General features: G+C 70.8%; 43 protein-coding genes and 5 tRNA genes (1 of these 48 running past the window's edge). 17 read left to right on the forward strand and 31 right to left on the reverse strand.

Annotated elements, in window-relative coordinates; translation table 11 throughout:
• A protein-coding gene (locus ABT070_RS23030; protein WP_351763560.1) for a MerR family transcriptional regulator crosses the window boundary here: on the forward strand, positions 1-198 show its 3' portion. Its footprint begins 447 nt before the window's first position; the window shows 198 of its 645 coding nt (coding positions 448-645); its start codon lies off the left edge, out of view; it ends in the stop codon at positions 196-198.
• Positions 199-249: 51 nt separating this feature from the next.
• Here the strand turns inward: ABT070_RS23030 and ABT070_RS23035 are convergent.
• The 9 genes from ABT070_RS23035 to ABT070_RS23075 form a co-directional block, all read right to left on the reverse strand.
• A tRNA-Glu gene (locus tag ABT070_RS23035) sits at positions 250-322 on the reverse strand.
• Positions 323-350: 28 nt separating this feature from the next.
• Positions 351-422: transfer RNA gene (locus ABT070_RS23040), tRNA-Gln, on the reverse strand.
• Between the two features lie 20 nt (positions 423-442).
• Positions 443-515: transfer RNA gene (locus tag ABT070_RS23045), tRNA-Glu, on the reverse strand.
• A 62-nt stretch (positions 516-577) separates the two neighbouring features.
• Positions 578-650 (reverse strand) — tRNA-Glu (locus ABT070_RS23050).
• A gap of 42 nt (positions 651-692) precedes the next feature.
• Positions 693-764, reverse strand: a tRNA-Gln gene (locus ABT070_RS23055).
• A gap of 93 nt (positions 765-857) precedes the next feature.
• Positions 858-1,586, reverse strand: coding sequence for an HAD family hydrolase (locus tag ABT070_RS23060; protein WP_351763562.1), 729 nt, complete (start codon positions 1,584-1,586; stop codon positions 858-860).
• Between the two features lie 97 nt (positions 1,587-1,683).
• On the reverse strand, positions 1,684-3,168 hold the full coding sequence (gltX, locus tag ABT070_RS23065) for a glutamate--tRNA ligase (protein WP_351763564.1): 1,485 nt from the start codon (positions 3,166-3,168) through the stop codon (positions 1,684-1,686).
• Positions 3,161-3,946: a fumarylacetoacetate hydrolase family protein gene (locus tag ABT070_RS23070; RefSeq protein ID WP_351763566.1), complete on the reverse strand. Its 786-nt coding sequence runs from the start codon at positions 3,944-3,946 to the stop codon at positions 3,161-3,163. The genes gltX and ABT070_RS23070 overlap by 8 nt, the downstream gene beginning before the upstream one ends.
• Positions 3,947-4,093: 147 nt before the next feature.
• Positions 4,094-4,282, reverse strand: coding sequence for a hypothetical protein (locus tag ABT070_RS23075; RefSeq protein ID WP_351763568.1), 189 nt, complete (start codon positions 4,280-4,282; stop codon positions 4,094-4,096).
• Between the two features lie 602 nt (positions 4,283-4,884).
• On the opposite strand from ABT070_RS23075, the gene ABT070_RS23080 reads away from it, so the two are divergent.
• From ABT070_RS23080 to ABT070_RS23115, 8 genes are all read left to right on the forward strand, one after another.
• Positions 4,885-8,655: a sensor histidine kinase gene (locus ABT070_RS23080; RefSeq protein ID WP_351763570.1), complete on the forward strand. Its 3,771-nt coding sequence runs from the start codon at positions 4,885-4,887 to the stop codon at positions 8,653-8,655.
• A 9-nt stretch (positions 8,656-8,664) separates the two neighbouring features.
• Complete coding sequence (locus ABT070_RS23085) at positions 8,665-9,078, forward strand: roadblock/LC7 domain-containing protein (protein ID WP_020128762.1); 414 nt, start codon at positions 8,665-8,667, stop codon at positions 9,076-9,078.
• Positions 9,079-9,190: 112 nt separating this feature from the next.
• Positions 9,191-9,589, forward strand: a complete 399-nt coding sequence (locus ABT070_RS23090; protein ID WP_009190816.1) for a DUF742 domain-containing protein — start codon at positions 9,191-9,193, stop codon at positions 9,587-9,589.
• Entirely contained in the window at positions 9,570-10,145 is a 576-nt protein-coding gene (locus tag ABT070_RS23095) for a GTP-binding protein (protein ID WP_054239771.1), read from the forward strand. Before ABT070_RS23090 ends, ABT070_RS23095 begins: the two co-directional genes overlap by 20 nt.
• A gap of 376 nt (positions 10,146-10,521) precedes the next feature.
• Complete coding sequence (locus ABT070_RS23100; RefSeq protein ID WP_351763572.1) at positions 10,522-13,830, forward strand: sensor histidine kinase; 3,309 nt, start codon at positions 10,522-10,524, stop codon at positions 13,828-13,830.
• Between the two features lie 10 nt (positions 13,831-13,840).
• Entirely contained in the window at positions 13,841-14,254 is a 414-nt protein-coding gene (locus tag ABT070_RS23105; protein ID WP_037737006.1) for a roadblock/LC7 domain-containing protein, read from the forward strand.
• Between the two features lie 95 nt (positions 14,255-14,349).
• Positions 14,350-14,937 (forward strand): DUF742 domain-containing protein, encoded by a 588-nt coding sequence (locus ABT070_RS23110; protein ID WP_351763574.1) that lies wholly within the window; start codon positions 14,350-14,352, stop codon positions 14,935-14,937.
• A complete protein-coding gene (locus tag ABT070_RS23115) occupies positions 14,918-15,499 on the forward strand; it encodes a GTP-binding protein (RefSeq protein ID WP_054239772.1) in 582 nt (193 codons plus the stop codon). Before ABT070_RS23110 ends, ABT070_RS23115 begins: the two co-directional genes overlap by 20 nt.
• A 129-nt stretch (positions 15,500-15,628) precedes the next feature.
• Here the strand turns inward: ABT070_RS23115 and ABT070_RS23120 are convergent, their stop codons facing one another.
• The gene (locus ABT070_RS23120; RefSeq protein WP_351763576.1) at positions 15,629-15,823 is read right to left on the reverse strand and encodes an acyl-CoA carboxylase subunit epsilon; all 195 of its coding nucleotides are present in this window, start codon (positions 15,821-15,823) and stop codon (positions 15,629-15,631) included.
• A 67-nt stretch (positions 15,824-15,890) separates the two neighbouring features.
• Positions 15,891-17,495 (reverse strand): acyl-CoA carboxylase subunit beta, encoded by a 1,605-nt coding sequence (locus ABT070_RS23125; RefSeq protein WP_351763578.1) that lies wholly within the window; start codon positions 17,493-17,495, stop codon positions 15,891-15,893.
• A gap of 368 nt (positions 17,496-17,863) precedes the next feature.
• Between ABT070_RS23125 and ABT070_RS23130 the strand changes: the two genes are divergently transcribed.
• The 3 genes from ABT070_RS23130 (at position 17,864) to ABT070_RS23140 (ending at position 20,381) form a co-directional block, all read left to right on the forward strand.
• Entirely contained in the window at positions 17,864-18,475 is a 612-nt protein-coding gene (locus tag ABT070_RS23130) for a YceI family protein (protein WP_351763580.1), read from the forward strand.
• Positions 18,476-18,568: 93 nt separating this feature from the next.
• Positions 18,569-19,207 (forward strand): hypothetical protein, encoded by a 639-nt coding sequence (locus ABT070_RS23135; protein WP_351763582.1) that lies wholly within the window; start codon positions 18,569-18,571, stop codon positions 19,205-19,207.
• 388 nt (positions 19,208-19,595) lie between these two features.
• On the forward strand, positions 19,596-20,381 hold the full coding sequence (locus tag ABT070_RS23140; RefSeq protein WP_351763584.1) for a S1 family peptidase: 786 nt from the start codon (positions 19,596-19,598) through the stop codon (positions 20,379-20,381).
• Between the two features lie 181 nt (positions 20,382-20,562).
• Here the strand turns inward: ABT070_RS23140 and ABT070_RS23145 are convergent, their stop codons facing one another.
• The gene (locus tag ABT070_RS23145) at positions 20,563-21,927 is read right to left on the reverse strand and encodes a hypothetical protein (RefSeq protein ID WP_351763586.1); all 1,365 of its coding nucleotides are present in this window, start codon (positions 21,925-21,927) and stop codon (positions 20,563-20,565) included.
• 61 nt (positions 21,928-21,988) lie between these two features.
• Positions 21,989-25,015, reverse strand: coding sequence for a glycoside hydrolase family 3 protein (locus ABT070_RS23150; RefSeq protein WP_351763588.1), 3,027 nt, complete (start codon positions 25,013-25,015; stop codon positions 21,989-21,991).
• A 240-nt stretch (positions 25,016-25,255) separates the two neighbouring features.
• Here ABT070_RS23150 and ABT070_RS23155 point away from each other — a divergent pair, with 240 nt between their 5' ends.
• Positions 25,256-27,121: a ricin-type beta-trefoil lectin domain protein gene (locus tag ABT070_RS23155; protein ID WP_351763590.1), complete on the forward strand. Its 1,866-nt coding sequence runs from the start codon at positions 25,256-25,258 to the stop codon at positions 27,119-27,121.
• Between the two features lie 82 nt (positions 27,122-27,203).
• On the opposite strand, the gene cimA is transcribed toward ABT070_RS23155, so the two are convergent.
• From cimA to ABT070_RS23200, 9 genes are all read right to left on the reverse strand, one after another.
• Entirely contained in the window at positions 27,204-28,808 is a 1,605-nt protein-coding gene (gene cimA, locus ABT070_RS23160; protein ID WP_351763592.1) for a citramalate synthase, read from the reverse strand.
• 323 nt (positions 28,809-29,131) lie between these two features.
• Entirely contained in the window at positions 29,132-29,746 is a 615-nt protein-coding gene (locus tag ABT070_RS23165) for a TetR/AcrR family transcriptional regulator (protein ID WP_351763594.1), read from the reverse strand.
• A gap of 32 nt (positions 29,747-29,778) precedes the next feature.
• Entirely contained in the window at positions 29,779-30,816 is a 1,038-nt protein-coding gene (locus ABT070_RS23170) for an agmatine deiminase family protein (protein ID WP_351763596.1), read from the reverse strand.
• Positions 30,817-30,825: 9 nt separating this feature from the next.
• Positions 30,826-32,499, reverse strand: a complete 1,674-nt coding sequence (locus ABT070_RS23175) for an urease subunit alpha (RefSeq protein ID WP_351763598.1) — start codon at positions 32,497-32,499, stop codon at positions 30,826-30,828.
• Positions 32,496-33,191 carry an urease subunit gamma gene (gene ureA / locus ABT070_RS23180; protein ID WP_351763600.1) on the reverse strand — a complete coding sequence of 232 codons (696 nt, stop codon included), beginning with the start codon at positions 33,189-33,191 and terminating at the stop codon, positions 32,496-32,498. Before ureA ends, ABT070_RS23175 begins: the two co-directional genes overlap by 4 nt.
• A 197-nt stretch (positions 33,192-33,388) precedes the next feature.
• Positions 33,389-34,477: a branched-chain amino acid aminotransferase gene (locus ABT070_RS23185; RefSeq protein ID WP_351763602.1), complete on the reverse strand. Its 1,089-nt coding sequence runs from the start codon at positions 34,475-34,477 to the stop codon at positions 33,389-33,391.
• 322 nt (positions 34,478-34,799) lie between these two features.
• A complete protein-coding gene (locus ABT070_RS23190; RefSeq protein ID WP_351763604.1) occupies positions 34,800-35,843 on the reverse strand; it encodes a 3-isopropylmalate dehydrogenase in 1,044 nt (347 codons plus the stop codon).
• Between the two features lie 195 nt (positions 35,844-36,038).
• Positions 36,039-36,170 (reverse strand): hypothetical protein, encoded by a 132-nt coding sequence (locus ABT070_RS23195; protein ID WP_020131440.1) that lies wholly within the window; start codon positions 36,168-36,170, stop codon positions 36,039-36,041.
• Positions 36,171-36,418: 248 nt separating this feature from the next.
• Positions 36,419-37,312: a LysR family transcriptional regulator gene (locus ABT070_RS23200; protein WP_351763606.1), complete on the reverse strand. Its 894-nt coding sequence runs from the start codon at positions 37,310-37,312 to the stop codon at positions 36,419-36,421.
• A 103-nt stretch (positions 37,313-37,415) separates the two neighbouring features.
• Here ABT070_RS23200 and ABT070_RS23205 point away from each other — a divergent pair, with 103 nt between their 5' ends.
• Positions 37,416-38,429: an NADP-dependent oxidoreductase gene (locus tag ABT070_RS23205; RefSeq protein ID WP_351763608.1), complete on the forward strand. Its 1,014-nt coding sequence runs from the start codon at positions 37,416-37,418 to the stop codon at positions 38,427-38,429.
• 50 nt (positions 38,430-38,479) lie between these two features.
• Positions 38,480-39,364, forward strand: a complete 885-nt coding sequence (locus tag ABT070_RS23210) for an alpha/beta fold hydrolase (protein WP_351763610.1) — start codon at positions 38,480-38,482, stop codon at positions 39,362-39,364.
• A 62-nt stretch (positions 39,365-39,426) separates the two neighbouring features.
• Here the strand turns inward: ABT070_RS23210 and pruA are convergent, their stop codons facing one another.
• Together pruA and ABT070_RS23220 are read right to left on the reverse strand one after the other, a co-directional pair.
• Entirely contained in the window at positions 39,427-41,067 is a 1,641-nt protein-coding gene (pruA, locus tag ABT070_RS23215) for an L-glutamate gamma-semialdehyde dehydrogenase (RefSeq protein ID WP_351763612.1), read from the reverse strand.
• Positions 41,068-41,250: 183 nt separating this feature from the next.
• The gene (locus ABT070_RS23220) at positions 41,251-42,231 is read right to left on the reverse strand and encodes a proline dehydrogenase family protein (RefSeq protein ID WP_351763614.1); all 981 of its coding nucleotides are present in this window, start codon (positions 42,229-42,231) and stop codon (positions 41,251-41,253) included.
• Positions 42,232-42,395: 164 nt separating this feature from the next.
• On the opposite strand from ABT070_RS23220, the gene ABT070_RS23225 reads away from it, so the two are divergent.
• The gene (locus ABT070_RS23225) at positions 42,396-43,580 is read left to right on the forward strand and encodes a PucR family transcriptional regulator (protein ID WP_351763616.1); all 1,185 of its coding nucleotides are present in this window, start codon (positions 42,396-42,398) and stop codon (positions 43,578-43,580) included.
• 44 nt (positions 43,581-43,624) lie between these two features.
• On the opposite strand, the gene ABT070_RS23230 is transcribed toward ABT070_RS23225, so the two are convergent.
• Both ABT070_RS23230 and ABT070_RS23235 read right to left on the reverse strand, forming a co-directional pair.
• Positions 43,625-46,366: a hypothetical protein gene (locus ABT070_RS23230; RefSeq protein WP_351763618.1), complete on the reverse strand. Its 2,742-nt coding sequence runs from the start codon at positions 46,364-46,366 to the stop codon at positions 43,625-43,627.
• 72 nt (positions 46,367-46,438) lie between these two features.
• Positions 46,439-47,029, reverse strand: a complete 591-nt coding sequence (locus ABT070_RS23235) for a TetR/AcrR family transcriptional regulator (protein WP_351763620.1) — start codon at positions 47,027-47,029, stop codon at positions 46,439-46,441.
• Between the two features lie 97 nt (positions 47,030-47,126).
• Between ABT070_RS23235 and ABT070_RS23240 the strand changes: the two genes are divergently transcribed.
• Positions 47,127-48,680, forward strand: coding sequence for an MFS transporter (locus tag ABT070_RS23240; RefSeq protein ID WP_451101346.1), 1,554 nt, complete (start codon positions 47,127-47,129; stop codon positions 48,678-48,680).
• A 204-nt stretch (positions 48,681-48,884) separates the two neighbouring features.
• On the opposite strand, the gene serA is transcribed toward ABT070_RS23240, so the two are convergent.
• From serA to ABT070_RS23265, 5 genes are all read right to left on the reverse strand, one after another.
• Positions 48,885-50,474 (reverse strand): phosphoglycerate dehydrogenase, encoded by a 1,590-nt coding sequence (gene serA, locus ABT070_RS23245; RefSeq protein WP_351763622.1) that lies wholly within the window; start codon positions 50,472-50,474, stop codon positions 48,885-48,887.
• A 234-nt stretch (positions 50,475-50,708) separates the two neighbouring features.
• Positions 50,709-51,707 (reverse strand): ketol-acid reductoisomerase, encoded by a 999-nt coding sequence (ilvC, locus tag ABT070_RS23250; RefSeq protein ID WP_054239796.1) that lies wholly within the window; start codon positions 51,705-51,707, stop codon positions 50,709-50,711.
• A 139-nt stretch (positions 51,708-51,846) separates the two neighbouring features.
• Positions 51,847-52,371 carry an acetolactate synthase small subunit gene (ilvN, locus tag ABT070_RS23255; protein ID WP_020131429.1) on the reverse strand — a complete coding sequence of 175 codons (525 nt, stop codon included), beginning with the start codon at positions 52,369-52,371 and terminating at the stop codon, positions 51,847-51,849.
• A gap of 21 nt (positions 52,372-52,392) precedes the next feature.
• Entirely contained in the window at positions 52,393-54,240 is a 1,848-nt protein-coding gene (locus ABT070_RS23260) for an acetolactate synthase large subunit (protein ID WP_351763625.1), read from the reverse strand.
• 260 nt (positions 54,241-54,500) lie between these two features.
• The gene (locus ABT070_RS23265) at positions 54,501-57,647 is read right to left on the reverse strand and encodes a putative bifunctional diguanylate cyclase/phosphodiesterase (RefSeq protein WP_351763627.1); all 3,147 of its coding nucleotides are present in this window, start codon (positions 57,645-57,647) and stop codon (positions 54,501-54,503) included.
• Positions 57,648-57,671 lie beyond the last annotated feature (24 nt).

The raw sequence follows: 57,671 nt of genomic DNA on the forward strand, positions 1-57,671 counted from the left end.
GCCGAACTTCTCGTGTCCTACGCCCGGTTGATGCACCGGGCCGCCGTGCTGGACCTGGACTTCGTGGAGGCCCGGGAGTCGGAGCCGGAGCGGATCGAGGCGGCGGTGCTGGGCGCGATCCTCGTCGAGCCGATGATGCAGGCGCTGCACCGACTGGCACAGGAGGAGGAGTCGGCGCGGCGGTACGGCTTCGACTGAGGCCGGATACGCGAAAGGCCCCCCGCCGAAGCGAGGGGCCTTCCGATCATGTACCCCCGACCGGATTCGAACCGGCGCTACCGCCTTGAGAGGGCGGCGTGCTAGGCCGCTACACAACGGGGGCCTGAACACTGCGTTTCCGCAGGTTGGAGCTGGTCTACCTGGACTCGAACCAAGAATGACGGTACCAGAAACCGTAGTGTTGCCAATTACACCATAGACCAAGGTGATTCAAGGAAAAGCGTACCCCCGACCGGATTCGAACCGGCGCTACCGCCTTGAGAGGGCGGCGTGCTAGGCCGCTACACAACGGGGGCCCTAGCGATCCTGCATCGAGGTGAGAGGGAGCTACCCGAGCTCTCCTCGCGGGAAGGATCTGTACCCCCGACCGGATTCGAACCGGCGCTACTGCCTTGAGAGGGCAGCGTGCTAGGCCGCTACACAACGGGGGCTTCGTGGAGTAGATCTCCACAGGCGCAGATAAGCTCTGCGAGCTGGCCTACCTGGACTCGAACCAAGACTAACTGAACCAGAATCAGTCGTGCTGCCAATTACACCATAGGCCACTGGAACGCAAGCCCCGTAAGGGTTCTTGTTCTAGCGTTGCTCCTCCGGTTTTTCGGCCTTTCGGCCCGCTCCCCGGCGGCGCAGGAAGAACATTACCCGAAGGTGGACCGGGCTCCAAAACGGGTATCGGGGCCGAGGATCGCAGGCAGTTCGGCGAGCGAGACGATCCGGTGGCGTCCGGACGGGAGCTCGACGGTGGCCGCGCCGTAGCGGTCGATCCACACGGAGAGCAGTCCGGCGTCGGCCGCGCCCCGTCCGTCGATCTCCGGATGGTCACCGACGTAGGCCACCTGGTGCGGGGGCAGCGACAGGGCCTCGCAGGCCGCGAGGAAGGCGCCGGCCTCCGGCTTGGAGACGCCCAGCTCCGCCGCGCACAGGATGACCTCGAAGCGGTCGTGGACGCCGAGGACGCGCAGCTTGTGGTCCTGGACGTGGATGCTCGAGTTGGAGAGCACCGCGTGGCGGTGGCTGGCGGCGAGGGCGTCCAGTACCGGCAGGACGTCCGGGAAGAGCGCCCAGGCGGCCTCGTAGTGCGAGCGGTAGCGCGCCAGCCAGTCGTCGGCCTCCGCGTCGGTCATCTCGCGGCCCAGGAACACCCGTACCCGGTCCCGGCGCTGGTCCTCGAAGGTGATCCCGCCCGCCGAGAACCGGGCCCACTGCTGTTCGGTGACCTCCCGCCACCGCTCGAGCCCCTGCTCCGCGGTGCCGAACCGGTCGAGCAGCCCCTCGGCCGTCAGATAGGACCGCATGCCCTCGCGGTCGGCGGTCGTGTAGTCGAAGAGGGTGTCGTCCACGTCCCAGACCACGGCGAGGATGCTCATGATCCGACGGTAACGCGGAGGCGGCCGCCCTGTCCGGGAGATACCGAAGGGGCGGCCCCCGGGTCGCCGGGCGCCGCCCCAAGGGGCACGGACGGAGCTACGCGGCGAGCTTCGCCAGGGCCGCGTCGACGCGGGCCAGCGTCTTCTCCTTGCCCAGGATCTCCAGGGACTCGAAGAGCGGCAGGCCGATCGTGCGGCCGGTGACGGCGACACGGACCGGGGCCTGGGCCTTGCCGAGCTTGAGGCCGTGCGCCTCGCCGGCGGCCAGGACGGCCTCCTTCAGGGACTCGGCCGAGGTCCAGTCGGCCGCCGCCAGCTTCTCGCGGGCGGTCGTGAGCAGCGCGTCGCTGCCCTCCTTCATCGCCTTCGTCCAGCTGGCCTCGTCGACGGCCGGCTCCGGGAGGAAGAGGAAGTCGACGTTGTCGGTGATCTCCGACAGCACCTTCAGCCGGGTCTGCGCGTGCGGGGCGATCGCCTCCCACCTGGCCTCGTCGAAGTCCTGCGGGGACCAGGGGGCGTAGGGGGCCTTCAGCCAGGGCGCGCAGCGCTCCGTGAAGTCCTTCACGTCCAGCAGGCGGATGTGGTCGGCGTTGATCGCCTCGCACTTCTTCAGGTCGAAGCGCGCCGGGTTGGGGTTGACGTCCGCGATGTCGAAGGCCGCGGTCATCTCGTCCATCGTGAAGATGTCCCGGTCGGCCGAGAGCGACCAGCCGAGCAGCGAGAGGTAGTTGAGCAGGCCCTCGGGGAGGAAGCCGCGCTCGCGGTAGAGGTTGAGCGAGGACTCCGGGTCCCGCTTCGACAGCTTCTTGTTCCCCTCGCCCATCACGTACGGCAGGTGACCGAAGTGCGGGGTGCCCTGGGCGATGCCCAGTTCGGTGAGCGCCTTGTAGAGGGCGATCTGGCGGGGGGTCGAGGAGAGCAGGTCCTCGCCCCGCAGGACGTGCGTGATCTCCATCAGCGCGTCGTCGACCGGGTTGACCAGCGTGTACAGCGGGGCGCCGTTCGCGCGGACGATGCCGAAGTCGGGCACGTTCTCCGGGGTGAACGTCAGCTCGCCGCGGACCAGGTCCGTGAAGGTGATCGTCTCGTCGGGCATGCGGAAGCGGACGATCGGGGTACGGCCCTGGGCCTTGTACTCCGCCACCTGCGCCTCGGTGAGGTCGCGGCAGTGGCCGTCGTAGCCGGACGGCCGGCCGGCCGCGCGGGCGGCGTCGCGACGGGTGTCCAGCTCCTCCTGGGAGCAGTAGCAGTGGTAGGCGTGCCCGGCGTCGAGGAGCTTGCGGGCGACGTCGGCGTAGAGGTCCATGCGCTGCGACTGGCGGTACGGCGCGTGCGGGCCGCCGACCTCGGGGCCCTCGTCCCAGTCGAAGCCCAGCCAGCGCAGCGAGTCCAGGAGCTGGTCGTAGGACTCCTCGGAGTCACGGGCCGCGTCGGTGTCCTCGATGCGGAAGACCAGCGTGCCCTGGTGGTGCTTGGCGAACGCCCAGTTGAACAGGGCGGTGCGGACCAGGCCCACGTGGGGGTTACCGGTGGGCGAGGGACAGAAACGGACGCGTACGGGGGAGCCGGGTGCGCTAGCCACGCTTGACAACCTTGTTGGTGAGAGTGCCGATGCCTTCGATGGTGACGGCGACCTCGTCGCCGACGACCAGGGGGCCTACCCCTGCCGGGGTGCCCGTGAGGATCACGTCGCCGGGGAGCAGCGTCATGGCCTCGGTGATGTTGACGATCAGATCCTCGATCGAGTGGATCATCTCGCTGGTGCGGCCGAGCTGCCGTTGCTGCCCGTTGACCGTCAGCTGGACGGTGAGGTCGCTCGCCGTCTCGAGGTCCAGGCCGGTCTCCACCCAGGGGCCCAGCGGGCACGAGGTGTCGAAGCCCTTGGCCCGGGCCCACTGCTTCTCGCGCTTCTGGACGTCGCGGGCGGTGACGTCGTTCGCGCAGGTGTAGCCGAAGATCACGTCCTTGACGCGCTCGCGCGGCACCTCGCGGCAGAGCCGGCCGATGACCACGGCGAGCTCGGCCTCGTGATGGACCTCCTCGGAGAAGGCCGGGTACTGGATGGCGTCGCCGGGGCCGATCACCGAGGTGGACGGCTTGAAGAAGGCGAACGGGGCGTCCGGCACCTCGTTGCCCAGCTCACGCGCGTGCTCGGCGTAGTTGCGGCCGAAGGCCACGACCTTGTTGGGCAGGACGGGCGGGAGCAGCCGGACCTTGCTCAGCGGCACCTTGGTGCCGGAGAGCTCGAAGTCCGTGAACGGGATGCCCTTGATGATGTCGAGGACGAGCTCGTCCGGCTTGTCGCCCTCGACCGCGCCGAAGGCGACGTTCCCGTCGATGGAGAACCTGGCGATGCGCACGGGTTGGTTGGCCCCTTGACTGAGCTGGCTGGAGTGTGACGCCCCAGGCTAACGCGGAAGGGCGTCCCCGGCCGGGGACGCCCTTGACATCCGTGAGTGGCCGCCTTGAGCATTCGGCGGCCGGTGCCCGTATCTCCGCGTGAAGATCTACTCCGCGACGGAGGCCGCGACCGGGACCTCCATGAGGATGGTGCGCTTGGGGTTCGCAGTCTGGGCGGGAAGTTCGACGGAGTGCTCCTGCTGCTCCGGGAGCTGGAGTTCGTCGGCGTCCTTGAGGTGCGCCAGGGTCGTACGCCGGGGGTTGGCGATCTTGTGGAACATCGTCGTCGTCTTCACTGTTGTACGTGACCCTGTCGTGTCCGGGCGTCCGGGAAGCCCTCAAGGGCCTCCGCACAGACGCGGTTTGTCGGATGTGCCATCCCTGTAAAGCGTCAGGCTAAACACGCGATTCCCGGTGAAGACGTGAAGGTCGCATGATCGGCGTGTGAGTTTGCTCACGAATCAAGGGGCAAAGCGGTCATTTCCGACTGTCGGGTGACCGTTACGAAACGGACATTGGCCACCTGAAGCGCTCATTCCGCTCCTGATCATGGCGACTGGGACACCGCTCGACCGCCCCCCGTTCACACCCTTATGTCCGCCTTATGTGGGAACGATTTCTACATCCCGTAACTTGACCCTCACGTCGTGTCACGGATGTCACAGCCTGGCCAACGGGCCTTGTTGGAGATCCTGCACTGTGCTGGAATTCCTCGGACCGCCGCGGGATCGAGCCGGCGCACAGAGGGCGCCCAGCGCGCCCGGTGGCGGCGAGACAGGGGGAGCCAGCGCCGGTTACTCACGACCAATTGGGGGGCGTATTCAGGACGCCCCTCAACACGCCGACACCGTCCTTCCGTTCACGCGGAGGGGCGCCTGGTCCAGAGGTTGCGACGCTAGTGCAGGGACGTTTCAAGAGGGATGGCAGCGCTTCGGCCGAGCCGGAGCCGCACGGCGGGACTGGCCCGATGGCAGTCGGCTCCTCGCCCCAGCACGCCCAGAACCCGGGCCCCAATCCGTCCGGCGACGGCGGTGAGCGCTCCGGGCGTCCCGGTGCGTCCGCTTCGCCGAGCTCTCCTCCCCCGGCTCCGACGAAGCCGCCTACCGGGCCCAGCGGCCCCGGCCCCCGCGTGGCGCTGCGCAACTGGCGCATCTCCACGCGTCTGGTGGCGCTGCTGACCCTGCCCGTGGTCGCGGCCACCTCGCTGGGCGCGCTGCGCATCAACCAGTCGATGGACGACATCCAGCAGCTCGACAACATGAAGCTGCTGACGGACATGACCAAGCAGGCCACCGACCTGGCCGACGCGCTGCAGGACGAGCGCGACCGCTCGGCCGGCCCGCTGGCGCACAACGGCAAGGCGACCGACCCCGGGATCAAGGGCTACCGCGAGAAGACGGACCGCGCGCTGAGCGCCTTCCAGGACTCGTCGGAGGAGATCGACGGCGCCACCGCCGACGGCAACCTCCAGGGCGTCCGGGACAGCCTCGTCGGTCTGCTGAGCGACCTGGGCAACCTCGCCAAGGTCCGTTCGACGGCCTACGCGGAGAAGGACAACTCCACCCAGACGGTGGAGGCCTACCACCGCCTCATCACCAGCCTGCTCGACCTGTCCCAGGACATGGCGCAGGCCACCAGCAACCCGGAGATGATCCAGCGCACGCGTGCGCTGGCCGCCTTCTCCGCCGCCAAGGAGTACGCCTCCGTCCAGCGCGCCGTGCTCGCGGCGGCGCTGCCGGTGGGCAACACCGTCTACGGCGACCTCTCCGAGAACGACCGGCAGTACGCCGAGGCCGGACTCGAGAACCAGGACTCCGAACTCTCGAGTTTCCGCAGCATCTACGGCGACAGCGGCGCGGAAGAGCTGCTGAAGCCGATCGAGCAGGGCAACCCGGTCATCGAGGACGCGGACACCTACGCCACCCGCGCGCTCAGCTCCTCCAGCGGCCTGGAGTCGCTGGACAAGCAGTCGTACCAGGACTGGATCGACGCCAGCTCCACCAAGATCAAGCAGATGACCAACATCGAGCTCACGCTGCTCGAGGACATGGAGCAGAAGGCGCGTGAGCTGCGCGCCGAGTCGGAGCGCGAAGCGATCATCTCCGGTGCGCTCATCCTGCTCGTGCTCGGTGTCTCGCTGGTCGGCGCGTTCGTCGTCGCCCGGTCCATGATCCGTTCGCTGCGCCGCCTCCAGGAGACCGCCACCAAGGTCGCCCAGGACCGGCTGCCCGAGCTGGTCAAGCAGCTGTCCGAGTCCGACCCGCAGGACGTCGACACGTCCGTGGAGTCGGTCGGTGTGCACTCCCGGGACGAGATCGGCCAGGTGGCCGCGGCCTTCGACGACGTGCACCGCGAGGCCGTCCGCCTCGCCGCCGAGCAGGCCCTGCTGCGGGGCAACGTCAACGCGATGTTCACCAACCTCTCGCGCCGCTCCCAGGGTCTGATCCAGCGCCAGCTGTCGCTGATCTCCGAACTGGAGTCCCGCGAGGCCGACCCGGACCAGCTGTCCTCGCTGTTCAAGCTCGACCACCTCGCGACCCGCATGCGCCGTAACGGTGAGAACCTCCTCGTCCTCGCGGGTGAGGAGCCCGGCCGTCGCTGGACCCGTCCGGTCCCGCTGGTCGACGTGCTGCGTGCCGCCGCGTCCGAGGTGGAGCAGTACGAGCGCATCGAGCTGGCCTCCGTGCCGACCACCGAAGTGGCCGGCCGGGTCGTCAACGACCTCGTGCACCTCCTCGCCGAGCTGCTCGAGAACGCCACCTCGTTCTCCTCCCCGCAGACCAAGGTCAAGGTCACCGGTCACGCGCTGCCCGACGGCCGCGTCCTGATCGAGATCCACGACACCGGCATCGGTCTCTCCCCCGAGGACCTCGCCGCGATCAACGAGCGGCTCGCGTCGCCGCCCACCGTGGACGTGTCGGTCTCCCGACGCATGGGTCTGTTCGTGGTCGGTCGTCTGTCGCAGCGCCACGGCATCCGCATCCAGCTGCGTCCCTCGGACTCCGGTGGCACGACCGCGCTGGTCATGCTGCCCGTGGACGTCGCCCAGGGCGGCAAGAAGCCCCAGCCCAAGCCCGGTCAGAGCAGCGTCGCGGGCGGTCCCGCCGCGGCGCAGGCCGCAGCGGGCGTCGCCGCGGCGCGTCGCCAGAACGGCTCGCAGAACGGCTCGCAGGGCGGTGCCCTCGGCTCCGCTCCCGGCGCCGGCGGCAGGCTCGCGGCGGGTACGGGCCCCCGGGCCGCGCTGCCCGGCCGTGACGGCGGTGGCCGTCCCGGTGGTCAGCCGCCGCGCGGACCGCAGCAGCCTCCGGCCTCCCCCCAGCAGGGCCGACCGGCTCCGGCCGGTGCGGGTTCCGGCTTCGGCGGCCAGGCGCCCGGTGCGCCGCAGGGTCTCCAGGCCGCCGGTGCGGGCACCCAGGGTGTGGACATGTTCGGCGGGCGTCCGACGCAGCCGCGGGGCAACAAGGCGGATCAGGGCGGCCGCGGCCGCCAGCCGCAGCTGCCGCCGCGCGGCGGTCCGCGCGCCGAGCTGCCGGGTGGCAACCCGCAGCCGCGGGTGACCAGCTGGGGCGACGAGAACGCCCAGCCGCCGGTGCCGCGCAGCCCGCTGGACGCCCCGCGCGGTCACGAGGAGCCGGACGTCGCCCAGACGTCGCGCATCCCGCGCTTCGACGACCGGCAGGGTCCCGGCGCCACCGCCGAGATACCGGCGATCCCGCGCACCGACGACCGCCAGGCCCCGGCGGGTCCCGCCGACTTCGGCCGGCCCGTCGCGAACGGTCTCCACAGCACGGGCCAGTTCCCGGCCGTGAGCAACCCCCAGACGGGTCCGGGCGGACGGCAGGACAACAGCCAGTTCCAGCGTCCGGGCACGAACGGCCAACAGAACACGGGTCAGTTCCAGCGCCCCGGCACCAGCGGCCAGCAGGACGAGAACGGCTTCACCCGGTCCGACGTCTTCGGTGCCCCGGGCAGCCAGAACGCCCCGGCGGCCCCGAACCAGTTCGCTCCGCAGGCCTACGACAACGGTTCCACCGGCCAGTTCGCCGCACCCGGCTACGACGGTTCCTCGACCGGTCAGCACTCGCTGCCCGGCCGCCAGGACCCCTCGTCCACCGGCCAGTTCGGCGCTCCGCAGTCGGGTGGCTACGGCACCCCGGCGCAGCCGACCGGTCCGCAGCGTCACGTCGGGCGTCCTGAGCCGGAGGCACTGCCGCCGGCCTCGGGCCCCGGGGACGGGCGTACCCCGCTCTACGACACGCTGGAGACCAACTGGTTCCACGGTCAGCAGGCGGGCGGCGCGGCCCAGGCTCCGCAGCAACAGCAGCACCAGGAGCCGCAGGCTCCGGCTGCCCCCCAGCGTCCCGCAGCCGCCAATGCCTCCTGGCGCACCTCGCCGAACGACGAACTCGTCCGGCAGGCCGAGCGGGTCAGGCAGCCGGCCGCGGGCGGCGTCACCACATCCGGCCTGCCGCGCCGGGTGCCCAGGGCGAACCTCGTCCCGGGCACGGCTCAGCAGCAACAGCACCAACCCGGTCCGCAGGTCTCGCGTGCGCCTGACGACGTACGCGGACGGCTGACCAATCTCCGTCGGGGCATCGCGCAGGGTCGTCAGGCCGGCAACGGTCAGACCGGCAGTTTCCCGAGCCCCACTCACCAGCAGGAGCGTTAGTTGAGTCAGATGAGCCAGGCGGCACAGAACCTGAACTGGTTGATCACCAACTTCGTGGACAACACCCCTGGGGTGTCCCACACCGTTGTCGTGTCCGCCGACGGGCTCCTGCTCGCGATGTCCGAGGGCTTCCCGCGCGACCGTGCCGACCAGTTGGCGGCCGTCGCGTCGGGGCTCACTTCGCTGACGGCCGGCGCCTCCCGGATCTTCGAAGGCGGCAGCGTCGCGCAGACCGTCGTCGAGATGGAACGAGGGTTCCTCTTCCTCATGTCCGTCTCGGACGGCTCGTCGCTCGCCGTCCTCGCACACCCCGAGTGCGACATCGGCCTCGTCGGCTACGAGATGACGCTGCTTGTCGACCGCGCGGGCGCGGTCCTCACGCCCGACCTGCGCGCCGAACTCCAGGGCAGTCTGCTCCACTGACCCGCCCCAGCACTACCCACCTCACGAAATCACCGTCCGGCCGACACAATCCCCCCACCGGCCTAGACGGACGGCACGACTGACCGCGAATGCTGTCCCGCCCGGAGGATCAATGACCCCGCCCACCGCCCATCATGATCCGTACGCGGAGCCGTACGGGGATGAGGGCGACCAGCCGCTGGTGCGTCCGTACGCGATGACCGGCGGTCGGACGCGGCCGCGCTATCAGCTGGCCATCGAGGCACTGATCAGCACGACGGCCGACCCGGCAGCGCTCATGGGGCTGCTCCCGGAGCACCAGCGCATCTGCCATCTGTGCCGCGAGGTGAAGTCGGTCGCGGAGGTCTCGGCTCTCCTGGCCATGCCGCTGGGGGTGGCGCGGATCCTGGTCGCGGACCTCGCCGAGGCCGGACTGGTGGCCATCCACCAGCCGGGCGGCGACGAGAACAACGGTGGCGCTCCGGACGTGACGCTGCTCGAAAGGGTGCTCAGTGGACTTCGCAAGCTCTGACGGAGGGCGGGCCACCACCTCCGCGAAGATCGTGGTGGCGGGGGGCTTCGGCGTGGGCAAGACCACGTTCGTGGGCGCCGTCTCCGAGATCAACCCGCTGCGCACGGAGGCCGTGATGACGTCCGCGAGCGCGGGCATCGACGACCTCACCCACACCGGGGACAAGACCACCACCACGGTGGCCATGGACTTCGGACGTATCACGCTCGACCAGGACCTGATCCTGTACCTCTTCGGTACGCCGGGCCAGGACCGCTTCTGGTTCATGTGGGACGACCTGGTGCGCGGCGCGATCGGCGCGATCGTCCTCGTGGACACCCGCCGTCTCGCCGACTGCTTCCCCGCGGTCGACTACTTCGAGAACAGCGGCCTGCCGTTCGTCGTCGCCCTCAACGGCTTCGACGGCTCGCAGCCGTACCAGCCGGAAGAAGTGCGCGAGGCGCTCCAGATCGGACCGGACACCCCGATCATCACGACGGACGCCCGGCACCGCTCGGATGCCAAGAGCGCACTGATCACGCTGGTCGAGCACGCGCTCATGGCGCGACTGCGGTAATTTTCAAGCACCCGGTGCCGTACGGCGGTTGTCGTAGACGCTCTGGAGCCGACTGTGGCCTTGGACACGGTCGGCTCCGGTGTTCATAACGTTTCGGCAGTGGAATCCACAGGTACCGACACGCGTCGCGGTCGCTCGGTCTCGCTGTGCGCACGAAAGCCCCGCCTTTTGGCGGGGCTCGTTCTTTTTGACCGTTTTATCTGGGGCTTACATCACACCGAACCAGCGCTTTCCCATGTTTGGAAGAGCGCTGGTCGTCGTGCTGGAATGCCTGAACTGCCCAATAGTCAATGACGTACTCATGGTCGATGGCTGACCGGGCTCTGAGACACTGCGGCACGACGAAGGTGCCGACCGCCGAGAGGTTGTTGGTCGAGTGAGGCGAAGCAAGCAAAGTCCCGAGCCGGCGGCCCGGGGCAACTTCACCCCGCCGCCGCGCGGAGCGGCGCCCGCCCCTGTGCCCGGTTCGGAGCCGGCGTCCGCCCCCGCGAAGAGCGGCGGCCGCCTCTCCCCGCGGAACTGGCGGGTGCCCACCCGGCTGAACGCGATCCTGCTCATACCCGTGGTCGTCGGCCTGGTCATGGGCGGCTTCCAGGTGAAGAACTCGATCGACACCTGGCAGGAGGCCCGCGACGCCGAGAAGACGGCGAAGATCGTGGCCGCCGCCGGCGAGTACGCCGAGGCCCTGCTCAACGAGCGGGACATCAGCGCCCAGCCGCTGCTCCAGTCCAAGAAGGACGACCCGAAGGTCAAGGCGGCCCGCGCCACCACCGACGCGAAGGCCACCGCCTTCCACGACGAGGTCGTCGGGATGCCGGACAAGGAAGGCCTCCAGCGCCGTCTGAAGCTGGTCGAGGCCGCCGAGCCGACTCTGACGAAGATTCGCGCCGCCGCCTACACCAAGGCCCTGGACCCGGTGAAGACCGAAGAGGGCTACGTCGCGGTCGAGCACCTGCTGATGGAGTTCTCCAACGAGCTCGGCCTCGGCACCGGCAACATCACCGCCTACGGCCGCACCGTCTACGCGGTCGCCCTGGCCAAGGGCGCCGAGTCCCTCCAGCGCGCGATCGGCATGCACCTGCTGGTGCGGCCCAGCCCCGACGAGACGATCTACCGGCAGCAGCTCACCGCCTTCACCTCGTACGCCTACCTCGAGGGCATCGCCCAGCAGGAGTACGTCTCCGGTGGCACCACCGAGGACGCAGCGCGGCTGACCGAGGTCATGAAGGAGAAGACCGAGGAAGGCGCGCAGCAGGCCGCCGACGCCAAGGCCAAGGCCGACGCCGCGGGCGAGGACTTCACCGCCCCGCCGACCATGGACAAGATGATCCAGGCCATCAGCAGCGGGCTGTCTCCGTCCCAGCTCGCCGAGAAGGGCGTCACCGCCAACGCCTGGATGACGGCCGCGACCCTGAAGTTCGAGGGCTACAGCCAGGTCGAGAGCGAGCTCATCGACCGCGCGGTGACCGACGCCGGTGAGATCGCCTCCGACGCGCAGCGCGACGCCATCATCAACGGCGCCATCGTCATCATCGCCCTGCTCGCCGCGTTCATCGTCGCCAGTCTCATGGCCCGCCAGATGAGCCAGGCCATGCGCCAGCTGCGCAACGCCGCCTTCGGTATCGCCGAGCAGCGGCTGCCGATGCTGGTCGACCAGCTCTCGCGCACCGACCCGGGCCGGGTGGACACCCGTGTCCAGCCGATCCCCATCAACACCAGGGACGAGATCGGCGAAGTCGCCCGCGCCTTCGACCAGGTCCACCGCGAGGCCGTCCGACTGGCCGCCGAGCAGGCACTGCTCCGGGGCAACATCAACGCGATCTTCACGAACCTTTCGCGCCGCAACCAGTCCCTGATCGAGGGCCAGCTGACCCTGATCACCGAGCTGGAGAACAACGAGGCCGACCCGGACCAGCTGGAGAACCTCTTCCGCCTGGACCACCTGGCCACCCGTATGCGCCGCAACGGCGAGAACCTCCTGGTGCTCGCCGGCGAGGAGCCCGGCCGCCGCTGGGACCAGCCGGTCCCGCTGGTCGACGTGCTGCGCGCCGCCTCCTCCGAGGTGGAGCAGTACGAGCGCATCGAGCTGTCCGGCGTACCCGAGGCCGAGATCCACGGCCGTGCCGTGACCGACCTCGTGCACCTGCTCGCCGAGCTTCTGGAGAACGCCACGACGTTCTCCTCCCCGCAGACCAAGGTGCGGGTCACCGCGACCCGTCTCCCCGACGGCCGCGTGATGATCGAGATCCACGACAAGGGCATCGGCCTCACCGCCGAGGACTTCGCGGACATCAACCACAAGCTGGCCAACCCGCCGACGGTGGACGCCGCGATCTCGCAGCGCATGGGCCTGTTCGTGGTCGGCCGGCTGTCCGACCGGCACGGTATCCGCGTCCAGCTGCGCCCCTCGGGCGAGCAGGCCGGCACCACCTCGCTGGTCATGCTGCCGGACGCCATCACCCACGGTGGCGGCGGCGAGCAGCAGCAGCCTCGCGACGAGTTCACCGTCTCGCAGATCATCCCGGAGCAGAACTACGGCGGTGGTGGCGGCGGCGAGGACTTCAACAACGGTCTGCCGATGCGCACCGCCGCGGAGCTCGGCTTCGACGACAGCCAGTACGAGGTCCCCGACGACATCCGCGACCTGGACCCGGTGGGCCGCTCGCTGATGCGCGAGGAGCGCCGTGCGGCTCTGGAGTCCCAGCCGGGCCAGCCGGGCCAGCCGCAGCCCGCGGAGGGCTTCGACGCGTCCCGTCAGCAGCAGCAGCCGTACGGCGCCGGGCAGAACGGCTACGACCCCGCCCAGCAGGGTGCCGGGGCCGGCTACGACAGCGGTGCGACCGGGTACGCCGAGCAGCCGGCGGCGTTCGACCAGCAGACGTCGTACGAGGAGCAGCAGCGCCCGGCGTACGACGACCAGTACTTCGCGCCGAACGGCGGCGTGCCGCAGGGCGAGTCGTTCTCCGGCAACGGAGGCCTGCCGCAGAACGACGGCTTCACGTCGAACGGCGGCTACCCGGACCCCGCGTATGCGGAGCCGGGCCAGGAGGAGCGGACGGCTGCCCCCGCCGCCGCCTCCGAGGGCTTCCAGCCGTACCAGGAGCAGCAGTCCTACCAGGACGACTGGCCCCAGCAGAACGGCCACACGAACGGTTACCAGAACGGTTACCCGGACCAGTACGCTCCGGAAGCGGAATCCGTGCGGGCCGCTGACGCGGGTGAGCAGAACCGCGTAGGCTTCGACCGTCCGGGACCGACCTCCTCCGCCTCCCACGCGCTGACCGACGCCGGTCTCCCCCGCCGCGGCTCCGCCGCAAGCGGTGCGAACGGCGCCCGGCCCGCGAAGCCGGAGCCGGCGGCCTCCCCCGCGGAGAGCAACGGCGGCGGCGACTCCTGGCGCTCGGCCAACGACGAGCGCTGGCAGCAGGCCTCCGCTCTGAAGAAGCCCAAGGCGGGCGGGGTCACCTCCTCCGGCCTGCCGCGGCGGGTGCCCAAGGCCAATCTGATCGAGGGCGCCGCCGAGACCACCCCCCAGGGAGGCCCCCAGGTCTCCCGCGCCCCGGAGGACGTCCGAGGCAGGTTGAGCAACCTGCGTCGGGGCGTCGAGCGCGGACGCAACGCAGGCAGCAGTGAAACGAACGGCCAGGGCCTCGGTCCTGACAGCACCTACAACCAGGAGCGTTAGTGTGAGCCCGATGAGCCAGGCGGCACAGAACCTGAACTGGGTGATCACCAACTTCGTGGACAACACCCCGGGGGTGTCCCACACCGTGGTGGTCTCCGCCGACGGACTCCTTCTGGCGATGTCCGAAGGCTTCCCCCGCGACCGGGCCGACCAGCTCGCCGCCGTTGCCTCCGGCCTGACGTCTCTGACGGCAGGCGCCTCCCGGATCTTCGAGGGCGGCAGCGTGAACCAGACGGTTGTGGAGATGGAGCGGGGATTCCTCTTCCTCATGTCCATCTCCGACGGTTCCTCGCTCGCGGTTCTCGCCCACCCCGAGGCGGACATCGGCCTCATTGGGTACGAGATGGCCCTTCTGGTGGACCGAGCCGGTTCGGTTCTGACCCCCGACCTTCGTGCGGAGCTCCAAGGGAGCCTTCTCAACTAACAAACGAACGGTGCGTTTTGGCGTCCTGAGGCCGTAGGGTTTCGGGACGCGGCTTCCACGTGATGGGTGCCAGGCACATCGGAGGAGGAGAGAGAGTGGCAACACCCCCAGGCGGATCGAATTCGGGCAACTGGTCGTACGGCCCTGCCCAGGGCCAGGGCGACGGTTCCCAGAACCCGAACCGTTACAACTTCCCCTCCGCGCCCAGCCAGCAGCGGCCGTACACGCCCCAGGGTCCGCAGGGTCCCGGGCAGTCTCCGTACGACCAGCCGTCGGCCCCGCGCATCCAGCCCGTACAGCCGCACCGCCGCACCCCGGAGCCGGCGCCCGCAGGGGCGTCGAACAACCCGCTGGTGCGTCCGTACGCCATGACCGGTGGCCGGACCCGCCCGCGTTACCAGCTCGCCATCGAGGCGCTGGTGCACACCACTGCGCAGCCGCACCAGATGCAGGGCCAACTGCCCGAGCATCAGCGGATCTGCAACCTCTGCCGAGAGATCAAGTCGGTCGCCGAGATCTCGGCGCTGCTGACCATCCCTCTCGGCGTGGCCAGGATCCTCGTCGCCGACTTGGCGGAGGCGGGACTGGTCGCCATCCATCAGCCCGGCGGCGACGAGAGCGCCGGCGGCCAGCCAGACGTGACACTGCTCGAAAGGGTGCTCAGTGGACTTCGCAAGCTCTAGCGGGGGTCCGTCCCGCTCCACCACTTCCGCGAAGATCGTGGTGGCGGGCGGCTTCGGCGTGGGCAAGACCACGTTCGTCGGGGCTGTCTCGGAGATCAACCCGCTGCGCACCGAGGCCGTCATGACGTCCGCGTCGGCGGGTATCGACGACCTCACCCACACCGGGGACAAGACGACCACCACGGTCGCCATGGACTTCGGACGTATCACCCTGGACCAGGACCTGATCCTGTACCTCTTCGGTACGCCGGGCCAGGACCGCTTCTGGTTCATGTGGGACGACCTGGTGCGCGGCGCGATCGGCGCGATCGTCCTCGTGGACACCCGCCGTCTCGCCGACTGCTTCCCCGCGGTCGACTACTTCGAGAACAGCGGCCTGCCGTTCGTCGTCGCCCTCAACGGCTTCGACGGCTCGCAGCCGTACCAGCCGGACGAGGTCCGCGAGGCCCTGCAGATCGGCCCCGACACCCCGATCATCACGACAGACGCCCGCCACCGCGCGGACGCCAAGAGCGCGCTGATCACGCTCGTGGAGCACGCGTTGATGGCTCGGCTCCGGTAGCACCTGCCGTAGACAGCCGAAAGGCCCCCTCCGCCCGGAGGGGGCCTTCGCCGTTGCGCCGATGGAGTGACGACCGCATACGGAAGGGCCCCTCTCGGACGAGAGGGGCCCTTCCGCGATGTACGCGGGTCAGTGCCAGCTGTGCGGGGCGCGGAAGCCGCCCTCGCGCTCCAGGCGGCGCCAGCCGGCCTTGGGGCGGCCTCGGTGGGTCTCGACGGGGGACGACGACCGGGCGGCCGCGCGGGCCAGGAGGATCGCCGTGATGGCGGCGACTTCCTCGGGCTCGGCGTGGCCCTTCTCGACGCGGATGTCGGGAGCGTTCATGGGTGCAAGTCTCCGTGGATGAGGTTTCCGCAGGGGATCCTGTGGGTTATTTGTTGGATCCGCCGGGTTACTGCGGGGGGTTGCCGTGCTTGCGCGAGGGCAGGTCCGCGTGCTTCGACTGGAGCATGGCCAGCGACTTGATGAGGACCTCGCGGGTCTCGGCCGGGTCGATGACGTCGTCGACCAGACCGCGCTCCGCCGCGTAGTACGGGTGCATCAGCTCGGACTTGTACTCCTTGACCATGCGGGCCCGCATGGCCTCGGGGTCCTCGGCCTCGGCGATCTGACGCCGGAAGATGACGTTGGCGGCACCTTCGGCGCCCATCACGGCGATCTCGTTCGTCGGCCAGGCGTAGGTGAGGTCGGCGCCGATGGACTGGCTGTCCATGACGATGTAGGCACCTCCGTAGGCCTTGCGCAGGATCAGGGAGATCCGCGGCACGGTCGCGTTGCAGTAGGCGTAGAGCAGCTTCGCTCCGTGCCGGATGATCCCGCCGTGCTCCTGGTCGACGCCCGGGAGGAATCCGGGGACGTCCAGGAAGGTGACGATCGGGATATTGAAAGCGTCACACATCTGGACAAAGCGCGCAGCTTTTTCCGACGCCTCGATGTCCAGCACGCCGGCGAGGGCCTGCGGCTGGTTGGCCACGATGCCGACGACCTGGCCGTCGAGGCGGGCCAGCGCGCAGATGATGTTGCGGGCCCAGCGCTCGTGGATCTCCACGTACTCGCCGTCGTCGACGATCTCCTCGATGACCTTGGTCATGTCGTACGGACGGTTGCCGTCCGCCGGGACCAGGTCGAGCAGGACGTCGCCGCGGCGGTCGGCCGGGTCGGTGGACTCGGCGCGCGGGGGGTTCTCACGGTTGTTCTGCGGGAGCAGCGAGAGGAGGTAGCGGACCTCCGCGATGCAGGTCTCCTCGTCGTCGTACGCGAAGTGGCAGACGCCGGAGGTCTCGGCGTGCACGTCGGCGCCGCCGAGGCCGTTCTGGCTGATCTCCTCGCCGGTGACGGCCTTGACCACGTCCGGCCCGGTGATGAACATCTGCGAGGTCTCGCGGACCATGAAGACGAAGTCGGTGAGGGCGGGGCTGTAGGCCGCGCCGCCCGCGCAGGGTCCCAGCATGACCGAGATCTGCGGGATCACCCCGCTCGCCCTGGTGTTGCGCTGGAAGATGCCGCCGTAGCCGGCGAGGGCGGAGACGCCCTCCTGGATACGGGCGCCGGCGCCGTCGTTGAGCGAGACCAGCGGGGCACCGGCCGCGATGGCCATGTCCATGATCTTGTGGATCTTCGTGGCGTGGGCCTCGCCCAGCGCGCCGCCGAAGATGCGGAAGTCGTGGGCGTAGACGAAGACCGTGCGGCCCTCCACCGTGCCCCAGCCGGTGATCACACCGTCGGTGAACGGCTTCTTGGCCTCCAGACCGAACCCGGTCGCCCGGTGCCGGCGCAGCTGCTCGACCTCCTGGAAGGACCCCGGGTCGAGGAGCAGCTCGATCCGCTCCCGGGCGGTCAGCTTGCCCTTGGCGTGCTGCGCCTGGGTCGCCTTCTCGCTCGGGCCGGCCAGCGCCTGGGCACGGATCTCGTGCAGCTCGGCCACGCGGCCGCGCGCATCCGTGGGTTCCGAAGGCACCGCGGTCGGCTCGCCCGTCGTCTCTTCCAAAACGGTCATGTAGTGACCTTACGAAGCCCACCAAGGAAAGAGGGACGTCGACTCCGTACAGTCTCCGGCGCGTTTTCCTGGTAGCCCTGAACAGAACCGGGCGGACATGCAGCCGTTCCGACTGCTCAGAGGGGCTGGGGGTTGTAGGGGTCACACAAAGCCCGGGACTGAGACCCGCCTCACATCACCGACCCGCACATGCCCTCCCCGGAGTGAAACGGAGCGTCCGGACGGCCGCTCGCGCCCGCCGGATTCCGGTCGGGCCGACACCGGCGGCGGAAGATGTTGAACATTGAACGGAATAGGTCTACGGTCATCCTTGTTGACCTCGTTGAAGATTAAACATCCTCGATCTTCCCGTCCCCAAGGAGCACGTCATGGGCATCTTCGGCCGCAAGAACACCGACGAGACCGCCACCGCCGTCGCCGACGCCACGGTGAGCCCCGAGCTCGCCGCCCTGACCGGCGACTACACGATCGACCCCGCCCACTCGACGTTCGGCTTCGTCGCCCGCCACGCGATGGTCACGAACGTCAAGGGCAAGTTCAACGACTTCACCGGCTCGCTGCACCTGGACGGCACCGACCCGTCGAAGTCCAGCGCCTCCATCGACATCACGATGGACAGCATCGACACCGGGTCCGCCGACCGTGACGGCCACCTGAAGAGCGCCGACTTCTTCAAGACCGACGAGTTCCCGGCGATGACCTTCCGCTCCACCTCGACGGAGGCGCTGGGCGGCGAGGACTACCGGATCACCGGCGACCTGACCATCCTCGGCGTCACCAGGCCGCTCAGCATCGACCTGGAGTTCAACGGCGCCGCGAAGGACCCGTTCGGCAACGAGCGCGTCGGCTTCGAGGGCAAGGCCGAGATCCTGCGCTCGGACTGGGGCCTGACCTGGAACGCGGCGCTGGAGACGGGCGGCGTCCTGGTCTCCGACAAGATCAAGCTGAACTTCGACATCTCGGCGATCAAGAACGCGTAAGCGCGCGGCCGAATACGGTGGAAAACGGCGAATAGGGGTCGGAAGCGAAGAGCTCCCGACCCCTTCGCGTGTTCCATGTCACAGTCGCGAGACATGAGCACCAGGACCGGACCACAGCACTATCCCGGCGCGAACCGCGACCACTGGTACCAGGACGACTTCGGCGGTGACCGCATGGAGGTCAACGTCGTCGTCCTGCACACCACCGAGGGGCGTTCACTCCCCGACTACCAGGGCGGCTCGGCCGCGCCCAACCTGACGGCGGTGCCGGACTTCGCCGCCAGGAAACTGAAGTGGTACCAGCACTTCGAGATCGACGTCTCCTCACGCGCGCTGGTCAACAAGCGCGGCGGCGTGGAGACGAACACACTGAACGTCTGCCAGGCGGAGCTCGTCGGCACCTGCGACCCCGACACGCACGCCAAGTGGAAGGCCCGCGACCAGGCCCACATCTACTGGCCGAAGGCGCCGGAGTGGGCGCTGCGCGCCGTCGCCGAGTACCTGGCGTGGATGCACATCCACCACCGTGTCCCGCTGCGCGGCCCGGCGCTCTGGCCCGCGTACCCGAAGTCCGCCGGGAACGGGGGCGGTCAGCGGATGGGCGGCGAGCGGTGGAACGCGTTCAAGGGGGTGTGCGGGCACATGCACGTGCCGGAGAACACGCACGGGGATCCGGGGGCGATCGACTTCGAGGGGCTGCTCGGCTTCGCGAAGGCGGCGGTCCAGGACTGACATCGGCTCGACGACGCACCGGCGGCCGGCCGCGCCCCGGCGAACGCGGCCGCCGGTCCGACGGGTCGGGCCGCCGGTCCGACGGGTCGGGGCCGCGGGCGAACCGGTCGGGGCCGCACGTGGGCGGGGTGGGGCCGGCACGTGGGCGGAGGGACCGCGCAAGTGGGCGGGTGGGGCCGCCGCCTTCGCGGGCGGGACGGCCGGTGGGCGAGCGGTCCGGCGGCGGACGGAAGTGGCTGAATCAGCCCCCTTGTGTGAGGGCTTGCGGAGTTCTCATAATCCAGCAACAGATTTGACCTGACCATGCCAGCGCATGGACATTTCTTTGCGGTGCGCAACTTGCGTTGACATGCTCACGTCAAGCCAACCCCCCACGGAAGGCAGCACCTTGAAGAAGCTCCTCACAGCGTTCAAGAGATTCGCCGCCGTCGGCGCGGCCGCCCTCGCGATCGCCAGCCTTCAGCCCCTCTCGTCCGCACAGGCCGCCCCCTCCCCCGTCGTCGGCGGAACCCGTGCCGCGCAGGGCGAGTTCCCGTTCATGGTCCGGCTCTCCATGGGCTGCGGCGGAGCGCTCTACACCCAGCAGATCGTGCTCACCGCCGCGCACTGCGTCAGCGGGACCGGCGCCAACACCAGCATCACCGCCACCGCCGGCGTCGTGGACCTCCAGTCCACCACCGGCCGGGTCCAGGTCAAATCGACCTACGTGTACCGGGCCCCCGGCTACAACGGCAACGGCAAGGACTGGGCGCTCATCAAGCTCGCCTCGCCCATCACCACCCAGTCCACCCTGAAGATCGCCACGACCACGCAGTACAACACCGGCACCTTCACCATCGCCGGCTGGGGCTCGGCCAGCGAGGGCGGCGCCCAGCAGCGCTACCTGCTCAAGGCCACCGTGCCGTTCGTGAGCGACGCGACCTGTCGTGCGTACAGCGGCTACAGCGGCCTCGTCGCCAGTGACGAGATCTGCGCCGGATACGCGGCCGGCGGCACCGACACCTGCCAGGGCGACTCGGGCGGCCCGATGTTCCGCCGGGACTCCGCCAACGCCTGGATCCAGGTCGGCATCGTGAGCTGGGGCATCGGCTGCGCCCGGGCCAACGCCCCCGGCGTCTACTCCGAGGTCTCCACCTTCGCCTCGGCCATCGCCTCGGCGGCGGCCTCGCTCTGACGCACACCGCTCCCGTGAACCGGACGGGAGCACGTCGTACGACGTCCACGGGCCCGGCGCCGTCGCGCGCCGGGCCCGTGGCGGGTGAGGTACCGCCCCGCACCCGCGCGGCCGAACCACCGGACGCCGAACCACGGGACGCCGTGCCACCGGACGCCCGGCCACCCCACCGGGCCGGGCTTCAGAACCCGCCGCCGAAGTCGCCCCCGCCGCCCCCGCCGAAGTCCCCTCCCCCGCCGCCGAAGCCACCGAAGTCGCCGGGGTCGAAGTCGGCGCCGGAGACGTCGCCGCCCTCGTAGCCGCCGCCGAAGTCGCCGTAGCCGCTGCCGTAGTCGGAGGCGTAGGACGGGCCGGCCATGATGCCGCCGAGCATCGTGCCGACGAGGAGGCCGGGCAGGATGCCGCCGCCGAAGTAGCCGCCCGCCCAGGGACCGTAGGCGGGGCCGGCCTCCCAGTACGGGCGGCGGCCGTAGTCGCTGTCGACCTCACGGATCACCGGGTCGCGGCCGTCGGCCAGGCGGGTCGCGTCCGCCGCGCAGACCGGGACCTCGCGGGTGGCCCCGCCGGGCGGCGTCCAGGTGGCGTCGGAGACCGAAGGGCCGTGGCGGGGGTCGAAGAAGCACGGCGGCCGGCGTTCGGGCAACGGCTGTCCCGTACGACGGGCGGCCAGCCGGGCGAGGGAGAAACGGCCGTCCTCCAGCGCCTGGGTGACGGCGCGGACGTCCTCGGGCCTCGCCGCGGCCGCCATCACCGACTTCGCCTGCTCGTAGGCGTCCAGGGCGCGTTCGTAGTCGGCGCGCATGGAGTCGTCGGCGCCCGGCTCCGACGGGTGGAAGTCCAGGCGGTCGAGCTCCTCGCCGAAGGCCGTGATGTCCTCGTCGACAACGACCCGCAGCCGGTCGAGGGCGGCCCGTTGCTCCGCGTCGTGCCGTCGCCGGTTGCGCCGCACGAGGGTGTAGGCGCCCGCCCCGCCGGCCACCAGCACCACACCGGCCGTGATCAGCGCGGTGGACGAGATCCCGTCGCCGCCGCCCGAGGAGCTCCAGCTGCCGGGGGCCGAGCCCCCCATGTTCGCCAGGGCGCGGTCGGTGAAGTCGGTGAGCTGGGTCGTGGCGTCGCCCTCGTCCTGGACACTGGCGACCAGGTTGCGGACGGCCGTGCGGGACAGGACCGAGGAGTCGGCGCGGGCGTCGAAGCGGTCGCCGAGGCGGATCGCGTACAGGCCGGTCACGCCGGTGGCGGTGCGCAGGTCCGTGAAGAGGTCCGCCGTGGGGTAGCCGGCGGGCAGGACGGCGATGAACAGGGGCTTGTCGGCGCGCTCGATCTGCTGCTGGAGCGCGTGCGCCTCCGCCTGGGGCAGCTGGGCGCTCGCCGCCGGGTCGACGTAGACCGGGCTCTCGCGCAGGGCCGCGGCGATCGTGGAGACGCCGGTGACCGCCGAGGCACGCGGAGCGCCCGCCGTCAGGACCGCCAGAGCGGTCAGGACGGCGAGCGCCAGTGCGATCAGCGGTCCGGCGGAGCTTCGGGCCGACAGGACGACCTTCATACTTCGAAGCTACCGGAAACCCACCGAAAGCGACCCATTCGGACGGCCGGGATCGCGGAGGTCAGGACGCCGCCCGATACGCCGCCGTCAGCCGCTCCACCGCCTTTCCGTACCGGCCGGTGAGCAGCAGGTGGTCCGCGTCGGCGAAGGGCTTCGCGAAGGCCGCCGTGACGGCCTGGCCCACCTTCTGCTGGACGATGAGCCGGGCCTTCCCGACCAGCGTCCGTCCCAGCTCGTCGGCGCCGGCCCGGTCGGCCGCCGCGGCCGCGGCGCCCAGCCCCTTCAGGGTCGCCACGCCGCCCTGCGGCACGTGGCTCAGCGTCGTCAGACCCCAGCCGTACGGGAACTGCGGGTCGTACGCCGTGTCGCCGACGTTGATCGGCAGCTGGGCCTGGGACTTCGGCCAGGTCACCGGAAGCTGTCCGGTGAAGGGCCGCCTGCCGTACAGGACGTCGGCCACGCCGTCGCCCTCCGTGCCCGGCAGCCAGGAGGCGACCAGCGCGTCGATGTCGCCGAGCCGGTCGCCGATCAGCTGGGGCCGCCCGGAGACGATCAGCACCGCGCACCTCATCGCGCCGCACACCTTGTCGACGGCCGCCCGGTCGGCGGCGGTCAGCTCCAGGTCGTTGCCGTTGCCGACGTCGCCCACGCCCTCGGCGTACGGGGTCTCGCCGACGACCACGACACCCACGTCGTATCCGTCCGTCGACGCCGACGCGTCCTTGGAGTAGGTGACGTCGCCGCCCGCCTTCTCCATCCCCTCCAGGATCGTCGTGCCCTGCGTGATGTCGCCTGAGGCGCCCTGCCAGGTGATGGTCCAGCCGCCGGTCTGGTTGCCGATGTCGTCGGCGTTGGAGCCGGCGACGTACACCTTCTGGCTCTTCTTCAGCGGCAGCACGCCACCGGAGTTCTTCAGCAGCACCTGGGACTCGGCGGCCGCCTTGCGCGCGACGGCCCGGTGCCCGGCGGAGCCGATGGCGGACGCGCCGCCGGTGTCGGCGTACGGCTTCTCGAAGAGGCCCAGCTTGAACTTCTGCGTGAGGATGCGCGACACGGCGTCGTCGATCCGCCGCTCGCCGACACGGCCTGCCTCGACCTCGTCGAGCAGGGTGGCGTGGAAGTCCTTGTACGCGTACGGAACCATGATCATGTCGAGTCCCGCGTTGACCGACGTACGGACGTCGGAGGCGTAGTCGCCCGGGAGCTGGTCGATGGCCGCCCAGTCGCTGATGACGAACCCGTCGAAGCCCATACGGTCCTTCAGCACGCCGTTCAGCAGGTCGGCGCGGGCGTGCATCTTCACCGGCCCCTGGCCGTCGCCCGCGATGTCGAGCGAGGAGTAGGACGGCATGACGGTGCCGACCCCGCGGTCGACGGCCGTCCGGAAGGGCGCCAGGTGGACGGCCTCCAGTTCCTGCCGGGTGACCTCGGTGATGCCCTGGTCGAGGGTGTACGTGCCGGTCGTGGAGGAGCCGTACGCGGTGCCGCCGTCGCCGACGAAGTGCTTGGCGGTGGCGAGGACCTTGTCGCCGTCCTTCAGATCCGCGCCGCTCGCCCGGCCCTGGAGACCCTGGATCACCGTCTCCATGGCCTCGACCAGCGCCGGGTCCTCGCCGTACGCCTCGTAGGAGCGGCCCCAGCGTTCGTCGCGGGTGACGCACAGGCAGGGGGCGAAGTCCCAGGGGATCCCGGTGGCCCGGACCTCGGCGGCGGTCACCGCGCCGGTCCGCTCGGCGAGGGCGGGGTCCCTGGTCGCCCCGATGCCGATGTTGTGCGGCATGACGGTCGCGCCGACCAGGTTGTTGTGGCCGTGCACGGCGTCGACGCCGTAGATCAGCGGGATCTGAAAGCGCGTGGCCTGCGCCCGCAGCTGGAACGCGTCGATCATCTTCGCCCACGCCGCGGGGGCGTTGGGCGTCGGGGTCGAGCCGCCGCCGGAGAGCAGCGAGCCGAGGTCGTACGCGGCGATGTCACCGGGAGCGGTGATCGCCCCGCGCTCCGCCTGGGTCATCTGGCCGGCCTTCTCCGCCAGGCTCATCCGCGACAGGAGATCGGCGACGCGCTTCTTCACCGGCAGTGCGGCGTTCAGATACGGCAGTCCGTGCGCGTCGACCACGACCTGCGGGGTCTCGGACGGAGGCTTGGCGCCGGTGACGGTCAGCCGGAGCGGGACGGTCTCGGCGGACTCGGCCCGCTTGTCCGCGAGGGTGCGGACGGCGACCGTGCGGGTGGCACCGGAGGGGGTGCCCGCCGGGAAGGTGACGGTGCCGGTGACCGGGGTGTAGTCCTTGCCGGGCTCGGCGGTGCCGGTCGCGGCGGTCTCGTAGGCGACGGTGACGGGCTCCTCGAGGGGGGCCGCGCCGGTGGTGGCGACGGTGAGCGTGACGGCGGCCGTCCCGCCCTCCTCGACCGGGTACACGGCCGCGTCGGTGGTGACGGCGGCGCGCAGCGACTGGTCCGCCCGGCCGTAGAGCTCCACGCCGTCCATGGCGAAGTCGCCCTTGACCCCGACGGGGAGGGTGAGGGCGTATCCCCAGGTCTCGGTGAGGCCGAGGATCTGGTCGATGCCGCCGACGGGCTGGTAGTCCGTGCGGTAGGTGAAGTCGGTGAAGGGGATCTCGACCTGTTTCCAGCCGGTCCAGTCGTCGGTGAAGGAGGTCGTCCAGAGCTCGGACGCCTCTCCGTTCGCCCCGCCGTCCTTGAGCTCGAAGGCGATCTTCCTGCCGTTTCCGCGGCCCTCCCACCAGAACCGGACGCCCTGGTGGGCGGACCAGTCGTGGGCGGGCTCCGCGAAGGCGAAGTCGTGGGTGAAGCCGCCGTACCCGCTGATGTCGTAGCTGCCGGTGAGGACCTTGTCCCCCTCGGGGGCGTCCGCGCGGGCCGTCAGCCCGAGGGCGGGCGGGTCGTCGGTGTCGCTGCCCCAGGTGAAGATGCCCTCGGCGGGCGGGCTCGCGAAGGGGACCTCGCCCTCGAAGCGGTCGACGGGGACGGGGGCGGGGTCGTCGGCGCCGGACGCGCCGGCGGCGGTGGTCATGGGGAGCAGTGCGGTCAGCAGGGTGGCGGAGGCGAGCAGGGCGGTTCTTCGCATGGAACGTCCCTCTACTCTCGTGGTCCACTCATGACTTAGATCACGCCGTGAGTTAACTGGTGACCTGTTGCGCCGTCAAGACTTCACGCCACAACTGGTACGGCCGCAACACCCGGCCGGATCAGGGACGTTGTTCGTTCGACAGATGAACGCGCGACCCCTTGACGCGCCCCGGAAGCCGTCATTTACTCACGCCTCGACACGCCTCCCCACCCCCCACCTCCAGAAGGGCGGCGCTCCATGAGGAGATCCACTCGCGTCCTCCGGCTGCTCCTCGCCGGTCTGCTCACCACCGCCGGGATCACCGCGGCGGCCGCGCCCGCACACGCGGCCGGCGAGCAGGTCACGGCCTGGCTCACCACCACCGACGACGCCGGCGGACGGCACGTGGTCCGCGGTCTGCAGGCCCAGCCCGCCTTCGCCTTCCAGGCGGGCAGCGGCGGCGGCGGCGAGAACATCACCGTCGACGAGAACACCGGGTACCAGACCTTCACCGGCGGCGGCGCGTCCTTCACCGACACCGCGGCCTGGCTGATGAACAGCAGCGGGGCGCTGTCCGCGGCGACCCGGGACGCGACGATGCGCAAGCTGTTCTCGCCGACCGAGGGCATCGGCCTGTCGTTCCTGCGCAATCCGATGGGCGGCTCGGATCTCGCGCGCTTCGGCTACACCTACGACGACGTGCCGGCCGGCCGGACGGATCCCGCTCTGTCGCAGTTCTCGATCGCACACGACCTGGCGGACGTGGTGCCGCTGACCCGGCGGGCCCGGGAGCTCAACCCGGCGCTGACCGTGATGGCCTCGCCGTGGACGGCGCCCGCCTGGATGAAGGACAACGGCCAGCTGAACGGAGGCTGGCTGAAGGCGGAGAACTACGGGGCGTACGCCTCGTACTTCGTGAAGTACCTCCAGGCCTACCGGGACCAGGGCGTACCGGTGGCGTACGTGACGGCGCAGAACGAGCCGACGTGCTGCTCGGGCTACCCGTCGATGAGCTGGAACGGCTCGGGACTGGCGTACTTCACGAAGAGCGAACTGCTGCCGAAGCTGGCGGCCGCGGGACTGTCGACGAAGGTGCTGGCGCACGACTGGAACTGGGACACCTACGACGCCTACGCGGCGCAGACGGTGGACGACGCGGCGGTCCGCTCGCACCCGAACTTCGGCGGGATCGCCTGGCACGGCTACGGCGGGGACGTGGCGAAGCAGACGACGGTGCACAACCAGTACCCGCAGCTGGACGCCTTCGGCACCGAGCACTCCGGCGGAACGTGGATCGCCGACCAGCAGCGCGAGGACATGCTGAACATCGTGGACTACACCCGCAACTGGGCGAAGTCGGTGACGAAGTGGTCGCTGGCCGTGGACCAGAACCGGGGGCCGCACAACGGCGGCTGCGGGACCTGCGACGGGCTGGTCACCGTGCACAACGGGGACGGGGCGAGCGGAACCGTCGACTACACGATCGAGTACTACACGATGGGGCACCTGACGAAGTTCGTCCGGCCGGGCGCGCAGCGGATCGCGTCGACGGCGTCGACGTCCGTGCCGAACGTGGCCTGGCGCAACCCCGACGGCTCCAAGGCGCTGATCGCCTTCAACGACGGGGCGGCCGCGAGGACGGTGACGGTCAACTGGGGTGCGCAGCACGCGACGTACTCGCTGCCGGGGAACACGTCGGCGACCTTCACCTGGTCGGGGACGCAGTCGGGCGACACGAGCCGGTCGGGGGCCTTCGTCGGCCTCGCGGGCAAGTGCCTGGACGTGGCGGGCGGCGCGGCGGTCAACGGCACGGCCGTGCAGCTCTACGACTGCAACGGGTCGGCCGCGCAGCGCTGGACGGTCCAGCCGGACGGCTCGCTCCAGGCGCTCGGCAAGTGCCTCGACGTCGTCGGGGGTTCGACGGCCGACGGGGCCAAGGCGCAGCTGTACGACTGCAACGGAACCGGCGCCCAGCGCTGGTCGTACAACGCCACCACCGGTGATGTCGTGAACACGGCGGCGAACAAGTGCCTGGACGTCACGGACAACTCGTCGGCGAACGGGGCACGGAGCCAGATCTGGTCGTGCACGGGAGCGGCCAACCAGAAGTGGCAGCTGCGCTAGGACAGCGGCTCCGCCGGTGAGCGGTTGCGGGGATCCTCGGCGAGCTCGAAGGGCTCGCCGAGGATCCCCGGCCGAACGCCGCCTACTCGGCGGGCTCCACCTTGGCCCGCAGCAGCCCGTACGTGTACGCGTCCTCCAGGGCCTGCCAGGAGGCGGCGATCACGTTCTCCGCGACACCCACCGTGGACCACTCGCCCGTGCCGTCCGTCGTGGAGATCAGGACGCGGGTGGTGGACTGGGTGCCGTGGACGCCCTCCAGTATGCGGACCTTGTAGTCGACCAGCTCGAGCTTGGCCAGCTGGGGGTAGATCTTCTCCAGGGCCACGCGCAGGGCGCGGTCCAGGGCGTTGACCGGGCCGTTGCCCTCCGCCGTCGCGACGATGCGCTCGCCCTTGGCCCACAGCTTGACCGTGGCCTCGTTGGCGTGGGTGCCGTCGGGGCGGTCCTCGACGATGGCCCGCCACGACTCGACTTCGAAGTACTTCAGCGGCCGGCCCTCGACCTCGGCCCGCAGCAGCAGCTCGAAGGAGGCGTCCGCCGCCTCGTAGGTGTAGCCCTTGAGCTCGCGTTCCTTGACCCGCTCCACGACCCGGCCGACCACTTCACGGTCGCCGCCCAGGTCGACGCCGAGCTCCTTGCCCTTGAGCTCGACCGACGCCCGTCCGGCCATGTCCGACACCAGCATCCGCATGGTGTTGCCGACCTGCTCGGGGTCGATGTGCTGGTAGAGGTCCGGGTCGACCTTGATGGCCGAGGCGTGCAGACCGGCCTTGTGGGCGAAGGCCGAGACTCCCACGTACGGCTGATGCGTGGACGGCGTCAGGTTGACGACCTCGGCGATCGCGTGCGAGATGCGGGTCATCTCCCGCAGCCGGCCCTCGGGCAGGACCTTCTTGCCGTACTTCAGCTCCAGGGCCGCGACGACCGGGAACAGGTTCGCGTTGCCGACCCGCTCGCCGTAGCCGTTCGCCGTGCACTGGACGTGCGTCGCGCCCGCGTCCACCGCCGCGAGGGTGTTCGCCACCGCGCAGCCGGTGTCGTCCTGGGTGTGGATGCCCAGGCGGGCGCCGGTGTCGGCGAGGACCGTGGCGACGACCGCCTGGATCTGCGCCGGGAGCATGCCGCCGTTGGTGTCGCAGAGGACGACCACGTCCGCGCCGGCCTCGGCGGCGGCCCGGACGACCGCCTTCGCGTACTCCGGGTTGGCGCGGTAGCCGTCGAAGAAGTGCTCGCAGTCGACGAAGACCCGGCGGCCCTGTTCCTTCAGGAAGGACACCGTGTCGCCGACCATCGCCAGGTTCTCGTCCAGCGTCGTGCGCAGGGCCAGCTCGACATGCCGGTCGTGGGACTTCGCGACCAGGGTGATCACCCCCGCGCCCGACTCCAGCAGCGCCCTGACCTGCGGGTCCTCGGACGCCTTCGCGCCCGCCCGGCGGGTGGCGCCGAAGGCGACCAGCTGGGCGTGCCTGAAGTCGATCTCCTCCTGGGCGCGGGCGAAGAACTCGGTGTCGCGCGGGTTGGCGCCCGGCCAGCCGCCCTCGATGAAGCCCACTCCGAAGTCGTCCAGGTGCCGGGCGATGGCCAGCTTGTCGGCGACGGTGAGGTTGATGCCCTCACGCTGCGCGCCGTCGCGCAGGGTGGTGTCGAAGACGTGGAACGAGTCGTCGAGTTCGCTGGTTGCGGTCATGGTCTGAAGGCTCCTGTGTTGGATCTCGGTCGTTACCGGAATGACCGGCTCCACCATTCCCCCATGGTCCCTCGCGCTCTCGCTTCCGGCTGCGGGTGGGCCAGAAAAGCGAAAAACCCCTCGCGGGTGCGAGAGGTCTGCGCGCGGGTCGAGGACGACGATGGCCGCTCGTACCTGGTCGTACGGAGCGGTCACTGCGGACCGGCGCGCCTGCTGCCAATAATCGTGGCGAACGAGAGCACGGCGGAAGTCTGGCACATACCGTCCGATTGCTCACCGGGTGTCTCAGGATGCGAACAGGGCGTTCTCACGCGCCCGCGCTCTCACGCGTCCGCGAGCAGGCTCTCGGCCAGAAACTCCCGGACGTGCCCGAGGACCTGTTCCCGGCCGGTGCCCCGCAGCCCGATGGCCACATGGATGGAGAAGCCGTCGAGGAGGGCGCGCAGCCGGGCCGCGAACCGGTCGGGGTCCACGCTCCGGAACTCGCCCCGCGACACCCCTTCCGCCAGCAGGGCGACCAGGTCGCGGTGCCAGGCGCCCTCGATGGCCGCCTGGCGGTCCCGGGCGTCCGCGTCGTCGGCGGCGTTCTGCGAGCCGTTCCAGACCTCCAGCCAGAGCGTCCAGTGCGGGTCGCGGTGGCCGTCGGGGACGTACAGGTCGACGTAGGCGTCGAGGCGCTCGCGGGCGGGGGCGGCGCGGGCCAGCAGCCGGGCGCGCTCGGCGCCGAGCCGGCCCTCGCTCCACTCCAGGGTGCGCAGCAGGAGTTCGTCCTTGGAGTGGAAGTAGTAGAGGAGATGGCCGCTGCTCATCCCGACCTCGCGGCCGAGCCCCGCCATGGTGAGCTTCTCCAGACCGCGCTCGGCGATCATCTCCATGGCGGCGGCAAGGACGTCCTCGCGGGGCGGCGCGTTCCTGCGTGCCCGTGCCGCTCCGGCCATGTCCCGGCTCCCCTTCGTCTCGTCCCCGGATCTCAGACCCTCGGCTGCTGCTGGGTGATGCAGTGGATGCCACCGCCGCCGGAGAAGATCGTACGGGCGTCCACCAGCGTGACCGTGCGCTCCGGGAACAGGCGGCGGAAGACGTCCGCCGCGAGTTCGTCGCGCGGGTCGTCGAAGCCGCAGAGCACGACGCCGCCGTTGCAGAGGTAGTGGTTGATGTACGAGTAGTCGGCCCAGTGGCCGTCGGCCTCCAGGACGGCCGGGGCGGCGACCTCGACGACCTCCAGACGGCGGCCGCGCGCGTCGGTCTGCGCCTTCAGCAGCCCGATGACCTCCTTCGTCACCTCGTGGTCGGGGTGCGCCGGGTCGGGCTGGTGGTGGGCGACGACGACTCCGGGGCGGGCGAAGGCGGCCACGATGTCGACATGGCCGAGGGTGCCGAAGCCGTGGGGAGGGTAGTCGCCGGTGAGTCCGCGGGGCAGCCAGATCGCCTTGCGGGTGCCGAGCATGGCGTGGATCTCCGCCTCGACCCGCTCCCGCGTCCACCCCGGATTGCGCTCCGGACCGAGTTGGACCGTCTCCGTCAGCAGGACCGTCCCCTCGCCGTCGACATGGATCGCGCCGCCCTCGTTGACCAGCTTCGAGGCGTACGTCCGCGCCCCCGCGAGGTCCGAGACATACGCGGCGATCTTCGCGTCGTGCTCCCAGCGGGCCCAGCCCTGGGCCCCCCAGCCGTTGAACGTCCAGTCGACGGCGGCGAGTTCACCGTCCGGACCGGTCAGGAAGGTGGGGCCGATGTCCCGCATCCAGGCGTCGTCGAGATCGCGCTCGACCGTGTCGACGCCCGGGCCGAGAAGGGCGCGGGCCTCCGCCGACTGTCCGGGGCCGCACACCACCGTCACCGGTTCGAAGCGGTGGATCGCGCGGGCGACCGAGGCCCAGGCGGCGCGGGAGGCGGTCAGGTCGTCGGGGTCGTCGAAGGTGGGGTTGGGGCCCGGCCACGCCATCCAGGTGCGCTCGTGCGGGGCCCACTCGGCGGGCATGCGGAAGCCGTCGGCGGCAGCAGACATCAGCGGTCCTCAGAGGAAGTACAGGCGGTTGAGGGAGACGGACTCGGCCGGCTCGGAGCGCAGCGGCTCGCCGTCGAGGGTGACCAGGCCGGTGCGCTGGTCGACGTCGACCGCTCCGGTACGGGAGTTGCGGCGCAGGTCGGCGGGGCCGATGCCGCGGGTGCCGCGGACGGCGACCCTGCGGCGGCGGGTCGGCATCGAGTCGCCGCCCTGGTCGAGGGCGGCCCGGGCGACGAAGGCGACCGAGATGTCGGCGGGCGTGGCCCCGTACGCCCCGAACTGCGGTCCGAGGACCAGGGGTTCGCAGGCGTCGGTGGCCGCGCCCGGGTCGCCGACCACGCCGTACGCCGGGAAGCCCGACTTGAGCACGAGCTGTGGCTTGGCGCCGAAGTACTCGGGGCGCCACAGCACGATGTCGGCGAGTTTGCCGACCTCGATGGAGCCGACCTCGTGCGCGAGACCGTGGGCGATGGCCGGGTTGACGGTCAGCTTGGCGATGTAGCGCAGGACGCGTTCGTTGTCGTGGTCGTCGTCCGGGGCGCCGAACTCGGCCTTCATCTTCCCGGCCATGGCGAACGTACGGCGGACCGTCTCGCCGGCCCGGCCCATGCCCTGGGCGTCGGACGAGGTGATGCCGATCGCGCCCAGGTCGTGCAGCACGTCCTCGGCTCCCATGGTGCCGGCGCGGATCCGGTCGCGGGCCATGGCGGCGTCGCCCGGCAGGTCGGTCTTCAGGTCGTGGACGGCGACGATCATGCCGTAGTGCTCGGCGACGGCGTCCCGGCCGAAGGGGAGGGTGGGGTTGGTGGAGGAGCCGATCACGTTGGCGACGCCCGCCATCTTCAGCACGTTCGGCACATGCCCGCCGCCGCAGCCCTCGATGTGGAAGGCGTGGATGGTCCGGCCCTCCAGCACCCGCAGGGTGTCCTCGACCGACAGGCATTCGTTCAACCCGTCGCTGTGCAGGGCGACCTGGACGTCGTGTTCCTCGGCGACCCGCAAGGCCGTGTCCAGCGCCCGGGTGTGGGCGCCCATGTCCTCGTGCACCTTGAAGCCCGAGGCGCCGCCTTCGGCGAGGGCTTCCACCAGGGGCGCGGGGGACGACGACGAACCCCGGCCGAGGAAGCCGATGTTGACCGGCCAGGCGTCGAACGCGTTGAACGCGTGCCGCAGCGCCCAGGGCGAGTTGACGCCGACGCCCCACACGGGCCCGAACTCCTGGCCGATGACCGTGGTCACCCCGGAGGCCAGCGAGGCCTCCATGATCCGCGGCGACAGCAGGTGGACGTGGGTGTCGACGGCGCCGGCGGTGGCGATCAGCCCCTCGCCGGACACGATGGACGTGCCCGTGCCGACGACGACGTCGACCCCGTCGAGGGTGTCGGGGTTCCCGGCCCGCCCGATCGCGTGGATCCGTCCCTCGCGGATGCCGATCGACACCTTCCGGATCCCCTGCACGGCGTCGATCACGACGACGTTGCTGATCACGACGTCACAGGTGTCGCGGACGGCGGCGGCCTTGAGGTGCAGTCCGTCCCGGGCGGTCTTGCCGAAGCCGGCGAGGAACTCGTCGCCGTGCCGCTGGGAGTCCGACTCGACGCGGACGACCAGCCCCGAGTCACCGAGCCGGACGCGGTCACCGGCCCGGGGACCGTGGGTGGCTGCGTACTCGTACGGGTTCATCGGGTGCCTCCCGTTTCCGCTCCCAGATATCCGCAGGCGGCGGCCCGGCGCAGGGCCTCGTCCCTGGCCCCCGGCGCGTCGAGCGCCCCGTCGACCAGACCCGCGAAGCCGATCGCGACCCGGTCGCCGCCGATCGGCACGAGTCCGACCTCACCGCTCTCCCCCGGCCCGAAGCGCACGGAGGACCCGGCGGGGACGGCGAGCCGCATGCCGTAGGCCTTCTCCCGTACGAAGTCGAGCCGCGGGTTGGCCTCGAAGAAGTGGAAGTGGGAGGTGACGGAGACGGGGACGGTCGCCGTGTTCGTGACCGTCAGCCGTACGGCCGCCTCGGGCTCGGCGTGCTCGGGCCCCGGCAGCAGGGCCCCGGGCGCCCGGTCCCCGAGCGCGCCCCCGGCGATCGGGTCGCCGACGACCGCGAGGCGCGAGCCGTCGTCGAAGACGGCCTCGACCTGCACCTCGGTGACGATGTCAGCGACGCCCGGCAGCACGTCGTCCGGGCCGAGGACGGACCGGGCGCGTGCGATCGCCTCGGCGAGCCGGGCGCCGTCGCGGGCGGCCTCGCAGACGGTGTCCGCGATGAGCGCGGTGGCTTCCGGCACGTTGAGCCGCAGTCCGCGGGCCCTTCTCGCCCGGGCGAGCTCCGCCGCGCCGAAGAGCAGAAGACGGTCCCGTTCCGTGGGGGTGAGTCGCACGTCACTCTCCCTTTCTTTGAGCAGTACTCTAAATGTTCTCCTCGATGATCAGAAGGCATGACGCGTAACTTTTGAGCACTGCTCAAAACGGGGAGAGCCCCGAGAACGCCACAGGGCCAGCCCGGACGGGATGGCCCTGACGGGATGACCCTGCCGGGACGGCCCTCGCGGGACGGCCCTGTACGGGCGAGGGGTGACTAGCCCAGCTCGTGCATCCAGCCGTGCTTGTCCTCGGCCGTGCCGCGCTGGATGTCCAGCAGGGCCTGGCGGAGCCTGAGGGTGACCTCGCCGGGCTCGTCGCCGGACTGCTGCCACTCGCCGCCGGTGCGCTTGACCGTGCCGACCGGGGTGATCACGGCGGCGGTACCGCAGGCGAAGACCTCCTTGAGGGCGCCGCTCTCGGAGTCGCGCTGCCACTGCTCGACCGAGACCCGGCCCTCCTCGGCGCGGTAGCCGAGGTCCCGGGCGACGGTGAGGAGGCTGTCACGGGTGACGCCCTCCAGGATGGAACCCGTCAGCGACGGCGTGACGATCTTGTCGTCGTACACGAAGTACAGGTTCATGCCGCCGAGCTCCTCGACCCACTTGCGCTCGACCGCGTCGAGGTAGCAGACCTGGGCACAGCCCTGGGCGGCCGCCTCGGCCTGGGCGAGCAGGGAGGCGGCGTAGTTGCCGCCCGTCTTGGCGTCGCCCATGCCCCCGGGAACGGCGCGCACGTGCTCCTCGGAGACCCAGATGGAGACGGGCTTGACGCCACCCGGGAAGTAGGCGCCGGCCGGCGAGGCGATGACGAGGAACAGGTACTCGTTGGCCGGCTTCACACCCAGGCCGACCTCGGTCGCGATCATGAAGGGCCGCAGGTAGAGGGACTCCTCCCCGCCGTGCGCGGGCACCCAGTCCTTGTCCTGGCCGATCAGCGCGTCGCACGCCTCGACGAACGTCTCGACCGGCAGCTCGGGCATGGCCAGGCGGCGGGCCGAACGCTGGAAGCGCTTGGCGTTCTGGTCCGGGCGGAAGGTGGCGACCGAGCCGTCGGGACGGCGGTACGCCTTCAGGCCCTCGAAGATCTCCTGCGCGTAGTGCAGGACCATGGTGGCCGGGTCGAGGGGGATCGGCGCGTACGGCACGAGCTGACCGTCGTGCCAGCCGCGGCCCTCGGTCCACTTGATCGTCACCATGTGGTCGGTGAAGTGGCGGCCGAACCCGGGGTTCGCCAGGATCGCCTGCCGCTCGGCGGCGGAGGTCGGGCTGGCGGAGGGCTTGAGCTCGATCGTGGGCGTCGTCATGAGTAGATGTCCTTCGCTTCCTGGCGAGCGTCTGGGCCACCCCGCGTCTTTCGGCCGGGGGTCCGGGGGTTGTCCCCGGAAGATGCAGCACCGGTTGTAGTGACGGGCCGCGCTCACGCCCGTACGGCCGGTGGCCGGTGCTAGGACGTCCGAGCATTGCCTCATACCGCGGCTCCGCGTTCGATTATCGCAAGCGGCGGACGAGGTCCAAAACGGCGTGAATGCGACCCAGGGTCGATGGTGGCACCCGGCGGGGGACATGCGGAAGCCGCCGGGTGCGGATGCGACCCGGCGGCTTCGAGAGGTTTCGCGCAGCGCGGGGTCAGCCGGCTACTCGTACGGAGAGCGCGTCACCGATCTCGGAGGTGCTGCGCGCGGGCAGCGAGCCGCGCTCCTCCAGGTCGACGGAGACGGCGTCCTCGATGCGGACCGCCTCGGCCTCGTAGCCGAGGTGGCGCAGCAGCAGGGCGACGGACAGCACCGTGGCGGTGGGGTCGGCCTTGCCCTGGCCCGCGATGTCCGGGGCCGAGCCGTGCACGGGCTCGAACATGGACGGGAACTCGCCGGACGGGTTGATGTTCCCGCTCGCGGCGACGCCGATACCGCCGGAGACGGCCGCGGCGAGGTCGGTGATGATGTCGCCGAAGAGGTTGTCGGTGACGATGACGTCGAAGCGGGCGGGGTCCGTGACGAGGTAGATCGTCGCGGCGTCCACGTGGATGTAGTCCGTGGTGACGTCGGGGAACTCCGCGGCCACCTGGTTGAAGACGTTCGTCCAGAGGTGACCGGCGAAGGCCAGCACGTTGTTCTTGTGGACCAGCGTGAGCTTCTTGCGGGGACGGGCCTGGGCGCGGGCGAAGGCGTCCCGGACCACGCGCTCGACACCGAAGGCCGTGTTCACGGAGACCTCGGTGGCGACCTCGTGCGGGGTGCCCTTGCGGATCGTGCCGCCGTTGCCGGTGTACGGGCCCTCGGTGCCCTCGCGGACCACGATGAAGTCGATCTCCGGCTGGCCGGCCAGCGGGGTGGCGACACCCGGGAGGAGCTTCGACGGACGCAGGTTGACGTGGTGGTCGAAGAGGAACCGCAGCTTGAGCAGGAAACCCCGCTCCAGGACGCCGGAGGGGACGCTCGGGTCGCCGATCGCGCCGAGCAGGATGGCGTCGTGCCGCTTGAGGGCCTCCGCGTCCGCGTCGGTGAGGGTCTCACCGGTGGCGTGGTAGCGGCGGGCGCCGAAGTCGTACTCCTCGGTCTCCAGCTTCACATCCTGCGGGAGGACGGCGGAGAGGACCTTGAGACCTTCGGCCACGACCTCCTGGCCGATGCCGTCACCGGGAATCACTGCGAGATTGAGGCTGCGAGACATACCGGAACCGTACCCCTCGTCCCATGGGATGACATGGACCGTCCGCCATACGGACAGAGAAGTCGCGGTGCGGAGGTGACGGCGCGGACCTGAGGAGTCGTGCGGGGTCGGGGTGCGACGCGGGTCCCGAAGTCCCGTTCGGGGCCCGCGCCGCACCCCGTGCGGGGCGGCTCCCGGACTGCGGGGCGGCTCGGCTCAGTGGCCGGTCTCGCCGCCGTTGTCACGGCGGTCGAGGGCGCGCTGGAGCGCCGCGGCGGCGTTCTTGCGGTCGGACTCGGTCGTACGGGAGATGTGGCGGACTCGGCGGCGGACGGTCGTCTCGGCCATGGGAAATCGACTCCTTCGAATTCCAGGGAGTGCGGAAGGGGGGTGCGAGACTCCCCCTCTGCCTAATGGGCGGGGGGTGCCCCCAAGGGGCGGGGAGCGGGCCGCAGGGATTGCCTGCACGGGGCCCGGCTCACGACCGCCATTCGCTTGGTCGAGCGAGACGTTCGGCTCCTACAAAGCTAAGGGAGGAGCACGCGCCTGTCTCTACAATTACTCGGACTTCCTACTATCTGAGACGGCGACCCGGGTCACCCGGTTCCGACCTGCGGTTTCGCGGATGACCTCAACTCCCGCACGAGGGCCCGGACGGCCGCGGTCGCGGCCAGCTCCGGGGTCGTGACATAGCCGACCCGACGGGTGGGCCGCTCCGGGCCGAGGTCGGTGATCTCCGTCCCGGGAGGCGTCCGGGTGAGGGAGAGCGTGGGCATGATCGCCATCCCCAGGCCGCTGCTCACCATCGACAGCACCGCCCCGTCGTCCTCGGCACGGACGGTCGCGGCGGGGATCCAGTCCTGCGCGGCCCACCACGCGCGCGTGGAGGACGAGCAGTTCTCCGTCCAGTCGACGAGCGGAAGGGAGCGCGGAGCGGGGTGACCCACCGGGTGCACCAGCGCGTACGGCTCCTCCAGCAGCACGTCCCCCACCAGCTCCGGCGGGATCGGCGCGCTGGTGCCGAAGGTGGCGATCCCCAGGTCGGCCCGCCCCTCGGCGACCGCGCCGGCCGTCCCCGGGCCCACCTCCCGCACGACGGTCACGGTCGCCTCGATCCCCGGGTGCCGAGCGGCCAGCCGCTCCAGGACGGGCGGCAGCAGATACAGGGCCGCGCTGCGGAAGGCCGCGATGCGCAGCGGCCCGTCGACCTGGCCCGTTCCCACGCCCCGCGTCTCGGCGACCAGCGCCTGGAGCATCCGCAGGACGCGCCGGGCGTGCGCGACCGCGCGGGCGCCGGCCGCGGTGGGCCGGGCGCCGTACCGCCCGCGCTCGAAGAGGACGACCCCCACCTTGCCCTCGATGCCCCGCACCGCGTGCGAGACGGCCGACTGGGTGGTCCCGAGCCGGGCGGCGGCGGCCGAGAAGCCTCCCTCGTCCGCCACGGCCACCAGAGTCCGCAACTCCTTCGGCGCAAGGTCGGCTGCGCTCACTCGGGGCTCCCACCTGCTGCTATGAGGGCGACTCATGGATCGGCCCGTTCCATGAGCGCAACCCTCTGCCCACCGCCCGCATTCCTTCCTACGGTCCCCTGTCATGACCAGCACCGCGCTCACCGTGCAGCAGACCGCCCGTCCGACCGGCTTCCCCACCCCCGAGCACTTCCGCTTCGCCGAGTCCCCGGTCCCCGAACCGGCCCCGGGGACCGCCCTGGTGGAGAACCTCTACTGGTCGGTCGACCCCTACCACCGCGAAATGATGGACGGCGACTTCGCGTTGAACGCCCCGCTGGAGGGGCGCTCACTCGGCCGGATCGTCGCCACCCGCGATCCGGTGGCCCTTCCCGAGGGCGAGATCGTCTTCCACCGGCAGGGCTGGCGCACCCACGCGGTGGTCCGCCCGGAGGAGGTCAGACGGCTCCCCCGGTACGAAGGGGTGCCGCTCTCGGCGCACTTGAGCCTCCTCGGCGGTACGGGCCTGACGGCGTACGTCGGCCTGACCCGCATCGCCCGGCTGCGCGAGGGCGAGGACCTGTTCGTCTCCGCGGCGGCGGGCGGGGTCGGCACGGCGACGGGACGCTTCGCGCGGCTGCTCGGCGCCGGCCGGCTGACCGGCAGCGCGGGCACGGCCGAGAAGGTGCGGTACCTGACCCGGCAGGTCGGCTACGACGCGGCCTTCGACTACCACGACGGCCCGGTCGCCGACCTCCTGGCGGCGGCCGCCCCCACCGGCATCGACGTCTTCGTCGACAACGTGGGCGGCGAGCACCTCGGGGCGGCGATCGGCGCGCTGCGGGAACGGGGGCGGGTGGTGCGCGTCGGCACGGTCGGGCAGTACAACACGCCCGGCGCCACGCCGGTCGTGTTCGACCACGCCGACGTGGTGGAGAAGAGCCTGCGCCTGGAGGGCTTCCTGGTGCGCGACCACCGGGACGTACAGGAGGAGCTGTACGAGTTCGCCGTACCGCATCTGCTGAGCGGGGCACTGGCGCTGGACGAGACGGTGGTGGACGGGTTCGAGCGGATCGTGGAGGCGTTCCTGCTGATGCTGCGCGGCGGGAACACGGGGAAGACTCTGGTGCGCCGGTCGCCCGACCTCCAGGAGCTCTAACCTTTAAAAGTTACTTGACCAGTTAGACGCGCGCATGGTGCACTCGTGTCATGACCCTCCACGCCTACCGCCAGGTCCGTCACCGCACCACCACCGTCCGCGGCCACGAGGTGTACTACCGGGAGGCGGGCCCGGCCGACGCGCCGGTCCTGCTGCTCCTGCACGGCTTCCCGAGCAGCTCCCACATGTTCCGCGACCTGATCCCGCTGCTCGCCGACAGCCATCGCGTCATCGCCCCCGACCACCTCGGCTTCGGCCGGTCGGCGGCGCCCGCCGACTTCCGGTACACCTTCGACGAACTCGCCGCCGTCACCGGCGAGTTCACCGAGCAGCTCGGCCTGAAGGAGTTCGCGCTCTACATCCAGGACTACGGCTCCCCCATCGGCCTGCGCCTCGCCCTCGCCCATCCCGACCGGGTGACCGCGATCATCACCCAGAACGGCAACGCCTACGAGGAGGGGCTCGGGGAGGCGGCCTGGGCGCCGGTGCGGGCGCTGATCGCGGAGCGGACCCCGGAGACCGAGGCGCCGGTGCGGGAGATCAGCAGCCCGGAGGGGATCAGGTGGCAGTACCTGCACGGGGTTCCGCCGCAGTGGCAGGAGCTCGTGAGCCCCGACGCCTACGAGCACGACGCGGCCCTCATGGCCCGGCCCGGTCAGCCGGGGATCCAGCTCGACCTGATCTCCGACTACGGCTCCAACTTCGCCCTGTACCCGGCCTTCCAGGAGTACTTCCGCACCAGCCAGGTCCCGCTGCTGGCGGTCTGGGGCGCCGGTGACGAGATCTTCGTCCCGGCCGGCGCGCTCGCGTTCCGCCGCGACCTGCCCCGGGCCGAGGTGCATCTGCTGCCCACCGGGCACTTCGCCCTGGAGACGCACGCGGGCCAGATCGCGGCGCTGATCAGGGACTTCCTCGGACGCGGCCGCACCCACTGACCGGGAAACGGGGAAGGGGCCGGGCAGTACGCCCGGCCCCTTCCCCGTCGTACGACGGTGTGTCAGCCCATGTGCGGGTACGGGTAGTCGGTCGGCGCGACCAGCGTCTCCTTGATGGCGCGGGTCAGGGTCCAGCGCATCAGGTTCTGCGGAGCGCCGGCCTTGTCGTTCGTGCCGGAGGCGCGACCGCCGCCGAAGGGCTGCTGGCCGACGACGGCGCCGGTCGACTTGTCGTTGATGTAGAAGTTGCCGGCCGCGTAGCGCAGCTTCTCCATCGTGTACGCGGCGGCCGCGCGGTCGCCCGAGACGACCGAGCCGGTCAGCGCGTAGTCCGACACCGACTCCATCTGCGTCAGCATCTCGTCGTACGCCTCGGCGGAGCTGTCGTCGTACACGTGCACGGCGAGGAACGGGCCGAAGTACTCGGTCGTGAAGACCTCGTTCTCCGGGTCGGTGCACTCGACGACGGTCGGGCGCACGAACCAGCCGACCGAGTCGTCGTAGGAGCCGCCCGCGACGACCGTGCAGGTCGGGTCCGCCTTCGCGCGGTCGATGGCCGCCTTGTTCTTGGCGAAGGAACGCTCGTCGATGACGGCGCCGACGAAGTTGGAGAGGTCGGTGACGTCACCCATCGTCAGGTAGTCGACCTCGGCCGCGAACTCCTCCTTGAAGCCGGAGTTCCAGATCGACGCCGGGATGTAGGCCCGGGAGGTCGCGCTGCACTTCTGGCCCTGGTACTCGAAGGCGCCCCGGGTGAGCGCCGTCTTCAGCACCGCACGGTCCGCGCTCGGGTGGGCGACGACGAAGTCCTTGCCGCCGGTCTCGCCGACCAGACGCGGGTAGGAGCGGTACTTCTCGATGTTGGCGCCGACCGTCTTCCACAGGTACTGGAAGGTCTTGGTCGAGCCGGTGAAGTGGATGCCCGCGAGGTCGCGGTGCTCCAGGGCCACCTTCGAGACCTCGACGCCGTCGCCGGTGACCAGGTTGATGACGCCCTTGGGCAGACCGGCCTCCTCCAGCAGCCGCATGAGCAGCACGGCGGAGTGGGTCTGCGTCGGGGACGGCTTCCACACGACCACGTTGCCCATCAGCGCGGGCGCGGTGGGCAGGTTGCCCGCGATGGCGGTGAAGTTGAACGGCGTGATCGCGTAGACGAAGCCCTCGAGCGGCCGGTGGTCGAGGCGGTTCCAGACGCCCGGGGAGTTCGCCGGGGGCTGCTCGGCCAGGATCTGGCGGGCGTAGGCGACGTTGAAGCGCCAGAAGTCGACCAGTTCACAGGGACAGTCGATCTCCGCCTGCTGGGCGGTCTTCGACTGGCCGAGCATGGTGGAGGCGGCGAGCGTCTCGCGCCAGGGGCCGGCGAGGAGTTCGGCGGCGCGCAGGATGATCGCGGCGCGGTCGTCGAAGGACATCGCGCGCCAGGCGGGCGCGGCGGCGAGGGCCGCGTCGACGGCGTCCTGCGCGTCCTGCTGCGTCGCGTCGGCGTAGGTGCCGAGGCGGGCCTGGTGGTTGTGCGGCTGCACGACGTCGAACCGCTTGCCGCCGCCCATCCGCTGCTCGCCGCCGATCGTGCAGGGCAGGTCGATCGGGTTGTCGGCCAGTTCCTTGAGCTTGGCCTCCAGCCGGGCACGCTCCGGTGAACCGGGGGCGTAGCCGTGCACCGGCTCGTTGACGGGGGTGGGGACCTGGGTTACCGCGTCCATGTCTTCCGTTACTCCTTCTGAGCGGGTGTTGCGATCGGGGGTGCGGGCTCAGCCCTTGCTGAGCATCGAGCGGACGAAGAACCACAGGTTGGCCGGCTTCTCGGCGAGCCGGCGCATGCTGCGCCTTCCCGGGGGACGACCCCCGGACCCCCGGCAGAGAAGCCACTGCGCCTGCCTCATCGTTCAGCCCCTGGTGAGCATGCTGCGGACGAAGAACCGCAGGTTGGCCGGCTTCTCGGCGAGCCGGCGCATGAAGTAGCCGTACCAGTCGGTGCCGTAGGCGGTGTAGACGCGCATGCGGTGCCCCTCGGCGGCCAGCCGCAGGTGCTCGTCGCTGCGGATGCCGTACAGCATCTGGAACTCGTACTCGTCCAGCTTGCGCCCGGCCTTGCGGGCGAGCTCCTGCGCGATGGAGATGAGGCGCGGGTCGTGGGACCCGATCATGGGGTACCCCTCGCCCTCCATCAGGGTGCGCAGGATCCGCACGTACGCCTTGTCGATCTCGTGCTTCTGCTGGTGGGCGACCTCGGCGGGCTCCTTGTAGGCGCCCTTCACGAGGCGGACCCGGCTGCCGCTCGCGGCGAGCCGGCGGGCGTCGGCCTCGGTGCGGAAGAGATAGGCCTGGATGACACAGCCGGTCTGCGGGAAGTCCTTCCGCAGCTCCTCGTGGATGGCGAACATCGAGTCGAGGGTGGTGTGGTCCTCGGCGTCGAGGGTGACGGTGGTGCCGATCGCGGCGGCGGCCTCGACGACCGGGCGCACGTTGGCGAGGGCCAGCTCGTGGCCGCCCTGGAACGCGGGGGCGGGCCCGGAGGGCCCTTCGATCAGGGCGGTGGTGGGCGCCGGGAGGGCCTGGCCGAACATCGACAGCTTGACGGACATCTCGACCCGCTCGCCGAGCTCCAGCCCCGCGAGCCGGTCGATCAGCGCCAGGTAGGCGTCCCGGGCGGCGGCGGCCTGTTCGGGGGTGGTGATGTCCTCGCCGACGACGTCCATCGTCAGCTCCAGCCCACCGGCGGTGAGCTCCTCGACGATCGGGACGATGTCGTCGACCGTCTCCCCGGGGATGAAGCGGTCCACGACCTGCTTCGTCACCGGGGCCGCCGAGATCAGGCGTCGCATCCGGTCGCTGCGCGAAGCGGCGAGAATCACGGGACCCAGCACGGGGCACCTCCACATACCAACCCATACGAGGCCGTCGCCCGACGATCGGGGAACGGCACGGAGAACCACCGTGAAACCTAAGGATCCCTCCGATCGTGGGCCATCGACAGCTGTCACGCATCCGTGCCGCGGATCTCAGACAGATGTATGAAGAGGGCGGGGAGATGCGGGAGAATGCCCGGGTGACAGCCGATTACCAGGGTGACCACCAGGAGCTCGTCGACGAGATCTCCGAGCTGCTCGGCGCTCCCGCGACCCTGGAGAACCGGGATTTCGAGCTGATCGCCTTCGGCGCCTACGACAGCGAGGGCGAGCTCGACGCGTCGGCGCTGGACCCGGTGCGCACCCGCTCGATCCTCACCCGGCGCTCCACGGCCGCCGTCCGCACCTGGTTCGAGGGCTTCGGCATCACCCGGGCGACCGGCCCGGTCCGGATCCCGCCGACCCCGGAGGCCGGGGTGTACCGGGGGCGCGTCTGTCTCCCCGTACGGCACCGGGGGGTCGTCCTCGGCTATGTCTGGCTGCTCGACGACGACCCCGGGCCCTCGGACGCCCAGCTGGCGGCCGCCATGGAGGTGACCGTCCGGATCGGCGCCCTGCTCGCCGACGAGGCCCAGCACGGCGCGGACCTCACCCGGGAGCTGCGGGCGGTGCTGACCGCGCAGCCGGACTGGCAGCGGGACATGGCGGTGGCGGAGCTGCGTACCGCGCTCGGCGCCCGCGCGGACGGCCCGCACACGGTGGTGTGCGTGACGCCCTGGCCGTCCGCCGACCCGGACGACGCGCCCTCGCTGCGTACGCTGCCCGGGGCGACGGCGCTGTGCACGGTCCCGTGGGGCACGGCCTCCCAGTCCCTGGCCCTGCTGGTCCGCCTGCGCTCCACGGACACCCTCACCCCGGCGACGTCGGCGGCGGCCCGGCTCCTCGAGCGGGCGGAAGGGGCCGCCGCGGGAGTGGCCGCCGGGCGGGCCGGCCTCGCGGAACTGGGCATCGCCTGGCAGGAGGCGTCGGCGTCGGCGCGGGCGGCGCTGGCGGAGCCCGGCCTCGGCCCGGTCGCCCGGTGGGCGTCCATCGGCCCCTACCGGCTGCTGACCTCGCTGCCCCGGGAGACCGCCCAGGACCCCGCCGTACGAACCCTGTTGACGCCCGCCCACCACGAACTCGCCCGCACGGCCGAGGTGTACCTCGACTGTGCGGGCCAGGCGGGCCGCACGGCAGCCGAGTTGGGCATCCACCGGCAGACCCTCTACTACCGGCTGTCCCGGGTGGAGCAGCTGACCGGCCTGGACCTGGACGACGGCGAGGACCGGCTGCTCCTGCACATGACCTTGAAGGCGGCCCGGCTCTGACGAGGCCGGAGGCTGCCGGTCGAGGCCAGAGGCGCTGGTCGAGGTCAGGGGCTGCTGGTCGAGGTCAGAGGGCTGCTGGTCGCCGAGGTCTGCGGCGGCTCCGGTCCCGAGTCCTGCGGCGCGGTCGCCCACACTCCGACCAGAGCCGTGGCGAGGGCCGTCGTCACCGCGACCAGCACGGTCGTCACCGGGACCGCGAGGGCCGACAGCGTACGGAAGTTCCGGATCTGCCCCCAGCGCAGACCGGCGGCCCGCACCTGACGGGCCTCCCAGTACAGGCCGAGGGCGAGGAAGACGGCCAGGCAGTCGCCGGTGGTGAGCAGCAGGGACGCACCGAACTCGGCGGCCGGTTCGAACTGGTAGAGCAGGGCGGCCAGTTCGGCGGGGAGCACCACCGCGAGCAGGCACATCGCCCGGCCGAGCGGGGTACTGCCGCGCAGCCAGGAGTAGAGGTAACCGTAGACGAAGCCGTACAGCGGCCAGCGCAGAGCGGTGAGCCACTCGCCGGCGACCTCCGGGGGGTCGTAGACGGTGATGGTGGAGATCCGCGGGGGCAGGGTGTACGCGATCCACGGCAGACTCAGCGCACCGACGAACACGGCGGCCGCCACACCGTTGCGCCAAGCCGTGCGGCCGCCGGAGGATCCGAGCGCCAGGGCGCGCAGGGCGAGGGGGCGCAGCGGCGCGCCGGCGCCCAGGGCTCTCAGCCGGGTGTTGAAGTCGCGGGGCTTGAGGGCCCCCTCGGCCAGGGCTGTGTGCGAGGCCGTCAGGAACATCCGGCGGCCGGCCGCCAGCGCCTGTTCCTTCAACAGGGCGTGGACGCGGCGAAGATGCGCGCCCGGTGTCGTCGCATGCAGACGCTCGGCCCTCGGCCGGGCGGCGACAGGGATCAGCCAGCCGAAGCCGGCCGCGGCGAAGGCGAGAGCCAGGAGCAGGGAGTCGCCCGGCACGTAAATGCCGCCTACCCGGCTGAAACCGCTGGCGGCCGGTACGGCCACGGCCGCCGTGACGCCGAGAGCGATCAGCGCCGTGCGCGCGTGCGGCGGCCAGGATCCGGCGTCGTGCCGGAAGCGCCACAGCAGGGCGGCGGCGACGCACACGACGGCGGCCTCCACGACCACCAGGGTGCCGTTGACCGCGGTGGTGTACGCCACACCGAGCACGTTCCAGCGTGCTGTGCCGGTGTAGTCCGCCCAGAAGTGGACGGATCCCCCCTCCCCCACGCTCAGCAGCCACCACAGCAGCACAGCCGCACCGGCCGCCGATCGGCTTCGCACCCCCAGGGCGACGAGCGCCGCGAGAACGCCCGCGGGCCAGAACCACTCCAGGGCATAGGTCGCCACGGTGTTCGCGGTCTGCCAGTGGCCCTCGACGGCGGCGCCGAGGATGTCGTCCGGAAGGCCCGCACCCGGCCCGACCGCCAGCAGGCCCGCCCATCCGGCGACGGCGACGGTCACGGCCCAGCGCCGGCCCGGCACGCCGAGCAGTCCGCCACGCAGCACGGCGGCCGCGGCGCAGGCGAACAGGGTGACGGCGGCAGGCTGAAGCCAGGGCCACAGGGACCGGTCCGTCAGCGAGAGCGCCGCCACGGGTGCGAGCAGGGCCAGTCCGGGCACGGCGGCGAGCAGCATCCAACGGGCCTCGGGCGGTCGGCCGTTGCTCAGCCGGGCCGCGAGGGCGACGAGGAGCAGCGGAACCGTCACCCACCACCACGCGACGAAGGCCGTACCGGCCCAGGCCGCCGGATTCTCCGGTTCGATGCCCAGGCCGAAAGCGTTCAGGGCATTGAGGAGCAACACGGCCGTGCCGACCGTGGCCACCGTGGCCGCCGACTGCCAGCGACGCAGCGTGGGGAGTGGCGCCCACGCGCGCACGAACGGCAGCACCAGGCAGAACAGGAGCACGGCGACCGCCACGAGCAGGAAGATCACGTCGCGGACGAGGGAGGAGTTGGACTGGAGCGAATCGCTGAGGATCACGAAGTCGCTCCGGCTGTCGCCGACCGCGTCGAAGTCGCCGACCGTGACGGCCACTCTCCCCTTGGCCGGCAGCACGATGTCGACCCGGTCGACGGACTGCCTGAGGACCTGGCCTTGTTTGCCGGACTCGAACGCGACGGCCTGGATCCTGCCGGCGTCGGCCCGGACACTCACGGTCCACCGGTCGTAGATCCCGGCGGCGCCCAGCCGCGCACTCTTCGGCTTCAGCACGAGCGTCATGGAGCCGTCGAGATCCATGTCCTTGAGACACTTCGGGGCAAGCTGCTCGCCCGAGGCCTCGGAGGTGACCGACACCTTCGCCTCGGGGCTGTTCTGCGCCACCTGGTTGCGCTCGAAGCCGGTGACCGAGTCCACCTTGCCGAAGTGGCAGTCCTCGTTGTCGCTGAGTCGGGCGGTGAAGGGCATCCATTCGGCCATCGACTCACCGCTGCGCAGGGCGGCGGTGAAGGGGTCGTCGCCGGTCAGCGTCAGCCGGTGCCGGGCCTGCGCGGACCAGCCGGAAGAGAGGGCGAGCGTGAACTTCGAGGCCCCGGTGCGGGGTGCGCGCCCCTTTCCCCGGTACCGCTCACGGATCTCGCGCTGTTCCTTCTCGAGCTCCCTCCGCTGCTGCTCGGTGAGCTCACCCAGCTCCTCCGACCCGGGCCAGGCATGGTCCATCTGCTCCCGATAACTGTGGTCGACCGCTGCCACCCACGCCAGATGCGCGCCCACGAATCCTGCCGCCGTGAACAGCGAGAGCAGAACTCCCGCCAGGCAGCGTCGCCAGGCCCCCCGACCACCAGCCACGCAGGTCCCCCTCCCCCGAGCCCGTCAGGCTAGCGGAGGGCACCGACAGCGGCACCGAGAACGGGGTGAGGGTCAGTTCCCCCTCGTGCCCTCGATCACCCGGCGCAGTCCCTCGGTGAGCTGGGCCGCGTCGGTCGCCGAGGCCGGGTCGAAGAGCCACTGGACCATGAGTCCGTTGAGGAGGGTCTGGTAGAAGCGGCCCTCCGTGTCGACGGTCTCCTTGTCGAGCTCGTCCTCCGGGACGCCGTTGAACATGGGCACGATCCCCGACCGGCCCTGCTCCTGCGCCTCGGCGAGCAGCTTGCGCACCTCGGGGAGGCGGTCGCCCTGGACGATGAGCTCGAAGCTCAGCAGCCAGACAGCGCGCGTCCGCGGCACCGAGCCGATGATGCTCGCCCACACCTCCTGGAAGCGTTCCAGCGACCCGGCGGCCGCCGTCAGCTCGTCCCCCACGCCCCACCCGGGGTCGAACTCGTCGCCGGCGCCCTCGATCAGCGAGACGTACGCCTGCACCAGCAGCGCGTCCTTCGACCCGTAGTGGTAGCCGATGGACGCCAGGTTGGTCCCCGACTCCTTGACGATGTCCCGCGCGGTCGTCCGCAGGAACCCCTTCTCCAGCAGGCAGCGCTTGGCGCCTTCGAGCAGATCCTCACGGTGTCCCATGTCCGCCACCCTACCCTCGATCCATACAGACGTCCTAGACGACTGACTTATACATTCGTTCTAGACAACCGTTTAATACGCTCGTACAGTCACCGTCATGACCAACCCGACGCACACGAACCCGATGGACCCGACGGACCCGATGGACCCGGTGGGCGCCCCGGCGACCCCGGCAGGCCGCGCCGGCCGCCGTGAATGGACCGCGCTGGGCGTACTGATGCTTCCGCTGCTGCTGGTCTCCATGGACGTCTCCGTCCTCTACTTCGCGATCCCGGCGATCAGCGCGGACCTGCGGCCGACCGGCACCCAGCAGCTGTGGATCTTCGACATCTACGCCTTCGTCCTGGCGGGCCTGCTGATGACGATGGGCTCGCTCGGCGACCGCATCGGCCGCCGCAGGCTGCTGCTGATCGGCGCCGCCGCCTTCGGCGCCGCCTCGCTGATCGCGGCGTACGCGAACAGCGCCGAGACCCTGATCGCGGCCCGCGCGGTCCTCGGGATCGGTGGCGCGACCCTGATGCCCTCGACGATGGCCCTGATCCGCACGATGTTCACCGACCCGGCCCAGCGCGCGAAGGCGATCGGCCTGTGGTCCGCGGTGATGACGGGCGGCATCGCGCTCGGCTCGGTGATGAGCGGCCTGCTGGTCGAGTACTTCTGGTGGGGCTCGGTCTTCCTGGTCAACCTGCCCGCGATGGCCCTGCTGTTCGTCCTCGGCCCGGTCCTGCTGCCGGAGTCCCGCGATCCCGCCCCCGGCCGCTTCGACTGGCCGAGCGTCCCCCTGTCGATGGCCGCCGTGCTGCCCGTGATCTACGGCCTGAAGGAGATCCCGTCCGACGGCTGGCACGTGGAGTACGTCGTCTCGGTCACCGTCGGTCTGCTCTTCGCGGCCCTCTTCGTCCACCGCCAGCGCACCGCGGCCTCACCGATGATCTCCCCGGCCCTGTTCCGCGGCCACGGCTTCACCCCCGCCCTGGCCCTCAACCTGGTCTCCGCCTTCGGCATGCTGGGCTCGGCGTTCTTCACCACCCAGTACCTCCAGTCGGTGCTCGGCAAGAGCGCGCTGGAGGCGGCCCTGTGGGCCCTGCTCCCCTCGGTGCCGATCGGCGCGGCGGCCCCGGTCGCGACCTCGCTGGTCCAGAAGGGCGTCAACCGCGCCTACGTCGTGACGGCGGGCTTCGCGATCGGGGCGAGCGGCTACGCGCTGCTGGCCCTCGCCGGTACGGACTCGATGTGGCTCGTGCTGACCGCCTGCGCGGTCCTGGCCTGCGGGATCGTCATGGTCCTGTCGCAGATGACGGACCTGGCGATGAGCGCGGCCCCGGTGGAACGCGCGGGATCCGCGTCCGCCCTGCTGGAGACCGGCACCGAGTTCGGCGGCGCCCTCGGCATGGCCGTCCTCGGCTCCATCGGCACCGCGATCTACCGCCACGACATCCCGGCCACGGCCCCGGCGGAGGCCCGCGAGACCCTCGGCGGCGCCCTCGCGGTGGCAGGTCGGCTCCCGGGGCGCACGGGAGACGCCCTGGCGACGACGGCACGCGAGGCATTCACCAACGGGATGCAGGGCGCGGCGATCGCCGGAGCGGTGCTCCTGGCCGGAGCGGCGGCAGCGGCCTCGGTGACCCTGCGAAGGATCCGCGTGAAGTGACCCGAACAGAACAGGAGCCGGGCGGGCTGGATCACTCCAGCCCGCCCGGCTCCTGTCATCGAGCCACGCTCAGTACATCCAGCCCGCCCCGCGCCGGCCGTCGAGCCACGCTCAGTACATCCAGCCCGTCCGGCGTTTGAGGACGAGGCCGTTCAGGCCGAAGCGGGGGCCCGGGGGCGGCAGCCCCCGGTACGTGCGGCAACCTCAGACGAGGTTGACCGCACGAGCCGACGTCGCGCCGATCTCCTCGGCGACCTCCGCCAGCACCCCGGCGGGCACCGTGTCGTCGACCGTCAGAACGGCCAGCGCCTCGCCGCCCACGGCCGCGCGGGCGACCTGCATACCGGCGATGTTGATCCCCGCCTCGCCGAAGACCCGGCCCACGGTGCCGACGACACCCGGACGGTCCTCGTACTTGAGGACGACCATGTGATCGGCGAGGGCGAGGTCGACGTCGTACTCGCCGACCGCGACGATCTTCTGAAGGTGCTTGGGACCGGCCAGCGTGCCGGAGACCGACACCTCCTCGCCGTCCGAGAGCGTGCCGCGCACGGTGACGACGTTGCGGTGGTCGGCCGACTCGGAGCTGGTGGTCAGCCGCACCTCGACGCCGCGCTCCTGCGCGAACAGCGGGGCGTTGACGTACGAGACGGTTTCGTCGACGACGTCCTCGAAGACACCCTTGAGAGCCGACAGCTCCAGCACCTTCACGTCGTGCTGGGTGATCTCGCCGTACACCTCGACGTCGAGGCGGACCGCGACCTCACCGGCGAGCGCGGTGAAGATCCGGCCGAGGCGCTCGGCGAGGGGCAGACCGGGCTTGACGTCCTCGGCGATGACACCGCCCTGGACGTTCACCGCGTCCGGCACCAGCTCACCCGCGAGAGCCAGCCGCACCGAACGCGCGACCGCGATACCGGCCTTCTCCTGGGCCTCGTCGGTCGAGGCGCCGAGGTGCGGGGTGGCCACGACCTGGTCGAACTCGAAGAGCGGGGAGTCCGTGCAGGGCTCCTTCGCGTACACGTCGAGGCCGGCGCCGGCGACGCGGCCCTCCTTCAGCGCCGAGTACAGCGCCTCCTCGTCGACGATCCCGCCGCGCGCGGCGTTGACGATGCGCACGCTCGGCTTGACCTTGCGCAGCGCCTCGTCGCCGATCAGACCGACCGTCTCGGGGGTCTTGGGCAGATGGACGGTGATGAAGTCGGAGACCTCGAGCAGCTCGTCCAGCGACAGGACCTTCACGCCCATCTGCGCGGCGCGCGCGGGCTGGATGTAGGGGTCGTACGCGACGACCTTCATGCCGAAGCCGGACATGCGCTGCGCGACGAGCGCACCGATGCGGCCGAGGCCGACGACGCCGAGGGTCTTCTCGGCCAGTTCCACGCCCGTGTACTTGCTGCGCTTCCACTCGCCGTTCTTCAGCGCGGCGTTGGCCTGCGGAATGTGGCGGGCGGTGGCGAGCAGGAGACCGCAGGCCAGTTCGGCGGCGGTCACGATGTTCGAGGTGGGGGCGTTGACGACCATCACGCCGGCCTTGGTGGCGGACGGAACGTCGACATTGTCCAGGCCGACGCCGGCTCGTGCGACGACCTTCAGCTTCTTCGCGGCGGCGATCGCCTCGGCGTCCACCTTGGTGGCCGAGCGGATCAGGATCGCGTCGACGTCGGCGATGGCCGGGAGCAGTTCGGCCCGGTCCGCCCCGTTGGCGTGCCGGATCTCGAAGTCCGGGCCGAGCGCGTCCACGGTCGCGGGCGACAGCTCTTCAGCGATGAGTACGACAGGTTTCGAGCTCACGTGAGTCCTCACAAGTCCAAAGCGTGCGGACGGCCGTCCCGACGGCCGCAGGCGGAGGAGGGGCTAGCCGCGTGGAAGACGCACGACGCTGTGGGCCTGACGCGTATGTAGTGCAGCAGTGTAGTGCTGCGACGGAGGCCGCCTCACGCCTCCGCGGAAGGATCACCCGTCCGTGAGTGGACGGAATGGACAACGGGGCCGGAGCGATCGGCTCCGGCCCCCTGTCCCGAGGCCTTACGCCTCTTCGTTCACCCAGCTCATCAGCTTGCGCAGCTGCTTGCCGGTGGTCTCCAGCAGGTGCTCGGAGTCCGCGTCCTTGTACTCGTTGTACTTCTTCAGACCGCCGTGGTACTCGTCCATCCAGTTCTGGGCGAAGGTGCCGTCCTGGATCTCGGCGAGAACCTGCTTCATCTCGGCCTTGGTGGCGTCGGTGATGATGCGCGGGCCGGTGATGTAGTCGCCCCACTCGGCGGTCTCGGAGACGCTCCAGCGCATCTTCTCCAGGCCGCCCTCGTACATGAGGTCCACGATCAGCTTCAGCTCGTGCAGGCACTCGAAGTAGGCGATCTCCGGCTGGTAGCCGGCCTCGACCAGGGTCTCGAAGCCCGCCTTGACCAGCGCGGAGGTGCCACCGCAGAGGACGGCCTGCTCACCGAACAGGTCGGTCTCGGTCTCCTCGGTGAAGGTCGTCTTGATGACGCCGGCGCGAGTGCCGCCGATGCCCTTGGCGTACGACAGGGCCAGCGCGAAGGCGTTGCCGGTCGCGTCCTGCTCGACGGCGGCGATCGCGGGGACGCCGCGGCCCTCCTCGTACTGGCGGCGCACCAGGTGGCCCGGGCCCTTCGGGGCGACCAGGGCGACGTCGACGCCGGCCGGTGCCTTGATGAAGCCGAAGCGCACGTTGAAGCCGTGGGCGAAGAACAGCGCGTCGCCGTCCTTCAGGTTGTCCTTGATGGACTCCTCGTAGACCTGGGCCTGGATCGGGTCCGGGATGAGGATCATGATGACGTCGGCCTCGGCGGCGGCCTCGGCCGGGGTCACCACGCGCAGGCCCTGCTCCTCGGCCTTGGCCTTGGACTTGGAGCCCTCGTGCAGACCGACCCGGACGTCGACACCGGAGTCACGGAGCGACAGGGCGTGGGCGTGGCCCTGGCTGCCGTATCCGATGACCGCGACCTTGCGGCCCTGGATGATGGACAGGTCGGCGTCGGCGTCGTAGAACAGCTCGGCCACTTTGGGTTCTCTCCTTGGGTGCAGGTGTTGCGTACCACCGTATGACGGCGGGCGGAAGGGAAGTCTCGGGGTCTCGGTATACGGGCGATCGGCGATCACCGATCGCCCGGATCCGTTCGTACGGAGACCGGTTACGTACTTACGCCGACCGGTCGAGAGCGCGCAGCGACCGATCGGTGATCGAGCGGGCGCCGCGGCCGATGGCGATCGTGCCGGACTGGACCAGCTCCTTGATGCCGTACGGTTCCAGCATCTTGAGCATGGCGGACAGCTTGTCGTTGCTGCCGGTGGCCTCGATGGTCACGGCCTCCGGGGAGACGTCGACGGTCTTGGCGCGGAACAGCTGGACGATCTCGACGATCTGCGAGCGCGTCTCGTTGTCGGCGCGCACCTTCACCAGAACGAGTTCGCGGTGAACGGCCTGTCCCGGCTCCAGCTCGACGATCTTCAGCACCTCGACGAGCTTGTTGAGCTGCTTGGTGACCTGCTCCAGCGGCAGGGCGTCGACACTCACCACGATGGTGATCCGGGAGATGTCGGCGTGCTCGGTGACGCCGACGGCGAGCGAGTCGATGTTGAAGCCCCGACGGGAGAACAGGGCGGCGATCCGGGCCAGGATGCCCGGCTTGTTCTCCACCAGGACGGAGAGCGTGTGCTTGGACATGTCTTCTTACGTCTCTCTCGCTCAGTCGTCTTCGTTGTCGCCGAAGTCGGGGCGGACGTCCCGGGCGGCCAGGATCTCGTCGTTGGAGGTGCCGGCGGCGACCATCGGCCACACCATCGCGTCCTCGTGGACGATGAAGTCGACGACGACCGGGCGGTCGTTGATGGAGTTGGCTTCCTCGATGACCTTGTCGAGGTCGTCGGGGGACTCGCAGCGGATCGCGTAGCAGCCCATGGCCTCCGACAGCTTCACGAAGTCGGGGACGCGGGTACCGCGGGCGTCCGGGTTGACGTCGTTCGGGCCGGAGTGCAGCACGGTGTTGGAGTACCGCTGGTTGTAGAACAGCGTCTGCCACTGGCGGACCATGCCGAGGGCGCCGTTGTTGATGATGGCGACCTTGATCGGGATGTTGTTCAGGGCGCAGGTGGTGAGTTCCTGATTGGTCATCTGGAAGCATCCGTCGCCGTCGATGGCCCAGACGGTGCGCGCGGGCGCGCCGGCCTTGGCGCCCATCGCGGCCGGGACGGCGTAGCCCATGGTGCCCGCGCCGCCCGAGTTCAGCCAGGTGGCGGGCTTGTCGTACTGGATGAAGTGGGCGGCCCACATCTGGTGCTGGCCGACGCCCGCGGTGAAGATCGTGCCCTCCGGGGCGAGCTGCCCGACGCGCTCGATGACCTGCTGCGGGGAGAGCGAGCCGTCGGCGGGCTGGTCGTAGCCCAGCGGATAGGTCTCGCGCCAGCGGTCGAGATCCTTCCACCAGGCGGTGTAGTCGCCGGCCTGGCCCTCGCTGTGCTCCTTCTGCACCGCCTGGATCAGGTCGGCGATGACCTCGCGGGCGTCCCCCACGATCGGCACGTCGGCGGCGCGGTTCTTGCCGATCTCGGCCGGGTCGATGTCCGCGTGGACGATCTTGGCGTGCGGCGCGAAGCTGTCGAGCTTGCCGGTGACGCGGTCGTCGAAGCGGGCGCCGAGGGCGACGATCAGGTCGGCCTTCTGCAGACCGGTGACGGCGGCCACCGAACCGTGCATGCCCGGCATGCCCAGGTGCTGCGCGTGGCTGTCGGGGAAGGCGCCCAGTGCCATCAGCGTGGTGGTGACGGGCGCGCCGGTCAGCTCGGCGAGGACCTTCAGCTCGGCGGTGGCGCCGGCCTTGAGGACACCGCCGCCGACGTACAGGATCGGCCGCTTGGCGGCGGTGATCAGCTTGGCGGCCTCGCGGATCTGCTTGGCGTGCGGCTTGGTCACCGGGCGGTAGCCGGGCAGGTCCATGACCGGCGGCCAGGAGAACGTCGTCCTCGCCTGGAGGATGTCCTTGGGAATGTCGACCAGGACCGGGCCGGGGCGGCCGGTGGAGGCGATGTGGAAGGCCTGCGCGATCACCCGGGGGATGTCCTCGGCCTTGGTGACCAGGAAGCTGTGCTTGGTGATCGGCATGGTGATGCCGACGATGTCCGCCTCCTGGAAGGCGTCCGTGCCGATCGCCTTCGACGCCACCTGGCCGGTGATCGCCACGAGCGGCACCGAGTCCATGTGGGCGTCGGCGATCGGGGTCACCAGGTTGGTGGCGCCCGGCCCCGAGGTGGCCATGCAGACGCCGACCCGGCCGGTGGCCTGCGCGTAGCCGGTGGCCGCGTGACCCGCGCCCTGCTCGTGCCGGACCAGGACGTGGCGGACCCTCGTCGAGTCCATCATCGGGTCGTAGGCGGGCAGGATCGTGCCGCCGGGAATGCCGAATACCGTCTCGGCGCCGACCTCCTCGAGAGAACGGATGAGGGACTGCGCACCCGTCACGTGCTCGACGGTCGCGGAGTGCTGTCCTCCGGATCGGGGCCGCGGCTGCGGATGGGCCCCGGTGGCCTGCTCGGTCATCGGCATTCTCTTCTCGATGCTGAGGGTTTTACTGAGGGTCTTACTGAGGGTTCTTCAGGGCTGCGGCACGAGTGCCGCGGCGGGTTTTGTGCAACAAAAAACCCCTCGTGCCAAAAGGCAAGCGAGGGGAGCGCGCCGGGTGTGGGTCGCTGGGAGTTCCGGGTCCGTCCGGAGCGTCACCAGCTTCAGCCGACGCGCTTTCCAAGTACGAGAATTCGGGTGCGCATGGCATTGACCCTCCCCCCGGCGCGCACCGACTGTCAAGTGGGTGGGACGGGAGTCTCATTATGTGAGCGAAGGGCACTTCCGCTCCCCAGGACGGCCGTGACACCGCCGGCGACGCCACCGGCGTGGACACCACCGGTGTACACCCCCGAGCCCCCGCCCGCGAACGCGGGCTCGGCCGGCCCGTGCGGTACCGGATAGCGGCCGGTCGCGAGGGCCCGGCGCAGCCGGTACTCGTCGAGCGGCCCGGAGAACGCCATGCCCTGGCCGTGCGTACAGCCCATCGCGCGCAGGGCGACCACCTGCTCGGGCAGATCCACGCCCTCGGCGACGGACTGGAGCCCGAGGTCGGTGGCGATCCGCAGCAGACCGCTGGTGATCTTGTGCAGCCGCGCCGACTCGACCACCCCTTCGACCAGCGAACGGTCGAGCCTGAGTACGTCGACGGGGAGCCGCCGCAGCGCCGTGAGGGCCGCGTAGCCGCTGCCGAAGCCGTCGAGGGCGATCCGCACGCCGAGGCGCCGCAGCGCCCCCAGACGGCGCTCCAGCTCGTCCAGCGGCACCCTCGGGTCGGTGTCGGACAGCTCGACCACCAGGGATCCCGACGGCAGTCCGTGCCGCGTCAGCAGCGCCTCCACGGAGCCCAGCGGCATCGACCGGTCCAGCAGCCGTCGGGCGCCCACCCGCACGACCACCGGCAGGGTGAGCCCGCCGGCGGCCCGGTCGGCGGCCTGTTCGACGGCCTCCTCCAGCATCCAGCGCCCCAGCTCGGCCGTCTTGTCGCTGTCCTCCGCGACCCGCAGGAACTCGGCGGGCGTGAACAGCACCCCCTGGGAGGAGCGCCAGCGGGCCTGCGCGGCGACCGACGAGATCCGGCCGTCCTCCAGCCGCACCACGGGCTGGTGGAGCAGCGCGAACTCGCCGTCGTGCAGGGCGGCACGCAGCCGCGTGGCCAGCTCCGCCTTGCGTACGACGTCCTGCTGCATCTGCGGCTTGTACAGCTCGACCCGGCCCTTGCCGCCCGCCTTGGCGCGGTACATGGCGAGGTCGGCGTTGCGCAGCAGCTCACCGGCGCCCAGACCGGCCTCGGCGAAGGCGACGCCGATGGAGGCGGCGACCCGGACCTCGTTGCCGTCGATGAGGTACGGCTGCGACAGCGTGAGCCTGAGGCGGTCGGCGAGTTCCACTATGTGGCGTTCCCGGGCGGCCCGGTCTCGGGTGCCGTCGCCGACGATGAGGGCCGCGAACTCGTCGCCGCCCAGCCGGGAGGCGGTGTCCCCCTTGCGGACCGCGTCCTGGAGCCTGCGGGCGGCCTGGACCAGCAGTTCGTCGCCGGCCGCGTGGCCGATCGTGTCGTTGACGGCCTTGAAGCCGTCGAGGTCGATGAAGAGGACCGCCGTGTTGCGCAGGGCGGGGCCCCGGTCGGAGCTGCGGCGGCCGGACAGCGCCTGCTGGACGCGCCGGGTGAACAGCGCGCGGTTGGGCAGGTCGGTGAGCGGGTCGTGTTCGGCGTTGTGCTGGAGCTGCGCCTGGAGCCGCACCCGCTCGGTCACGTCCCGGCTGTTGAAGATCAGGCCGCCGTGGTGGCGGTTGACGGTCGACTCGACGTTGAGCCAGCCTCCCCCGCCCTCGGTTCCGCCCGAGCGGGAGGCGCCCCCGTCGCCGGAGCGGAAGCGGCACTCGATGCGGGTGGTGGGTTCCTCCGAGGGGACGGCGGCCAGGAAGCGGCGCACCTCGTGCACCACACAGCCCAGGTCCTCCGGGTGGATGAGGTCGGCCAGCTCGGTGCCCACCAGGGCCTCGGCGGGCCGGCCGTAGACCCCGGCGGCGGCCGGGGAGACGTAGCGCAGGACGCCGCTGGGCGCGGCGATCATGATGACGTCGCTGGAGCCCTGCACCAGCGAGCGGAAGTGGTTCTCCTGCTGGGCCAGTTCCTGGGTGAGGGTGATGTTGTCGAGCAGCATGATCGCCTGCCGCACCACGAGGGCGAGCACGACCGTGCCGCCGGTCAGCAGCACCACGCGGTCGACGCTGCGGCCGTTGAGGACGTTGTAGAGGATGCCCAGGGTGCAGACGGCGGCGGCGAGATAGGGCGTGAGGGCGGCGAGGGAGCCGGTGATGGGCCGGGTGAACGGATACCGGCTGTGATCGCCTCCCTGGGAAGGCGCCTGGTCGGGCCGCTGTGCGGGCGCGGATGCCTGCGCGGACGTCTGCGCGGACGCTGCGGCGGCCGTGCGCGACGGCCCGTGGGGGTGCCCGGTGCCGGTGGGACGCTGACCGGGTACGTGTTCGTGCACCACACGCGTGTGCCCCTCGTCCGCGGCCGACCGCTGCCGGCGGGAGGCGGCCCAGGGCGCGTACGCCAGGAGCAGCGAGCCCGCGAACCAGCCCGCGTCGAGGAGCTGGCCCGAGCGGTAGTTGTTGTGCAGCAGCGGCGAGGTGAACAGGGCGTCGCACATGACGGTCAGCGCGAGCGCGCCGACGGCCGTGTTGACCGCCGTGCGGTTCACCGCCGTGCGCCGGAAGTGCAGCACCAGCACCATGCTCACCAGGGCAATGTCGAGCAGCGGGTACGCGAGCGACAGCGCGGCGTGCGCCACGCTCGGCCCGTCGAACTTCGCCGCCTGGGCCAGCGCGAGGCTCCAGGAGAGGGTGAGCAGTGAGCCGGCGATCAGCCAGGCGTCCAGGGCCAGACAGACCCAGCCCGCCTTCGTCATGGGCCGGGCGGCGAGCACGAGCAGCCCCACGATGGCGGGGGGCGCGAAGCACAGGAAGAACAGGTCGGCGAAGCTGGGGCTGGGCACGGGCCGTCCGAGGACCACCTCGTACCACCCCCAGATCAGGTTGCCGAGGGCCGCCATCGCCGAGGAGATCGAGAACAGCAGCCAGGCGGGTCGAAACCGGACCCGGCGGTTGCGCGCGTAGAGGAAGCAGGACACGGCCGCGGTGCCCGCCGCCGCGGCCAGCCCGAAGTCGCCCATGATCAGCGCGAGCCGGTCCGAGCCCCAGCCGAGCGCGGAACCGACGGCGTATCCCGCGCACAGCAGGGCGAGCAGCAGTTGGTGGACCAGGTTCGTCCCGGAGCCGCCGGTGGACGGCGTCGCGGTGCGCGGTGTCCCCGTCGAAGGCTGCGTCCGCAGCGCTCCGCCGAGGACGGGCGTGGAGGTCGGCGGCGGACTCACCGGGTCCTCCCGGTCCGCGTCACT

The organism is Streptomyces sp. NPDC002884 (genome assembly GCF_040295245.1).
Lineage (GTDB): Bacteria > Actinomycetota > Actinomycetes > Streptomycetales > Streptomycetaceae > Streptomyces.

Coding starts and splice junctions, on each gene's coding strand:
- ABT070_RS23060 (WP_351763562.1), bottom strand. CDS start 1,586: ATGAGCATCCTCGCCGTGGTCTGGGACGTGGACGACACCCTCTTCGAC.
- ABT070_RS23085 (WP_020128762.1), top strand. CDS start 8,665: ATGAGCCAGGCGGCACAGAACCTGAACTGGTTGATCACCAACTTCGTG.
- ABT070_RS23090 (WP_009190816.1), top strand. CDS start 9,191: ATGACCCCGCCCACCGCCCATCATGATCCGTACGCGGAGCCGTACGGG.
- ABT070_RS23105 (WP_037737006.1), top strand. CDS start 13,841: ATGAGCCAGGCGGCACAGAACCTGAACTGGGTGATCACCAACTTCGTG.
- ABT070_RS23120 (WP_351763576.1), bottom strand. CDS start 15,823: ATGAACGCTCCCGACATCCGCGTCGAGAAGGGCCACGCCGAGCCCGAG.
- ABT070_RS23125 (WP_351763578.1), bottom strand. CDS start 17,495: ATGACCGTTTTGGAAGAGACGACGGGCGAGCCGACCGCGGTGCCTTCG.
- ABT070_RS23130 (WP_351763580.1), top strand. CDS start 17,864: ATGGGCATCTTCGGCCGCAAGAACACCGACGAGACCGCCACCGCCGTC.
- ABT070_RS23135 (WP_351763582.1), top strand. CDS start 18,569: ATGAGCACCAGGACCGGACCACAGCACTATCCCGGCGCGAACCGCGAC.
- ABT070_RS23145 (WP_351763586.1), bottom strand. CDS start 21,927: ATGAAGGTCGTCCTGTCGGCCCGAAGCTCCGCCGGACCGCTGATCGCA.
- ABT070_RS23150 (WP_351763588.1), bottom strand. CDS start 25,015: ATGCGAAGAACCGCCCTGCTCGCCTCCGCCACCCTGCTGACCGCACTG.
- ABT070_RS23155 (WP_351763590.1), top strand. CDS start 25,256: ATGAGGAGATCCACTCGCGTCCTCCGGCTGCTCCTCGCCGGTCTGCTC.
- cimA (WP_351763592.1), bottom strand. CDS start 28,808: ATGACCGCAACCAGCGAACTCGACGACTCGTTCCACGTCTTCGACACC.
- ABT070_RS23165 (WP_351763594.1), bottom strand. CDS start 29,746: ATGGCCGGAGCGGCACGGGCACGCAGGAACGCGCCGCCCCGCGAGGAC.
- ABT070_RS23170 (WP_351763596.1), bottom strand. CDS start 30,816: ATGTCTGCTGCCGCCGACGGCTTCCGCATGCCCGCCGAGTGGGCCCCG.
- ABT070_RS23175 (WP_351763598.1), bottom strand. CDS start 32,499: ATGAACCCGTACGAGTACGCAGCCACCCACGGTCCCCGGGCCGGTGAC.
- ABT070_RS23185 (WP_351763602.1), bottom strand. CDS start 34,477: ATGACGACGCCCACGATCGAGCTCAAGCCCTCCGCCAGCCCGACCTCC.
- ABT070_RS23190 (WP_351763604.1), bottom strand. CDS start 35,843: ATGTCTCGCAGCCTCAATCTCGCAGTGATTCCCGGTGACGGCATCGGC.
- ABT070_RS23195 (WP_020131440.1), bottom strand. CDS start 36,170: ATGGCCGAGACGACCGTCCGCCGCCGAGTCCGCCACATCTCCCGTACG.
- ABT070_RS23205 (WP_351763608.1), top strand. CDS start 37,416: ATGACCAGCACCGCGCTCACCGTGCAGCAGACCGCCCGTCCGACCGGC.
- ABT070_RS23210 (WP_351763610.1), top strand. CDS start 38,480: ATGACCCTCCACGCCTACCGCCAGGTCCGTCACCGCACCACCACCGTC.
- pruA (WP_351763612.1), bottom strand. CDS start 41,067: ATGGACGCGGTAACCCAGGTCCCCACCCCCGTCAACGAGCCGGTGCAC.
- ABT070_RS23225 (WP_351763616.1), top strand. CDS start 42,396: ATGCGGGAGAATGCCCGGGTGACAGCCGATTACCAGGGTGACCACCAG.
- ABT070_RS23235 (WP_351763620.1), bottom strand. CDS start 47,029: ATGGGACACCGTGAGGATCTGCTCGAAGGCGCCAAGCGCTGCCTGCTG.
- ABT070_RS23240 (WP_451101346.1), top strand. CDS start 47,127: ATGACCAACCCGACGCACACGAACCCGATGGACCCGACGGACCCGATG.
- ilvN (WP_020131429.1), bottom strand. CDS start 52,371: ATGTCCAAGCACACGCTCTCCGTCCTGGTGGAGAACAAGCCGGGCATC.
- ABT070_RS23260 (WP_351763625.1), bottom strand. CDS start 54,240: ATGACCGAGCAGGCCACCGGGGCCCATCCGCAGCCGCGGCCCCGATCC.